Below are 55615 nucleotides of genomic sequence, written 5' to 3'. Positions count from 1 at the left end.
ATCCTCATCGCAAACCGGGGCGAGATTGCCTGCCGCGTGATCAAGACCGCGCGCCGCATGGGCATTCAGACGGTGGCCGTCTATTCGGACGCCGATGCCCGCGCGCCTTTCGTGCAGATGGCCGATGAGGCCGTCCACATCGGCCCCGCGCCCGCCGCGCAGTCGTACCTGATTGCCGACAAGATCATCCAGGCCTGCAAGCAGACCGGCGCCGAAGCCGTCCATCCGGGCTATGGCTTCCTGTCCGAGCGTACCTCCTTCGCAGAGGCACTGGCCGCAGAAGGCATCGAGTTCATCGGCCCTCCCGTCGGCGCCATCGCCGCGATGGGTGACAAGATCGAATCCAAGAAGCTTGCCAAGCAGGCCGGCGTCAACGTCGTGCCCGGCTTCGTCGGTGAGATCGAGGATACCGAGCACGCCGTGCGCATCTCGAACGAGATCGGCTATCCGGTGATGATGAAGGCTTCGGCCGGCGGCGGCGGCAAGGGCATGCGCCTTGCCTACGACGAAAAGGACGTGCGCGAGGGCTTCGAGTCCGTGAAGCGCGAAGGCCTGAACTCCTTCGGCGACGACCGCGTCTTCATCGAAAAGTTCATCCTCAACCCGCGCCACATCGAGATCCAGATCCTCGGCGATAAGCACGGCAACATTCTCTACCTGAACGAGCGCGAATGCTCGATCCAGCGTCGCCACCAGAAGGTGGTGGAGGAAGCGCCGTCGCCCTTCGTCACCGAGAAGATGCGCAAGGCCATGGGCGAGCAGTGCGTCGCCCTGTCGCGTGCAGTGGGCTACTATTCGGCCGGTACGGTGGAACTGATCGTGTCGGGCGCCGACCCGACGGGCGAGAGCTTCTACTTCCTGGAAATGAACACCCGCCTTCAGGTCGAACACCCGGTCACCGAAGCGATCACCGGCGTCGATCTGGTCGAGCAGATGATCCGCGTCGCCGCCGGCGAAAAGCTGGAGATGACGCAGGCCGACGTCAAGATCGACGGCTGGGCCATCGAAAACCGCGTCTATGCCGAAGACCCCTATCGCGGCTTCCTGCCCTCGACCGGCCGCCTCGTGCGCTATCAGCCGCCGGTTGACGGCTGGGACGACGACGGCTCCGCAAACGGCCGCCGCGGGATCGACGGCGTGCGTGTCGATGACGGCGTCTATGAAGGCGGCGAAGTCTCTATGTTCTACGACCCGATGATCGCCAAATTGATCACCTGGGGCGAGACTCGCGACGAGGCTGCCGACAAGCAGGTTGCCGCGCTCGACCTGTTCGAGATCGAGGGCCTTGGCCACAACATCGATTTCGTCTCGGCCATCATGCAGCACCCGCGCTTCCGCTCGGGCGAGCTGACCACGGGCTTCATTGCCGAGGAATATCCCGAAGGCTTCACCGGCGCGCCTGCGTCGGAAGAACTGAAGGGCAAGCTGGCCGCCGTTGCGGCTTTCGTCGCCACCGCGCGGGCCGACCGTGCGCGCCGGGTCGACGGGCAGCTCGCCTCGCGCCGTCTGGCGCCGCCGTCGGAATGGACCGTCATCATCGACAAGGCGCCTTTCGAAGTCGTCATCGACGATGAGGACGTGACCGTGAACGGCATCTCCGTCGACCTTGCGATGGAATATACGCCGGGCGACCGCCTGATCGACGCCGAGATCGACGGCGAGGCTATCGGCATCCGTGTCGCGCCTACGCGCACGGGTCTGAAGATGACCACGCGCGGGGCGATCCACGACGTGCAGATCCTGCCCAGCCGCGTGGCTTCGCTGACCAAGCACATGATCGAAAAGATCCCGCCGGATCTTTCGAAGTTCCTGATCTGCCCGATGCCGGGTCTGCTCGTCGCGCTCCATGTGGGCGAGGGTGACAAGGTCGAAGCCGGACAGCCGCTTGCCGTCGTCGAGGCCATGAAGATGGAGAACATCCTGCGCGCCGAGAAGTCGGGCGTGGTGAAGGCGGTCAACGCCAAGGCGGGCGAAAGCCTTGCAGTGGACGCGATCATTCTGGAAATGGAGTGAGTTCGATGAAGATCCTCGTCCCCGTTAAGCGGGTGATCGATTACAACGTGAAGCCGCGCGTAAAGGCGGACGGCACGGGCGTTGACCTGGCCAACGTCAAGATGAGCATGAATCCGTTCGACGAGATCGCGGTCGAAGAAGCTATCCGCATCAAGGAAGCGGGCAAGGCTGAAGAGATCGTGGCCGTCTCGGTCGGCCCGGCCAAGGCGCAGGATACGCTGCGCACTGCACTCGCCATGGGTGCAGATCGTGCGATCCTCATCGAGACCGATGCAGAGGTTGAGCCGCTGGCCGTCGCCAAGATCCTCAAGGCGATCGTTGCCGAAGAGAATCCGGGCCTCGTGATCCTCGGCAAGCAGGCGATCGACGACGATTCGAACCAGACCGGCCAGATGCTCGCAGCCCTCACCGGCCGCCCGCAGGGCACGTTTGCCAGCAAGGTCGAGATCGACGGTGATCACGTTGCCGTGACCCGCGAAGTCGATGGCGGTCTGGAGACCGTGAAGCTTTCGCTGCCCGCGATCGTCACCACCGACCTGCGCCTCAACGAGCCGCGCTACGCTTCGCTGCCGAACATCATGAAGGCGAAGAAGAAGCAGCTCGATGTGAAGACCGCCGCCGATTACGGCGTCGACATCGCTCCGCGCCTCAAGACCCTCAAGGTCTCAGAGCCGCCCGTGCGTGTCGCAGGCGTCAAGGTTGCCGACGTCGATGCGCTGGTAGCCAAGCTCAAGGAACTGGGAGTCGCCTAATGAAGACGCTCGTTTGGGTCGAACACGACAACGCGTCGGTCAAGGACGCAACGCTCCACACCGTCACTGCTGCCGCCAAGCTGGGTGAAGTTCACCTGCTGGTCGCAGGCGCTGGCTGCCGTGCCGCTGCCGAGGCTGCCGCGAAGATCGCCGGCGTCGCCAAGGTCCACGTGGCCGACAACGCCGCCTACGAACATGCGCTGGCCGAAAACGTCGCGCCGCTGATCGTGGAACTGATGGGCCACCATGACGCGTTCCTGGCGCCCGCCACCACTACCGGCAAGAACGTCGCCCCGCGCGTTGCCGCTCTGCTCGACGTGATGCAGCTGTCGGACATCCTCTCGGTCGAGGGCGAGAAGACCTTCACCCGTCCGATCTACGCCGGCAACGCCATCGCCACCGTCGAATCGAGTGATGCCAAGCTGGTGATCACCGTACGCGGCACCGCCTTTGAAAAGGCTGCTGCCGAGGGCGGTTCGGCCGTGATCGAAGACGTCGCAGGTGCCGGTGACGCGGGCCTTTCGAGCTTCGTTGGTGCCGAACTCGCGAAGTCGGAACGTCCGGAACTGACCAGCGCCAAGGTGATCGTCTCGGGCGGCCGCGCGCTGAAGGATTCGGAGACCTTCGAACAGTACATCATGCCGCTCGCCGACAAGCTCGGCGCTGCCGTCGGCGCCTCGCGCGCTGCGGTGGACGCGGGCTATGTGCCGAACGACTATCAGGTCGGCCAGACCGGCAAGATCGTGGCTCCCGAAGTCTACATCGCCGTCGGCATCTCGGGCGCGATCCAACACCTTGCGGGTATGAAGGACTCCAAGACCATCATCGCCATCAACAAGGACGAGGACGCCCCGATCTTCCAGGTCGCCGACGTCGGTCTGGTGGCGGATCTGTTCAGCGCCGTGCCGGAACTGACCAAGTCCGTTTGAAATGTTCGCCTCCGCTGTCAGGGCGCTCAGGCGCCCTATCCGAAGGAAGGTTGCGGTATATGGAGGTTCGCCGCAAGGTGACCAGGAATAGAGTTACAGCGTTTCAAGGCCCCTTGCTTTGAAACGCGGGCGCCGGGCGGGTCGGAGGAGGGCCTGCTCGGCGCATGACATCGAAGACCGGATTGGTTCCATCGACGAGCCGAACAATTCGGCTGACGAGGAGGCCTAACATGGGCATTGCGGATCGAGGCGATTTGCCGATGTGCGCACCTCACACGGCGTCTCATTTCCGCATTGAACGCGAAATCGAAATCAATGGCATTTTTGCGGACATCCGCCATTTCGGTTGGAATGAGGGCAGTCGCGCTCTGTACGAGCCGAATTCATACTACCTTGATTTTTCGCTCGGCCCGCGTTGCCCAAACTCGCGATTTTTCAGGACCGCCAACGAATTAGCCGATCCTCCGGGAGACGTCGTGTTTCTCCCAAAGGGCGGCGAATTTGCGACGTGGAGTGAGCCTGGCGAACATAGCCTTCTTTGCCTGACGTTCGCTAACGAGCGCGCCGAGGAACTGTTCGAAGATGAACAGCTTGCTGATCTGGCTCCTTGTCTCGATGTTCAGAGCGTGTCGATAAGGCAGGGCCTAGCCCGGTTGGCGAATGAATTGCGGCATCCGGGATTCGGTCAGGCTATTCTGCTAGAGAGCATGGCGCTCCTCCTTGTGGTCGAGCTGTGCCGCCATTTCCAGAAATCGGGATCTCCACGGGATGCCGGATCCGGACAAATGCCGGTTTGGCGATTGCAGCGAGTGAGAGACAGGATCGAAGCGGACTTGGGCACCGACCTCTCGGTATCCTGCCTCGCCGCCGAAATTCGCACCAGTCCGAGACATCTCATCCGTAGCTTTCGCGCGACCACGGGAGAGACGTTAACCGGCTACATCGCCAAGCGCCGTATCGCTCGGGCTCAGGAGCAACTTCGCGACGATGCGATGATGATCAAGGTTATCGCCGGTAATTGCGGTTTTCAGAGCCCGGCCGCTTTTTCGGCGGCTTTCCGGCGGGCTACCGGCCTGACGCCACGCGAATATCGCGAGCGCTCAATCAGTTGCACACCGTCATTCGACATGACCTCCTGACAATAGTTTGGCGCGAACGCGGCACCGTTCTTCGTTGTCGTGAGCCCCCATGGAGAGCCAGAATTCGTCATCGAAACAGGACGGATTCGCATCATGACTACGTACCTCGACCGCCTCATCGAAGACCCGACAAGCTTTCATGATGCGCCCTATGATCTGGCATTTACGCTTGAGCAGGAGGAAATTGACAGGCTCCATCTTGCGGGCGCGCGCAAGCGCTTCGCACAGCTCCGGCCGGGTCTTTCCGTTCTCGACCGGTTGGCCCGAGAACAGGGGATCGAGACGATCGAAACGATCGATGACCTGGCGCCGCTGTTATTCCCACACACCGTCTATAAGTCCTACCCGATAAGCTATCTTGAGCGAGGCCGCTTCGACAAGCTGACCAAGTGGCTTTCGGGCCTTACGACGAGCGATATCTCTCATGTCGATGCGTCGGGAATAGAGACGATCGATGACTGGATCGATCTGCTGGATGCCGCGACCGACCTGACCGTGCAGCATACTTCGGGCACCACCGGCAAGCTAAGCTTCGTACCGCGCAGCAAGGCGCAGTGGCGAGAGACCATTATCCACTCCGCGATAATCATCCGCGATTGGTGGCCGGAGCGCGGCCCGGACATCCTGAAGGACGGAATGCCGATTATCATCCCGGGCTATCGCTGCGGGGCGGCTGCGACGCAGCGAGGGAATGGCATCCAAATCGAGCTCTATGCCAAGGGTGAGGAAAATGCCCTTTTTCTCTATCCAGAATCCCGCTTCAGCGCGGATATTGCTTCGCTCGGTGGGCGGCTGAGGGCCGCTGAGGCGAGGGGCGAGGCTGGTGCCCTCGCTATTTCTCCTGCGCTGGCGGAACGCCGGGAGGCTCTGCTCGAGCTCGAACGCCGAAGACCGGAAGACCTCAAACATTTCTTTGCCGAGGCGCAGCGTCGTTTCGGCGGCAAGGATGTCTATGCCACGGCTATGTGGGCAATCCTTTACGATTGGGCGGAAGAGGGGCTGAAACGTGGTCTCACGAACGTTTTCGGTAAAGGCAGCGTGTTGCTGACCGGAGGGGGAAACAAGGGCAAGGAGCTTCCGGACAATTGGCGCGAGCGCGTGCTCGAATTCCTTGGATTCGACACGATCTACGAAATGTATGCCACCTCGGAATTGATGGGGCTGTGCATGATGTGCGAGCAGGGCCACTATCACATCCCACCGATCCAAATCCCGTTTCTGCTCGATCCGGCCACGGGTAAGCCCCTGCCGCGCAAGGATGGCCAGACCGGACGATACGCTTCGTTTGACCTGATGCCCAATACCTATTGGGCGGGGCTTGTCACGGGCGACGAAATCACGCTCTCAGGCTGGCAGACGCCCTGTTCCTGCGGCCGTACTGGGGTGCACATCATCCCGCCGGTTCGCCGTTACAGCGAGAAGGAGGGCGGTGATGACCGCGTAGTCTGCGCCGGCGCTCCCGAAGCTCATGACAGGGCGCTGGAATTCCTTGCCGAACTATCGATGTGAGAAAGCTGATGAACGATGACTTCCGCGTTCCTCTCATTATCCGAGGGCAAATCATCGATGATGGTGATGTCCTCTACGGTGGACGCCGGGGAGGCGTATCATTTCGTGCCCCGGATTTGGCAAAATACGTAGCGGATTTGCCGCTACGCACGCCGTCGTCGATGGCTGATCTCTATTCGCTGCGGTTCGAAGAAATCCTCGATTTCCTGGTCGCGCTGGGTGAACGATTGGACATCGGACGGAACCGCCATCTTCAGCATGCATTTCGTCTGTCCTGCCTGACGTCTGGACTGTCCGAAAGCATCCTGCGCCGCCACTTCCAGCATATGGGCGCGACGTTTGATCGCGGGGAGATGCGACGAATGATGGAGCGTTCGTGCGGCGTCGATTATCTGGAGGGCTGGGTTGACCAAGGACCGAGCATTTTCCCGGGCCTTTCCGCGCGCACGCGCGCTTTCGGGGCACGAGCTGTCCATGTCATAGCCGGCAATGCACCTATCGTGTCGATATTGACAGTAATCCGCAACGCGTTGACGCGATCTGATGCGATTATAAAGTTGCCGTCGAACGATCCGCTGACGGCAGCGGCGATCGTCCGGACCATGGCGGAGATGGCGCCGGAGCATCCATTGTCCAGACACATATCCGTCGCCTATTGGAAAGGCGGTGATGAGCAGGTTGAACCGGTGATCTATGATCCGCGGGGCATCGAGAAAATCGTTGCCTGGGGCGGTTTCGATTCCGTGAAGCACATCACGCGCTACCTCCAGCCAGGCATCGATCTCATAACGCAGGACCCCAAGCTCTCCGGAACGATCATCGGAAGGGAAGCCTTTGCCGACGACGCAACCATGAAACAGGTGGCGCGTCGCCTCGCTCTGGATATTGGCGCACAGAACCAGGAGGGCTGCGTTTCGGCGCGCGTCATCTACGTCGAAAGCGGGACAGATGATGTCGGACTGCGCAACGCGAACCGTCTGGGCGAACTCACCTTCGAGGCTCTCCAGCGATTGCCCGATCATCTCAGTACGCCTCACAAGGCATTCGACACAGCACTCAAGTCGGAAATTGATGGCGTTCGCCTTAACGATAAAGATTACCGGGTTTTCGGCGGGCGATCTAATGAAGGCGCGGTGATCGTCAGCCAGGATGACTACCCAGTTGATTTCTCTCGGACATTAGCATGCCGCGTGGGCAATATCGTCCCGGTCGATACCACGGATACTGCGATCAATTCCGTGAACGCCTACACTCAGACGATTGGGATTTTCCCAGAAAGTCTCAAAGAGGCATTGCGCGATCGCTTGGCTTATCAGGGAGTGCAACGGATCGTGTCGTTGGGGGGCGCTGCGACCATGCAGCATAACATGGAGCGGCAGGATGCGATCGAGCCGGTTCGCCGGATGGTGAAGTGGGTGACCGAGGAACATGCACCGGGTGAACTTTTGGCCTCGCTGGCGGATTGAAGGATTGAGCCATGCCCGATGCAGATTTGATCATCCGAGGCGGCACGATCGTGGACGGAAGCGGCGGGAATCCATTCGTGGCAGATATTGCCGTCCTCAACGGCCGCATATCTGCCATCGGCGCGAACCTGGAGCGAGCCCGAGAAGAGATCGATGCCAATGGTCTCCTCGTGACGCCGGGCTTCATCGACATCCATACGCATTACGATGGGCAAGTGACTTGGTCGGACAGTTTGGTGCCGTCCGCCGAACACGGCGTCACAAGTGTAGTCATAGGCAATTGCGGGGTTGGCTTTGCGCCATGCCGCGCGGGCGACCGAGAAGCACTAGTCAATGTCATGGAGGGGGTTGAGGATATCCCCGAGGCTGTCATGGCCACGGGTTTGCCGTGGAACTGGGAGACTTTTCCGGAGTATCTTGAAGCGCTAGGCAACTGTGGGTGGGACGTAGACGTCGGCGCATACATTCCCCACTCTCCCTTGCGCGTCTATGCGATGGGCCAGCGCGGCCTGGACCGAAAAGCGGCGACGCCTGCGGATATCGTCCGTCTCTCCGAGCTTGTCAGCGAGGCCATGGATGCCGGCGCACTGGGGTTTGCAACCTCGCGCTCGCTCGTCCATCGTCGCGGGGACGGAGCCTTCATTCCCTCCTTCCAGGCCGCGTGCGAAGAGTTGGAAGCACTCGCCCGGGCTGTGGGAGAGAGTGGACGAGGGGTCATTCAAATGATCCCTAACCTCGACACTGCAGACTGGTCGGGCGACATCGATCTGATGAAGCGAATGGCTTGCGCTTCCGGCAGGCCAGTGACGTATTCGCTGGCCCAGTGGGCCGGAAATCCCGATGGCTGGCGGCAGACGATGGACGCGCTGCTGGAACATAACCGTAGCGGAGCGGCACCGATCCTGGCTCAGGTCTTTCCCCGGCCCATGGGAGCATTGTGCGGCCTTTCCACTTCGGCAAACGCCTTCAGTTATTGCCGGACCTATCGGGCGCTCGAGGATCTGCCATTACCTGAAAAAGTAAGGCTCATGCGCGATTGACGCTTTCGCGAACGACTTGTGGCGGAAGAGCCCGATGAAACGCCTACGCCGCTCCACGCACTGCTGCGAGCATGGGATAATCTCTTTCCGCTCGGTGATGAACCGGACTACGAGCCGTCGCCCGATTCCAGCATTGCATCTCTTGCAAAACGACGTGGAATCGAACCGGCCGAACTCGCCTACGAACTGATGCTGGAACAGGAAGGGAAATCCTTAATCCTGATGCCTTTCTCAAACTATGCGCAGTGCTCTCTCGATCCGGTGCTCGCCATGATGAAGGATCCTTGCAGCATAATCGGCCTGGGAGATGGAGGAGCGCACTACGGTATTATTTGCGATGCCAGTTATCCAACGACAATGCTCACCTACTGGGCACGCGACCGCGCCGGTGAGCGACTTTCCGTCGCGGCTGCTGTCAAGGCGCTTAGCGCTGATAATGCCGCCTTTCTCGGTCTGCACGACAGGGGGCGGCTGGCACAAGGGCTGAAGGCCGACATCAACCTGATCGACCATGCAGCCCTCAGGCTTCACGCCCCGTACGTCGTTCATGATTTGCCGGGAGGCGGTCGCCGCTTGGCGCAACATGCGTCCGGATATCGTGCGACGATGGTTAGCGGCGTCATCACTCGTCGGGGTGGCGTCGATACCGGCGCACGCCCCGGACGGCTAATCCGGGCAACCTGAGCCAGCACTCCATCAGCTTGCTCGGGGTCGCACTTTGGTGCCGGCGGTCAATCCGTGGCGAATGAAGTCCGTTGCCAGGAATTCGTGCGGGAAGCCTTTCGGAGTGAAACTGGCCGCTTCCAATCGATCGAGATGGTGCAGATCCAGCGAAACGCCGAGAGCGGCTACATTGTCCTCATATTGCCGCATCGTTCGTGCACCCAGCAACGGCGAGACTACGGCCGGGTTCGCCAAAGTCCAAGCGATGGCCGCTTGTGCCGAAGTAGCGCCGACGTCGTCGGCGACTGCCTGAACGGCGTCAGCAATGGCCAACGTACGAGCGTCCAGCTTGCCCGCAGCGGCCAACATGGCGCCGCGTCCTCCGGTGTCCTGACCCTCTCCGTTGCTCCGGGCCGCGTATTTGCCGGACAGCAAGCCGCTGGCAAGAGGAGACCACGGCATCACGCCAATGCCGAGTGCTTTTGCAGCAGGAATGAGATCCCGCTCGGCGGTACGCTCCACAAGATTGTATTCGGCTTGCAACGCGGCGAACTGGGTCCAGCCGCGCAGGTCGGCCATCGTCTGCAATCGCGCCATCTGCCAGGCGGGCGTATCGGACAGACCCAGATAAAGAACCTTGCCCTGGGTCACCAAGTCATCAAAGGCGCGCATGATTTCGTCTGCGGGGGTGCTATCGTCCCAGACATGGAGAAATAGCAGATCGATGCGATCGGTGCGAAGCCGGCGCAGGCTCGTCTCAACGGTCTGCATCATGTTGCGCCGGCTGTTTCCGGCACCATTGGGATCTCCAACCGATCGCGTCAGAGAGTATTTGGTGGAGAGAACCAGTCTGTCGCGCTTTGCCTCGGCGAATTTGCCCGTCAAATCTTCCGAAACGCCGCCTGCGTAATATCCTGCAGTGTCGATGAAATTGCCGCCCTGATCGACGTAGGCATCGAAAATGCGTCGGGATTCCTCTTCGCCAGCGCCCCATTCCTCGCCGAATGTCATTGTACCCAGAGCCAAAGGTGAAACTCGTAAGCCCGAACGGCCAAGCAGCCGGTAGGTATCGAGCGAAAGCGGTCCTGTATGCGTGCGGTTCATGGCTGTGTTGGCTCTCTCTCTGCTTCGGTCACGACCCAATGCATCATGCGATGGACGGGCCATCCCCCGTCGTGCGGCAGGCCGCCGAACTTTCCGCTATTGATGTTGCCAAGGCCGACGATGCGTTGCGCGCCGGCCGACGACAGCCCGTCGCGCAACTGCGTGATGCGGCCGGGCGGATAGACGCCGACCGACTGGGTGGCCACGGAGACATGGGCAATCGCCTCCGCCAGGCTGGAGACGGCGACCACGTTGACAAGCTTGCCACCGGGATTGAATGCGACGGGATCGCTTGATCGAACAACCATTCCGGTGCCGTCGGGTTGTCCGAACACACGGTAAATCGGCTCGAGATTGCCGAGCATATCGAGTTCGTCCAACAATGCCTCGGGAGGACGTGGTCCGCCTTGTCCATTCCCATACCGAACATCCTTGCCCATCTCGGCTACGAGAGCCTCACAATAGGCATCGACTTGCGGTAAGGATCCCTCGACGAACTGGAAGCGAGCGCAGCTACATGCGTCCTGATTGAAAGCGATGATATCGGCCGCGCTGCGCCGGGCGATCTCGGCTATAGGCAATCCTGCGAAAGCCTCCTTGCCGATCAGCGAAATCGAGATCTTGGGGTCGAAGGATACGATCTCGAAACCGGGAGCTGCATATTTCATTGCATGGCGAACGGCCGCTTCGCCTCCCCACACTGCCAGCTTGTCGAAATACTGGGATCTGAAGATGTGTTCCTCGATCGCGGTATCGCCGCCGCGCCAATAGGCCGCCGAGAACGAGCGTGTCACCGGGTGATTGGGCCCGACATCAGCCATCGTGCGCAGAAGTGCCGTGGCAGTGAACATGTCGTTCGAGGGCATCTTCAGCAAATGAACGCCCTTGCTGATAGCCCCGCGCACGATCGTCACTGGCGGCACGATGGGAGCATTTCCGGCAAGAATATGGACCATGCGCGGCGGAAACGCCCGGATGTCGAAGGCTTGGCCCTGGATATCACGTCTAATCCAGCCGTCATTCGCGCCGAGCCAACCGAGAGATTGCTCCGCCTCGGCTTCGACGGCCTCGCGCGTGAAGAACCCACCGATGTCCCTGTAGCAGTTTTCCAGAATCCGCGCGCCAAGACTATTGCAGTGAAGATTGAGGGCTGCCGCTTCCTGTAGATGGGCATTTTTATCAAAATCGAGTGCCTTGCCGACCTCGACGAGGAAATCGACGATTTCCGCCAGAGGCGTTTCGAACGCAGGTCCGGGGTCGCGTCTGGGCCAAATCAGCGCGTCGAGATCCAGTGCAGGGGTCATCACCGGGCTCGCGCTCGCTCGGGAGCGATGCTCGACTGCAGCGTCGAGCTGTACTTCTCCCTTTATGACGTGCGCTATCAGCAGCCTCGGCTCGTTGGACATGCTTTCCGGTCGCATGACTGTTTCCTCGTTCAAGCCGCGAAAGTCGGGGGAGACGAGATCGACCCGCGGACGTAGGAGTCGATGGATCCCGCGCAGCTGAGTTTGTCCTCGCCCTCTTCGAGATCGGCATAACGAGCTACCGCGTGGATGACCGGTGTCTTAACCCCTTCAAGGCCTGATCCGAACTCCACCTGCACCTTGTCGCCGGAAATCACGCCGCCCCAACGCGCATCGGCGAGGATGTCGAAAAATGCCATACGCCCCTCGACGAGGCCCATGTCACCGGTCGTGCCGAGCAGATGTTCGCCGGACTTGTCGAGAACCAAGGGGACGATCCACGGGGGTACCGCATAAGACTCGGTAGGCTGGATCTTGGCGCAGAAGCCGCTCATCTCCACCATTGCATAAGAACTGGTAATCCGGTCGGGCGTGATGCCGAAGAATTGCTGGATTTGTTCCCGGTAGTCTGCTGGGACCGCAGCGCCCTTCGTGCCTCCCCCGAAGCTCATCAGAGTGTCGGGGTGGAAATCTCCGTTCTTTATCCCGCGCTTCCGCAGCGTTTCTACGATCTGCCAGGCAACGCCGTACATTACGCCGATGTAAAGGGGACTGTGCCGGCGGTCTTCCAACAAGTCGATCCAGGTCTCGAACTCGGCTGCACGCTTGATGCGGCGGACCTCAAGTTCGGCTTCGTAGGCTGCGATCTCGCCTGGGCCGATCTTGCCTGCTGCCAACAAACGCCTCAATTGCGCAGGCCTCATAGCATCGAACGCACGGATCGGATCCTCGCTCAATCGGTGCAGTTCGCCGGGCGCTGCCCAGCGAGGAAAGTGGCGGTTGCAGAAATCGATCATCTTATGGGTGCCGCGCTCCGGCATCATCGTGAAGACCGAGCGCGAGTGATCGGCGACGTAGCTGGGCGTGGACAGGTCAGCGGCATGCAGACAGGCCGTGACGCTGACGTCCCGGTCCTGGTCCGACTGATCCAGAAATGAGGATTTTCCAGACGTTCCGCTCGAGGCAAATACGTGGTGGCCGGCCAAACGTGCGCGGTCCAACCACTCATCGATGTCGCGCACGTCCGACACGTCGATGTTGTCTGTGGGATAGGTTGCGAGCGTGCCAAGCCATAGGTTCATGTGAGCCCATTGCCCGTTGTCAACAAAGGCTTCCGGATAGCTTTTGTAGTTTGTGTGAGCGAAGAGAAGGGGCACAAGATCGGACAGCCCGTCTATGCTGTCGATCCCTGCCTCTCTGGCGCGCTTGTTCAGCACACCAATCTGTCCGCGCCGCTCGGAAAAACGTTCTCGTGCGGCTTCTAGCTGCAGTTCGGCCAACTGTTCCGGGGCGTTGCGGAATGGGTCTGCTGATCGTGCAAGTGCGATCAGTTCGTCGACGGCGCTCATGGTTGCGGCACTCCCGTTCGCTTGTGCCGCAGCACTATAGGAAGAGCTGTGCAGCATGCTGCAACTATGACTTTCAACACGAGGACATAGTGTCGCCGAAGCGACGTCACGTTGCGGCAAATGATTGGGGGGCAACGCAAGGCCAATGCCAGGCACGACGGATTCCGATCTTCCCAAGGCGATGAGGCCAGGGCGCCGGCCCTAACTCGGGCTGGCTATCTTTCGGCAGGGGCATTGCCTGCCGTCAGTCCCCATGGTGCCCCGATTGCAGATCGGGGAGGCGAATATGGCGGGGCCGTTGCAGGAAGTGCTGGCATTTTTCGATGAAAGCGGCGGCACCGCGCAAGACATGATCTCGGCAATGAGGAAGCGATTCACGTCCGTCACGCGCTGGGAAAATGTTGGCGTGGCGACGACAGTCGGAATCGAAGAAGCGATGGCCTTCGTTGAGGGTTTCCTGGCCCGCATTCCCTTCGAGCGCTGCGAAGTCGTTGTTCACCACGCCGCAGCGCATGGCAACGTCGTCCTCACGGAGCGCAGCGATATTTTTTACGGAGCAGACGGCGCGGAACTCGTTTCGCTGCGGCTGATGGGCGCACTGGAGATGGACGGGCCGTACATTACGGCGTGGCGCGACTATTTCGACACCAAGGGCTTCTGAAAGGCGATAGCATGGCAAAAGGAAAAGCTGTTTGGGCACAAATCGCGCCAATGCCCGGTGAGGAGCTGGTAGCGGCGGTGCGGAGCTACGAAGCCGCCGGAGTAGAGGGAGTTTGGGCACCCCAAATGTTTGGGGCGCCGTTTTCGACCCTTGCGGCCGCCGCGCCTGCCACGCAGAAAATCAAACTCGGGACGGGCATCGCCTTGGCATTCGTGCGCAGCCCGCTTGAGACCGCTTGCAGCGCGGTTGATCTCGATCTGATCAGTGGCGGCCGTGTCGTGCTGGGACTTGGCTCCAGCGCGCAAAGCCAGACGGAAGGATCGTTCGGGTCGACCTATGGAAAGCCGCTTGCACACATGCGCGAAGTTGTGGGCATGATCCGCAAGATCGTGGCGCTGGGTCACACCTGCGAACTGTCGCAGCTTAAAGGCGATTACCACAGTCTCGACCTTTCGCACTTTCGCCTGCTGCAGCCGCCGGTGCGAAGTGAGATTCCGATCTATCTTCCTGCAGTATTTCAGAAGGCTTGCCTTCAGGCTGCCGAGATTGCCGATGGACTGCTGGGCCACCCTTTGTGGAACGAGGCCTGGATCGAACGCGAGGTCATTCCGAATATCCGGGCAGGGCTAGACAAATCTGGACGAGAGCGCGGAGATTTTTCGCTCAACCTTTCGATCTTCACAGCGATTGATCCGGATCGCAAAGAGGCCATCGAGGATTGTCGGGCGACCGTGGCCTATTACAGCCAGTCCCCGCAATATCTGCGCTATTTCGAGGAGATCGGCTTCGGCAAGGAAGCCTCCGCTATCCAGGCGGCATTTGCTCGAGGCGATCTAGCGGCAATGACTGCCGCATGCCCGGACGAGATGGTGGAGAGCATCGCGGTCGTAGGCGATGTAGACGAGGTGCGCGCCGGCGTGGCCAGGCGGGCAGCGGCGGCAGACGCGATTACGCCCGTAATTCCGCACTATGGCCTCTCGCCCGAAAAGAGCAGGACATACAGCGCGCGGCTGGCGGAGGCTTTCTATGGCTGATCCCGTGCGCCAACCGATCGCCTCGATGGCAGGAGCAGGTGCTTACAACCGGCATTCCGGTTTGCAGCATGCCAATCTTCATTCGGCGCTTCCTCTCTGGGAGGAGGCAGTGGGAACTATCGCTGCGAATTCCCAAGGCTTGGTTCGGATTGTGGACTACGGCGCCTCGCAAGGGCGCAATTCGCTGCTTCCTATGGGCACAGCCATCGACCTTGTGAGGGATCACAACGGCCAACGAGCACTGGAGATCATTCATACCGATCTCCCAGCCAACGATTACACGTCATTGTTTGGGCTCCTTGCGACCGAATCGGACAGCTACCTTGCGGGCCGGCGCGATGTATTCCCGATGGCGGTGGGCCGGTCCTATTTCGAACAGATTCTACCCTCCGACAGCGTGGACTTGGGGTGGTCGTCCAACGCCTTGCATTGGCTCAGTCACAACCCCGTCAATGTCGCCGATCACGGCTGGGCCGTATACAGCAACAGCGTGCTCGCGCGCGAAGCGGTCGATGATGTGCTTGCCCAGGATTTGCTCAATTTCCTGCGGGCCCGGTCGCGGGAATTGAGGGTCGGAGGGCGTCTAGTGTGCCAATTCATGGGGCGTGGCGGCGACCGACATGGCTTCGAATGGATGGCTGGTCACTTCTGGGCAACGCTCCTCGACTTGAGGCGCGAGGGCCTGCTCGATGACGACGATACATTCATGGCGACCTCTCCATCGGCGGGACGTTCCCTGGAGCAATTGAAGGCGCCGTTCGAGCAGGGGCTCCTTCCTGACCTCTCGGTAGTTCACGTGTCTTGCGTCCGCTCTCCAGATCCATTCTGGGATGCCTACCGCGAAACCGGGGACGCGGAGGCATTCGGCTTTCAGTGGGCGTCGATGATGTGCGCGGCGAACGGCCCCAATTTCCTGGCCCAGATAGGCCGCAACAGAGATCCGGAACGCCTGATGAAAGAATTAAGAACAAGGCTTGCCACGCGTGTGGCCGATGATCCGCAGCAGAGTGTTTCCTATCTCGCGCTCCTGTCGATCCGAAAAGGGAGCTAGCCACGCGGAATGGACGATCAACGAAAGTCATATCGGAACGTGTAGATTTGCGAACGGCACCTTGGTGAAGGCAGCGGAGAAAAGCGGTGAGCGACATCGAGAAAAATAAGGCGATTGCACGGCGTTATATGCGGGCTGTGGAGGAAGGGGATCTCGAGACAATCGAGGCTTTACAGCACCCCGATTGCCAATGGTGGATATTGGGCCATGGCGACATGACACGGGCGGATTTCATCGCCAGCGTGAAGGGCGGATTGCTGTCGGCTGAGCGGCGCACGGCGAACGTTGTTGGAATCACCGCTGAAGGTGAGCGAGTTGCCGTGGAAGTGAGCGGCGAGATGGTTTTTCCCGACCGGGTCTATCGCAACGAGTACCATAACCTTCTGATCATCCGAGATGGTCAGATCGTTTCGGGCAAGGAGTACATGGATACGCGCGCGGTGGCTGAGGCTTTTTCGCCCGGCGCTTGAGCGCGTCAATATTTCGCTGCTCAAGTTAGAGTGTATTTGGGATGGCCTGATGCCCCCAAGCGGCCTCGCCAACTGCATCGGACGGTAATTCGAGAGCGCCTGCTTGAGGTGCTCTTTGGGAAAGAAAATGGGCATTTTTACCCACGCGTGCCTCGGCACCAATGACTTGGGGCGGGCAGCTTGCTTCTATGATGCTGCGCTGCTGCCGCTCGGTATTGCCAATTTGGGGCCGTTTCAGGAACAAGGTCTCTGCTATGGGCGCACTGTTCCGGAATTGCTCATTCTGCATCCCCTGGAAGGCCGCGCGACTTCGTCAAATGGTGCGACCTTGGGATTCAAGGCGCCCAGCAGGCTTGCGGTCGACCAGTTTCATGCGGCCGGGTTGGCGGCGGGCGGAACCGATGCAGGGGGGCCGGGACAGCGGCATGCGGTCCCCCACGCCTATGGCGCCTATTTGCTCGATCCCGACGGTAACAAGATCTGCGCCTATTGCTTCGATCCGTGCTGATCGGATTTCCGCCACTGAACCCTATCGGATTGCAGGTTCGCTTTCGCACCTCCCCCGCCATCCTGCCGACATCGGGAGACGAGAATACCAAGGAGGACAGCCCATGCATGAAGCTGCATTGCAATTGCTCAAGCGGACGATGGACGATCAGTTGGCCCGGACCGAACACCCGAGCGACTTTCCTGCCTTGCCGCCCATTCCGGCTGGACGCTACACCGATCCCCGGTTTGCGGCCCTCGAGAAAGAAGGGCTGTGGGATCGTGCGTGGTTGCTCGCCGGTATAGCTTCGGAGCTGCCAGAGCCCGGTTCTTACCGACTCTTTCGGCACCTCGATCGATCCGTGATCCTTTCCCGCGGAAAGGACGATCGGATTCGCGCATTCCACAACACCTGCCGGCATCGAGGTTCGCCCCTCCTGCTTGAGGAGGAAGGACGGGCCTCGCGGTTCGTCTGTCCGTACCACTCCTGGAGTTACGCGTTGGACGGTGCCTTGAAAGCGGTGCCCAGCCAACACGATTTTGCCTGTTTCGAAAAGTCGGACCACGGCTTGGCAGAAGTGCGCTGCGAAACCTATCGCGGCTTCATCTTTATCAATTTTGATGACGCGGCGGGTCCTCTGCGCGAATTTCTTGGCGAATTTGTTGCCTTGACCGAAGGATATCCCCTCGAACGCATGGTTGTGAAGGATCGGTTCACGGTCGAAATGGATTGCAACTGGAAAATCGCCTATCACAATTTCCTCGAAATTTATCACGTCAATACTGTTCATCCAAAGACGCTTGCGCCGCACCTCGACTCCCGCAGTTTCGTGATAGCGCTTTACGATGGTGGCCATATGCGTTTTGGCACGCGCAAGAAAGGCGGCGTTTCGCTCTTCGAAAAGCCGCCTGTGCAGCCTGACGATATTGCCGACGTCTTTCTCGAGAACACGGTCGCATTGCCCACTTTTCCGAACACGTTTTTCTCGCTCGATCCCGTAGGCTTCAATCTGCAATGCTTCTGGCCGGCCGGGCCGAACAAGTCGATCATGGAAGTGCGCCAGATGGGTTGGGCGACGGATGACGATGCCGACCGGGAATATTGGGGCGAAATGCGAAAAGCCGCCGAACACATCCTGTCGGAGGACTTGTGCCTATTCTCCAGCATCCAGCAATCGCTGCGTAACGGAGCGTTGACGTCGATCGTCACCGGTTATCAGGAGCGCGCGCTCTATTGGTTCGAAGAGGAAATCGACCGCCGGATAGGTCCGGAGCGTGTACCCCAGGACCTTGAGGTGAAGCCGCGGTTGGCCTCCTTCGCCACGCCCCATAGCGAATGAACTCGGGTCCGTTGAGATTTGGGATTCACGATCCGGGCTTGATGTGATTCAAGTTTCGGATGGAACGCCTAGTTTTGACCGACGCCCAGTGGGCAAAGATGGAGCCGCATTGCCTGGGAAAGGTCACTGACCGTGGACGGAGCGGGCACGACAATCGCCTATTCATTGAAGCGGTGCTGTGGATCGCGCGGACCGGCAGCCCTTGGCGAAACTTGCCCGCTTCATTCGGCAAATGGGACTCGGTCTATGTCCGGTTCCGCGATTGGCGCGACGCCGATATTTTCCATAGGCTTTTCGATGCTTGTTCGGAGGAAGCTGACATGGAGTACGTAATGGTCGACGCCGCCATCGTTAAGATCCACCGCTACGGGCAGGGCGCAAAAGGGGGGCTTCGGGCGAGGCCATTGAGCGCTCCAAAGGCGGTATGACAAACAGAATACTGACCTTGACCGACGTCCTGGGAAACCTGATCCGCTTGGTTCTGCTGCCCTGGCACCGGTTCGACACCGTGGGTGTCGCACCACTGATCCACGAAGTCGAGTTCGGCGGCACGAATGCCCTCCGACTGGTAAATCAGTCCAACACATCCCGCGCGGATAACCGCGCTTGCTCCGTTGGCGAAGTCCGGAACATCTCCTCGGCGAAAGACCTCCGCTGCATCTGCGCAACCACCGTCGCCAACTCAATTGGATCACGAGGCAATGGGAAAGATCTCCGGCGGAGGGTCGATCAAGTGTCGATGTGCTAGGTGCCGACAAGCGTGTCGATCATGGTTTGCCATGCATCATGCATGTCTCCGTGGTCGATCGCATGGCCGCGACCCTGGCCAATCAGTTTCTCGGCGGCGGCGGTCATGGCGGGTGAAGGCACACGGATGGCGTGGATGACCGCCAGCGCGTTTCTCCGCAAAATTTCCTGGTGTTCGTATTCGAGGCTGTCCCAGTAGTCGGAACCACGTTCAGCCTTCCCCAGCGCACGTGCGGCTCTGTCGATTAGCGGCATTATGGTCTCCTCTTCGCAGGTCCGCGAAGGCTACCACGTTGCAGCAGTCGGTGCACGGGGCTGAATTTGGACATTTGAAATGGAACGTACAGTTTTAATTTGGCCGGCCATTCGGGGGGCGCGAGAACCGCAGCGGTATTTTAAATGACACCGACGCAGGCGGTGCATACCCTCTCCAAGAATGGGCGCCAATATGCGTTGACCGAGCTTGCAGCACCGGTAGCTGCACCCGGTAGCCCCCATGCGACTCCCGTGAGCTCCGGTTTCAGAATGCCGTATCGCTACTTCGGTGCTTTCTTATCGGGCCTGGTGGCAAGCGTCGTGTGATGGCCGCCAATTTTTGGCGGCCATCCGTCACAGAACGACGCGCAAGGGCGCTGCGGGCTGGACCTGGGTCAGGCTAGTGGCGTGATGGACTGCTTGAAGCTCATCGAGATACCCGGTCAAACGTGCCTCGCCGAGTTCGACGCTATGCTTGCGTCCGATGCATTGCAACTCCCGCAAGCATTCTTCCGCCTCATGTCCGTCGAGCCTGGAAAGAAGCATTGCCAGAAGGTGGCGCGTCGCAAATTGTGCCCCCTCGAACTCGAGAGCCACGCGTTCCAAATTGTCTACTCGCTCTTCAAATTTTCTGTGCATGCTAATCACCGCATCATGCGTCTAATCAACGAACGATATTGGCGGCCCACATCCATTTTTATGAGCCCCGCCTGCGAGGCAACGCCTTAATCATTATTGTAGAACAATCGCGTGGGTTCCGATCAGGTTTCGCCCCAAATCCCGGGTTTCCGTTAACACGTTTGCGTTGGCCGGATTTCAGGCCGCAGCCGACCGCGCGCCGATAGGACTTTCGCCAAACGGATGGAGTGGGAGCAAGGGGAGTTCGCGTGCTTTCTTCGGCGATGAAGCGGGACCAACGAGAACGCTTAGCTGCCGTCCCTGGGAGGGCGCTCCTAGGAGCGAGGGCGACCGTGGCACTCATTGGCCGCCCTCTGGTCGATCCTACATAGACGGGCCGATTGGGCGAGCGTTTAGGCAAATTGCATCTGCTAAACAAGACTGGAAAGTCGGTGCTTTTGATTGGCAGTCTTTATGGGCGAAGGACATAAATTAGTTACCACCAGTGTGCTCATTGCGCGCGACAATAACGTGGGCCGCGATTATGAGAATCAGCTACCTTGTTTTCTTCAGCGCTCGTAGCGCGCGGTTAGCGGCGATACGTCCGGCAATACCGGACACACCGCCGCCGGGATGAGCGCCCGCACCGCCGATAAGAAAACCGGGAAATGGCGGCCGGGGGCCGCCGAAACCGGAAGCCGGACGGTGCACCCCCGATCGCAGGGCACCGAAATCAATATGAGTGACGCACCCATTGCTGACGTTGAGCCGCTGTTCCCGTTCGCGTGCGGTTTCCACGAAGCGCCCGACCTCTGTGTCGAGCCCGTCGTAGAACTCGCCAAGATGGCTTATGATGGAGGCCATCGTTCGGTCCTTCAACTCCGGGCTCCAGCCCTCGCGCGCATCCACAGCAACACCGGGCAAGTAGATGTAGGCCAGCGAACCGCCCGCCGGAGCCTGCGAAGGATCGGTATTGGACAGCGGGCTGAGGGACATCGCGTGACGTTCGGGAATGTCGCCGCGTCGCGCCATGGCAAATGACTGCCGCACTTCGACGGGCGTTCCGATGAGCCCCACGGCCTTGTCGAGATCGGCATCGTCATGGCGCATGTCCTGATGTCGCTTGAGCCGCAGCGGCCCGGACATCGCGACATTGGCGAGAAACGGCGCGGCGTTGGATCGGTTCGACGGGGCGTGCTCGATACGTTGCAACAATGTGCGTGAAACGCCGCCCGGCGTCGTCAGGCGCATCGCCGTTCTGGGATCGCACGTCGCGATCACCATCTTGGCGCGTATGATCCGGCCATTTTCCAGCCGCACGCCTTTGGCCGCGCCGTCATCGACGATGATTTCCGCGACCGGCGCATTGAGCTCGATCGAGGCGCCAGATGCTTCGATACTGCGAGCAAGCGCGTCCGAAAACGACTGGAGGCTGCCGATGGGTTTACCGGTGCCGTATTTATGCGTGACGGCGAAGATCATGTACGCGGCAGCATTTCCGTCGTCATCGATGGGACCGGCGCCTGCGGCGATTCCCAGCAACAGCGCGATTGTTGCGGGGTCTTCAAACCTTTCGCAGGCGATCTGGTCGGCGGTCGCCTTGGACATCGCCACTAGTTCGTCTTTCAGCCGGACGTTGCGGACCGCGCTTTTGATCACCTTCGACATATTCCGCACGTCGGGGCGTCCGGGCTCGGCCATCATCATGGGAAATCCGATATCCATCATGACGTTCAACGTTTTCATGAAATCCAGATAGGCCTTGCCGTCGTTGCGGTTGATGCGGGCGATGTCTTCCGCCGTGCGGCGATAGTCATAGAAGAGGGCGATAGAGCTGCCATCGGGATGGAGGTAGGCGTAAGTGGGATCAGGATCGACAGTCCGCAGGCCGTATTTATGGAGATCGAAGTCCTCGATGATGCCAGATTTGCGCGCAAACAGCAGTTCCACGGCGCAGGGCGTTACCAAGTGCTCAGGCGCTTCCGGAATCATGTAGCCCGAGCTCGTCATCCCGCCCACTTTCGCAAGGCGCTCGACGACGACGACTTTCTTGCCCGCACGCGCCAGATAGCCTGCGGCCGCCATGCCGTTGTGGCCGGCTCCGATAACGACGACGTCGACCTCGTCCATCATTTCCCGCTATCCCTTAGCAAATCAGCCGTTCGCCGCAGCCGTGTACGCCTTGCCCCATTCGGCGAGGGCAAGAAGGCGCGTCTTTCGGTCTGCCTGGATGCGCGGGATCTGCGCTTCATCCGGACCGTCGGGCACGATCACAAGGGGTTCCTTGCCCAAGCTTGCAAGGGCCAGTGCACAGACGTTTGCGGGATCGTAGGCGGTCGAATAGTCCATCCCAAGCCCTTCGGTCGCCCGGCGCAGGGTCGGAGTGTCCATAATCGGGGCGGCAATTCCGAGGATATCTACGCCTTGCCCGTCGAGTTCTGCCCAAAGCGATTCCACGAAATTCAACTCGAAAGCCTTCGTCGCTGAGTACATGGTCAGCCAGGGCTGGCCGCCAAGACCGGCTCCCGAAGACATGACTATGATCCCCCCGCTGCGCCGCTTGACGAGTCTGTTGCCGAAGCCATGGACGGCCTCGACGACATTGGCTGCATTCATGGTCAGAAGGCTGAGCGCTCGATCAACCGGCTCTCCAAGGAAACTGTTGCCGGCCCCGTCGGCCCCGGCGTTCGAAACGAAGAGTCCGACATCGAGATCACGTGTCTCTTCGACGAGCCGGGAGCCCGTTCCCGATTGCGTGAGATCGGCAACCACCGAGCGAAACGCAATCCCGTACAAACCGGCGAGCCGTTCGCCCAGTTGATCCAGGGCCTCCTTGCGGCGGGAAACGAGGACCACGTTGATGCCCATCGCCGCAAGTTGTTCTGCATAGCTTGCACCGGTTCCTTCCGAGGCTCCGGCGATCACCGCCCAAGGGCCGTAACGGCGTGCAAATTCGGCGTCATCAAGCGAGGGAAGCTCTACTGTTCGCATGCTGGAATGATCCTTGCCCGGGTAACCCGCGTCAGTTTGTTTCATTGCGCGGATGGCGCTTGTTACAAGCTGACGGGGAAGCTCCGTCCTATCGGGAGGCAGGGAGCATCCTTGTTGATTGAAAGGACTGGGACATTGCAAGGTCGTTAATGTTCCAAAACATCGCAAAACTACCATTCCGCCCCACGTTGATATGGATTCTTGCGGCAAAGGTGTTAATCCTTGCCCGGTGGAAACGGCCTCGCCTCAACGACGTATACGGATACTCCGGCGAGCAACCGAAATTTTCCTCGATCGCGGTTATGCCGGTGCGACGATCGACGACATCGCGCAGGCTGCCGGTGTGGGGAAAGTTGCGATCTATCAGCTCTTTGGTGACAAGGTGGAATTGTTCGCCGAGTGCATGATCGACGCTGCGAAAACCGCTTCGGAAGGTACCCGGTCTGTGCTGCGCTGTGATGAACCGGTTCGTGACGTACTTGTCGCGTTTGCCGAGCAGCACATTCGCCAGATGCTCCGGCCGGTCTTCGGCGCCAGGCCGTTCTACGAATTTATTCGGGTGCTCCTGAGCGCTTCGATCACACATCCAGATATCAGTGGACGCTGCCTCGATATCCTTCGGACCGAGGAAGCCGCCCGGCTGAACGACTACTTCCAAGCGATGATTGATCGGCGGACGCTGGCGGGGGGCGATGCAGATTTTCTCGCGCGCCAATTCATGCAAGCGATCTTCTTTACCAATGTGGTCATTCTGGAGCCGGCAAGCGCAGAGTGCTACAGCAATCCGCGCGTTTCCGCGGAAAATGCGGTTGACCTGTTCTTGAATGGATGTGCGCGAGGCGCTCTGCGAAGTCTGGCGGTTGCTTCAGATTGACGTGATCGATTCTGAATTCTCGTCGTGCCATCATCTCCCGCCAGGCCCTGATCTGCTTGCATCATGACGATGCCACGCTGGCCGCTTTACACTAATCCATGAGAAGCACCCTATCCTTGGAAAGGCGCGAAGATGCAGGGGCTCCGCAATTCTATAGAATATGGAATTGCATCGCCGCCTCCCTTCGCCAGACGTGCCTTCCGGCCCGAGCCTGTACGGCACGGAGCCGGTCAGTACGCCGCCGACCCGCCGCCAGGCCGTTCTTGAGCGCCTTCGCAGCAACATCGTGTCAGGAGCCTTGCCCCCCGGTACGCTGCTGCGCGAAACGAGTTTGGCGGCGCATCTGGACGTCAGCGCGACGCCGGTTCGCGAGGCACTTGGCACGCTAGAGGCCGAAGGGCTGGTCGAGATTGAAGTGCACCGCCTGAAACGGGTTGCGCGCATTGACTTTCGCGGCATGCGGGACCTGCTTCGCGTTCAGTCCGAGCTGTGGCGGCTTGGATACATATGGGGCATGCCACATGTTGGGGCAGGGCAGGTAGCTCAACTCGAACACGCACTGGCGCGCTACCGAGCGTGTTTGGCGAGCGATGATTCCGCAGGCGCCCTCACTGCTGGGCTGGATTTCCATACGATCTTCATCGCGGCGTCAAGCAACCGGGAGCTGCTGCGCTCAACGCTCGACCGCAGAGCCCTGATTGCAAGGTTTGTCCTGTTGCACGGTCTTCAAACGATTTGCCCTCTCGGGCTTTCCCAGCATGAAGCGATCCTTGCCGCCTTCCTGGCGAACGACCGCTCCGCAGTGCTCGCCGGAGTCGACCGCATCGCCACTCGCTTGATCGCGCTGGCCGAACAGGGGTGCGAGCCGTCAGACGATGTTGCTGAAAATCAGAAAATATAACTATACGAAAGAGATACCTGAGATGGATTTCGAACTCGAGGACGAATACCGTTCCTTTCGCGACACCGTGCATCGCTGGGTCGATAACGAGGTGCCCAAGGAGTGGGCGCGAGCGCTCGAGAAGGACGAGCATGCCTACCCCTATGCCCTTTGGGACAAGCTGACTGAGGCGGGCTTTCACGGCGTCGGCATTCCCGAGGAATACGGCGGGCAGGGCGGCGACGTGGTGATGCAGATGCTGCTGGCCCGCGAACTGGCGCGTTCCCTGGGTGGACTGGCATGGATCTGGGGGATCACCAGTTTTGCTGGGGGGAAGTCGATCGGTCTCTACGGATCTGCCGAGCAGAAGGAGAAGTATCTGCCGTTGATCGCTTCCGGTCAGCTCAAGGCCGCCATCGCATTCACGGAACCGGGAGGCGGTACCGACCTGCTTGGCGCGATGACGACAACGGCGGAACGCGTCGATGGCGGCTGGAAGCTCAACGGCGAGAAAACTTGGTCCTCATCTGCGCATGTTGCCGACTATCTTCTGGTGATTGCCCGAAGTGACAGGAATCCGGAGAAAAAGCATCAGGGACTGACTCTTTTCTGGGTTCCCGCCAAGACTGCCGGAGTGACGATAACCCCGCTCGCCAAGCTCGGCATGCGATCGATGGGGAGCTGCTCGATCCATTTCGAGGATGCTTTCGTCGCAGACGAACAAGTGCTCGGCGAGCCGGACAAGGCCTGGTACATGTTGCTGCCCACGCTCAACAACGAGCGGATCATGGTCGGCGCGTTCTGCCTGGGCGTCATCGACGGCGTACTGGAAGACGCTGTCGCCTACATGCAGCAGCGCAAGGCATTCGGCGGGATCATCGGCCGTTTTCAGAGCCTGCAGCACTATGTGGCGGATATCGCCACGATGCAGAAGACCACCGAACTCATGCTGCATTTCTGCGCCGACAAGCAGAGCCGAGGCGAAGACGTTGGCGTTGAGGCGAACATGCTGAAACTCATCGCGTCAGAGAATGCCAACGCGGCCGCAGATCTCGGCATCCAGATCCTGGGCGGCATGGGCTACTCCGCAGAGACCGACATGCAGCGATACTGGCGGGACAGCCGGCTCTGGCGGATCGGCCCGATCACCAACGAGATGGTGCGAAACGGTATCGCCGAGAGCCTCGGGTTGCCCCGATCCTTCTAAGCGACAGGTGCAGGAATGACCGGCCCCGGAAATGGGGCGGGACAAACGACAGGGAGTGTGGGAGTGATGATGTTTCCGGAGCAGGCGATCCCCGATCACGTGCCGCCAGCCTTGGTGAGCCGGGACTTTCCGTTCATTTTCGGAACGACGACGGACAAAGATCCGTTCGACGATCTGGCCATGCGGATCCATGACGGACCCGATATCATTTACGCGGCCCATGCCTATCCCGGAGGAACGGGAGCATGGGTGCCACGCCGCATGGCGCATCTTCGCGAAATCTATCTCGATACAGAGCACTTTTCTTCCACCGACTTTTCGCCTTTCTCGAAGCTGGTCGGTGGAGCGTGGATCAATTCGCCGGCGGAACTCGACCCTCCGGCGCATGGGCCATTCCGTCAGATGGTGAACCCGGCCTTCACGCCCAAGGCCATGGCGGCGCTGGAAGACAGGATTCGGCACTATGCGGTGGAGTACATCGAGACCTTCGCCAAGCGCGGGCAGTGTGAATTCATGGGCGAGTTCGCATTCGAATTCCCGATCAAGGTCTTCATGGAACTGATGGGTTTGCCGCTCGACCGGGTCAGCGAATTCATGGAATGGGAAATGAACCTATTGCATAACCACGATTTGTCCAAGATCGCGGATGCCACGCGCAGTGTGCTTGACTATCTGGCCGGCGAGATTGCCGGCAGGCGCGCAAATCCGCGCGACGATCTCATTTCATTCGGCGTGCGGGGCGAGATAGAGGGACGTCCTCTGACGCAGGACGAACTGCTCGGCTTCATGTTCAACCTATTTATCGGCGGGCTCGACACCGTCTCCACGAACATGGGCCTACAATTTCGCCACCTCGGCACACACGTTGAAGACCAGGCAATTTTGAGAGCCGACCCTTCACAGATCCCGCATGCCATCGACGAATTGATGCGGGCATACGGGGCGGTCACCACGTTTCGTACCTGCAAGAAGGAAGCGGTGATAGGCGGTGTGCAGTTCAGGCCGGGAGATAAGGTCGCCATGTCGACAACGCTCGCCGGGCGCGACCCCGACGAATTCGAAAATCCCTGCGAGGTCAAGCTGGACCGGCGGCCGAGGCACGTGGGCTTCGGCTTCGGCATACATACCTGCGTCGGCATGCACCTGGCTCGCCGCGAATTGCGGATCGCGATGGAAGAGTTCCTGGCGCGAATTCCGGAATTCCGCCTTGCGCCCGGTCATCGGGTGCGTTGTCATCTGGGCATGATCCAGCCAGTGGAATTGCCGCTGGTCTGGTGAGGGTGCGACGGAGCCGTTTCCAGGACAGTCGCTGCTTTCTGACAGGAGAGCGCCTTGGAAACGGCTTTCGAGCCTAAACGTCGACGCAGGCTTCGTCGAAGTCCAGCCGGGGATTGCGGGGATGGAGTCCTGCCGGATCGCCGTGACCGATGTTGCACAGGAAATTGCTTTTCCAGCGGCCATCGGGGAAGAATTCGGAATCGAGGCTGGCCGCATCGAAGCCCGACATAGGACCGCAGTCGAGACCCAGGGCGCGGGCGGCCATGATGAGATAGGCGCCTTGCAATGTCGAGGAACGGGCGACAGTCTGCGCGACGAGTGCGTCATTGCCTTCAAACGTCGCCCGCATGTCCCTTGCGGGAAACAGTTTGCCGTAGAATTCATAGAACCGTGTGTCACCCGCTACGATCACAGTGCAGGGAGCCTGCATGACCTTGTCTCGGTTGCCGGCATTGACGTGAGGCAAGAGCCGGACCTTGGCATCGGCCGAGCGGATGAAGACGAATCGGGCCGGATTGCTGTTCGCGGTCGTCGGCCCCCACTTCGCGAGTTCGTAGAGGTTCCGAATGGTCTCCGTGCTGAGCGGACGATCTTGCCAGGTGTTATGCGTGCGGGCTTCCCGAAACAGGAGGTTCAGCATCGTGTTGTGTTCGAGCGTGGTTGTGCCAGTCATCCTCATTCCTCGTCAGTGGAGTAGAAACCGGGAATTCCACGCTCGATCCATTGGCGATGTTCGCGTGCGAGGATAGCTTCGGCCTCTTCGGCCAGACGCGCCATCTGCGCGATCTCCCAGACGCGGTGGTTTCCGGTCGCATAGGCGCGGGCGTTCTCGCGATAGAGGAGCGCATCGATGATGTTGCCGTGCAGCTTGTCAAGAACGCGCGTCACTCGGCCGGGCGTGCCCATTACCAGGGAATTTGGCGGAATAATGGTGCCGGCGGGCAAGAAGCTGTGAGCAGCAACAATCGAGCCGTGGCCTATGACGCAGCGCTCCATGATCGTGGCACCGATGCCGATGAGGCAGCCGGGCTCCAACGTGCATCCGTGCAGGACTGCACGGTGTCCAACTGTACAGTAGTCGCCGATGATGGTCGGGTCATTCCAGCCGATGTGGATCATGGCGTGATCTTGCACACTTGCGCATTTTCCGATGCGCACATGACCTCTCTCGCTCCGAACGACCGCGTAAGGCCACAGACTGCAATCCTGTTCCAGCATGACGTCGCCGAAGATCCGGGCTGTGGGATCGACGTAAGCTGGTAGACACCCGATGCTCGCCTCGGTCACGATATCGCCGTTTGTTGTCTCTGTTGCTACCCCTGCGCAGCATCCATAGGCCGTCCCTCTCTAAATGGGCCGTGGAAGCTGCCTCTGGGGCGATCGCCTGCCTAACACGCGATCACCCCGGCATTTTGGATCAATAGGCACCCGGCGGAGAGATCGGATCGGCTCCGGCAAGGTTCCGGCCATAGATTTCGTAGCCGATGGTCGGGATATTCTGGATGTGGCGGAGAGCCATCGAAATATCGCGCCAGTAGCGGTTGATCGGCTTGTCCAGCGCAAAACCGGAAGAACCCGCCTGGAACATCAGCGATTCACTCGCACTGTGAACGAGTTCGACCATCTGGGCACCGCCGGAGCGCTGCTTTGCCTTCTCGGCGAGGGTGAACTCCTCACCCTGCGCAACTCGGTCGAGCTTGGCTGTGAGGTTGAACAGGATCAACTTGGCCGTGTCGATCATGGCGGCCGCTTCACCAAGGTCGCGCATGTAGGCACCGGAATTGGTGCGCGGCGAAATCGTCGTCGTCAGTACGGGCTTCTTCGGCGATTCCGCCGTAACGATCTCCAGCATGCCCTCGACTGCGCCAATGAGCTGGGCAATGCCGGTCGTGCGAACCACCGGAACGGCAGGAAGGAGGTCTGAAGGCGCGCCGAAATGACGCTTGGTCCGATCGATCTGGCCCGCGCGTTCGTCCATCAATACCATCTGGTCATCGGGAATGAACACGTCCTTTGCTATCGCCGTGTCCGACCCGGTTCCCTGCATGCCCGAAACGAACCAGGTGTCCTCAATAGTCATGCTGTCCATCGGCAGATAACACATGCTGATGCCCGGAACGACCGGCCCGTCGTAGCCTTCAAGCACCACGCCCTGTTGCGCCCACTTCGACTGGCGGGAGCCGGACATGTAGGGCCATTTACCGTTGATGATCCAGCCGCCGTCCACCTTGCGCGCCTTGCCGGGCGGGTTGTAGGCGCCGCACACGGTCTGCGGGCCCTCGCCAAAAATCGTGTCCTGGACACCGTCGGGCGCGAGACTGGTGATCCAGCTGGTGCCGTTGATGATCTGCATCACCCAGCTGACCGCGGGGTCGCCCTTGGCGATTTCCATCTGGACGCGGCAAAAGTCGGTGGTCGAGAGTCCGAAGCCGCCCAGGCGTTGAGGCAGCAGAAGCCGCAGGAAACCTTCCGTCTTGAGCATTTGATCGACGGCCGGGGTTGGGCTGCGCCGCTTTTCCGCTTCAGGCGCTTCCTTTTGCAGGAATTCGCGCAGGCTGCGCGCCTTTTCCACCAGGCCGTCGGCCACCGCCTTGTCGGCGAAACCGGATTGCGTGTCTGATTCGAGCTTTGCTACTGTTGCCATGAAATCATCCTCTCGTATTTTCGGCTTGGTGGCCGGCGATTTGCATTGCGATTTCGTGCAGCCGATCGGGAGAACCGTTCCAGAGTTCCAGCCATTCACCAGTGGCCGGAATGATCAGCGTGCTAAGCTGCAGGCGAACGAGCGTGTCGCAGAATGTGTCCCGGTCTATGGTATTTCCGGTCAGTCCTTCGAAATAGTCGAGCACGGGTTCGAGAGCGCGTTGCACGGCGGCCTTGTGACGGCCGAAATGGCTGCGCAGGAAACTCAGGTGAAAGGCAGGTTCGACTTCGAAGATCCGTTCCGGCGACCGCTCGATCGTAAAACGGCCGAAGAATTTCATGACGGCACGGAACCGCTCGATCGGATCGGGAATGCCTTCGCCAGCCTCGACAATGCCCTTTTCGAAACTGCTGCAGATGTATTCGCTGACTGCCGCGAGCACTTCTTCCTTGGACGCGAAATGACGATAGAGGGTCCCGCGCGACACCCCGCTGCTTTCGCTGATGTCACTCATCGACAGTCGCCGCGTGCCAATTGTTGCGATCGCGCGCAGTGTACCGTCCATGATCTTCTGGACGCTGCCCGTGCTGTCGGTGGCGACGACTTCGCTCCAGTCGGTGTGCGGCGTCAGTTTCATGTTTGAGCTTCCATTTCGGCAAGGTTGTGCGGAACGCTTACATAGCCGGGCAGATGCTGACCGCCATCGACATTGATCAGCTCGCCATTGACGAAACGCGACATTTCCGAAGCGAGGAAGAGCACGACCGGTCCGATGTCCTTCTCGGGATCGCCCGCGCGCTTGAGCGGATTACTTGCTGTTGCCATTTCAAGGAAGCCGGGCACGTCCTCTGCCAGCTGCGCGAACACCTGGCCCATCCCTGTCGGTGCGATCGCATTGGTCCTGATGTTGAACCGGCCCCATTCAACCGCAGCGGTGCGGGTCAGGCCCAGGATCGCCCCCTTGTTCATGTTGTAGTCGGCATGAAGCCATGCACCCGTCTGGGCGTCGATCGAGTAGAAATTGACGATCGAGCCGCCGCCGCGTGCCTTCATGTGCGGGAAGGCGGCTCGCATGGCCCACCAGGTTCCCCAAGTACCGATCTCGAGAGTGCGCTGGAGCATCTCATCGGTCTTCTGTTCCAGCAACACGTTGGCAGACAGCTGCGAGGCATTGTTGATCAGGATGTCGAGGCCTCCGAACTCGGAGACGACCCGCTCGATCATGCCTTCGACGTCGTCCTTGATTCCCATGTCCGCCGAAAGGCCCATGGCGCGGGTTCCGAACTCCTGGCTTATCTCGGCCGCAACCGCTTCCGCCGCCGCGCCGTCGCGCCCGGTAATGAGGATATCGGCGCCCTCACGCGCCAGACAGCGGCTGATGCCGTAGCCCAGCCCTTTTGCCCCGCCCGTGACGATCGCGATCTTGCCCTGAACCAACCCAGTCAAGCAGCTTCTCCTGCAAATTGTTCGCCCAGCGCGCGGTCCATTTCCATGCGTTCCTGGCAATAGTCCTGCGTAAAAACGTAGCCCCGCACGTTCTTGTCGTTGTCGCGGAACAGATACTTGAGCCCCCGCTCGTCGTTGGCCGCTTCCTCCCACCGCCCGGCAACGCCGATCGGAGCCGGAAGCAGCACCACCGGGTAGGCTGTGGTCTTGACCTGCACCGAGAGCGGCGGAAAGTGGATATTCGTAGGTGTTCCGAGCGCACTGGGAGCGATGGCGCGCGCTGCCGACATGATCGGTGTTACATAGGCTGCGAGGCCTTGCGGATATTCCGCGCAGTCGCCGATAGCGTAGATGTCGGGATCGGAGGTCCGCCCGGTCTGGTCGACAGTAATGCCCCGGCCGGTCTCCAGCCCCGCCTCACATGCCAGCGCGACATGAGGGCGAAGACCCACCGCTGAAAGCACCGCAACGGCTTCAATGACCATGCCGCTGTCGAGCTGCGCGCGAACCCCGCTTGGAGACTTGTGGATGGCCGTGATCTTGCTGCCTAGGTGCCATTCGACGCCCTTGGTAGCCAGCGCATCACGGATTCGATCACCGACCCCGCTGGGTACCAGCTGAGCCAAAGGATGGAGCAGCATGTCCACGACTACCGGAAAATAGCCTGCGGCAGAAAGATCGTTCGCAAACTCAGTTCCGACAAGTCCGCCGCCCATGACCAGCACTCGCCCGCCAGCGGGCAGCCGCTCGCGAAACTCGCGGTAATTGTCGAGATTGTTGACCGCAAGAGCCCGGTGGGCCGCGTCGCCATCGATCGGCGGCCGCACAGGATCTGCTCCAAGCGCGAGGATCAGTTTGTCGTAGAAGATCGGCCCGCCAGTTGTCAGTACGGCCTTGTCCTGCCGATCTATGGCCTCGACGAGGCGTCCCGCGCGCAGATCAATTCGGAGCTGAGCCGCCATTTTCTCACCCGGCGTGGTAATCAGGGCGTCGGGCATTTTGCCCTTGGCCAGTGCGGTGGACAGCGCCGGTTTGGAATAGAAGTGGCCATCGTCCTGCGTCACCAGGGTCAACCGGGAGTGCGGCGCGAGCTTGCGTAGCTCCCGCAGGACGCCGTAGCCGGCGAGGCCGCTCCCGATGACGACGATGTGCGGGGATGACGTCACCGTGCCCGTCCGATCAGAGGAAGATCGCAAGATTGGACATTCCCAGCGTGGACTGGTCGACAATGATCTCCCTTACGGACAGCTTGTAGTTGCCATCCACAAGATGCCAGACGTCCCGGCGCTCCGCGGTAAGCGTCTCGTTCTCCGGATTGTCGAAGCGGCTGCGCTCGACGAAGAGGTAGCTGACCACTTCATATTCGCCGCTCTTCTCGCTCTCGGCGATCCGCACATTAGTGACGAACCGTCGCGTGCGCGAGGGCGGGTCTTCTGCCCAGGCGCTCTTCGAGAGACGACCGGTGCGCATGAGGATCGACCCGTAATTCTCGTCGAAATGCTTCATCGTCCGTACGACGTCACGGTCCTTGTTGGGGCCATTTCGCGTGAGACGCAGCGGTGCCGTATAGATCAAATCCTCCGCAAGGAAGGCGACCCAGTCGTCGAAGCGCCGCTCGTCGAGCGCAGCCGCTTCGTCATAGAGCGTTTCCAGAATGCGGTTGTAGACCTCCGAACCGAGCGGTACCCGCTTGGTGGAAACAAGACCGCGCATCACTCCAGTCTTGTCGATTGCGGCCGTGGCGTAGTTCACCATGTCGTGATCCTCCCAGTCTCAGGCTTCGGCCATCAGATTGTAGTAAGCCATCCACCAGGCCCACTGCGTGTCGTCCTTGGTGAAGCCGGGATAGAGATCGCCGCCTCCCACCCAGCCTTCCGGCCGCTCGTGGCCGTGAAGCGCCTGGTACTTGAGCGTGATGGTCTTGCTCATGTGGCCGCGTGCATTGCGCATGATCTGCGGCCAGGTATCGGCGTCGTCCTGCTCGATCGTTCCGGAAGTACCGGTCGACCAGATGGCGTTCTGCAGCATATCGCGCTTCACGTCCTCAGGTGCGTCCTTCTCCGCGAAAATGAAGTTCACGAATTCGACCCTGTCCGGCCCCTTGGGAACATAGGTGTGCAGCGACAGCGCGCCTGACGCGCCGCCATCGGTGCGAGGCGCAAAGATGAATGCGATCAGCACGTTGGGGAACATGCCGCCGACTTGCGGGGGGATCGTCGCTAACTGGTTGACCTGATCCTCCGTCAGATTCTTGAAGAGCTGAGGGATCAGGTCCTTGGTGATGCCGGGCGGCGAAAGTAGATGAAGGCGCTCTTCGGTCGACTTCCCTTCAAAACTGACATCCGCAAACATCTTGAAGGTTTGGGCCGCTTCCAGACAGCGCAGGGTATGGCCTTGCGGAACAGAGATATCGACACCGTACATGCCGGGCGCCGTATCGTAGATCGATTCGGCAGTACCGCCCATGATCCCGCCTTCCATAAGCGAGCGGTGCAGCGTCAGAGTATGGAAGCCGTCGGATCCCGACTGTTCGCCAGGGATCTTCCAATTGCAGGGCAGCACGAAGCGCTGCGGCGGGCCGAGCATTTCAAGCCCGTTATCGGTACGGCAGAACAGCTGATCGAGATAGAACTTCGCGTCGCCGAGGTAATCGTCGAACGAAAGATCCTCGTTCCACGTTGCGAAGATGAGGCCGCCGTACAGATGGACGCGGGCCTTCTTGAGCCCGAGTTCTTCCTTCTGGCGCTTGTTGCCGTGCATCTGTTCCTTTTCGATCGGGGCGCCGATAAAGCTGCCATCGGGTCGGAAGGCCCAGCCATGGTAGATGCAGCGGTGGGCATGGGCATTGCCCGCCTCGGCTGTGCAGACCTTCATGCCGCGATGCGGACACACGTTGAGCATGACGTGAATTTCGCCGCTACGGTCGCGCGAGACGATGACATTGTCCTCGGCCATATCGCGCATGACGTAATCGCCGGCCTTGGGAATCTCGGACTCATGGCCCAGCAGGAGCCAGGTTCGCGCGAAGATGCGCTCCATTTCCAGCTCGTACAATTCCTTGTCGTTCATCACACGCAGCGACACTTCGTTCATCTCGCGGTCGATGAGATTGTCGAGCGTCGTCCCGTCGCTGAGTGTCAACCCAGGGTGGTGCAGCATCTTCCTCTCCTTGGAAAATCCGTGTTTGATCGCGTTATACATATTGAACGAAATCTGTTCAAGCTGTAATAATCCGAAAAAAGGAGAGGACTATGAGTCAGAAGCTGAAAGTGGTGATCGATAAGGCCGCATGCTGCGGATACGGCGTCTGCGCCGAAATCTGCCCCGCGGTGTACAAACTCGACGCCAACGGCATCGTATACGTGGACGACGAGATCGTGCCGGACGGCCTGGAAGAGCTGGCACGCGAAGGCGCCGAAGCATGTCCGCAGGCCGCGCTCGCAGTGGTCGACGCCTGATAAGGGCTCGGTCGGTGGTACAAGAATCCTGATTCGCCCTCGGAGCGAACCTGTCGCCGGGAAGGTCTCAGGACGGACCGACTTGAGGCAGCAGTGTTTGAAATCAGGCAGGGCGGGAATCCACGGCACTATGGCAAGCGGCACCGAAATTCTTTTCAGGCCATGTGAAGTCGGGGCGCTAGCGCTGCCCAACCGCTTCGTAATGGCGCCGATGACGCGAAATTTCTCGCCTGATGGGATTCCGTCAGCGGGTGTGGCGGACTACTACCGCCGCCGTGCCGAAGCGGAAGTAGGTCTTATCGTCACGGAAGGCATCGGGGTGGATCATCCTGCTGCCGTCGGCAGGGAGACAATGGGGGGCGGAGCCTCGCCGATCATGCATGGCGAGGCCGCGCTTGCGCGGTGGCGCGCGGTCGTGGACGGGGTCCATGAGGCCGGGGGAAAGATCATTCCCCAGCTATGGCACCAAGGCGTCATCCGAGTCCCGGGAACCGGCTATCATCCCGACGCGCCGTCTGCGCGCCCCTCAGGCATCTGGGGCCCACTCGACAAGGCGATGGTGCCCCCGGAATATCTCGAACAGGTTCGCGAGCCTACCGCGCCGCTGACAGAGAACGAAATCGCCGACATCATCGCCGGGTTCGCACGCAGTGCGGCAAATGCGAAAGCCGCAGGCTTCGATGGCATCGCGCTGCACGGCGCACACGGCTACCTGATCGACAGCTTTCTCTGGGGCGAGACAAACCTGCGAACGGACCGTTGGGGAGGCGCACTCCCAGACCGCGCCAGGCTTGCGGCAGAGTTGGTCCGGGCGGTGAGGGCCGCGACGGCGCCAGATTTTCCGATCATGTTCCGGTACTCGCAGTGGAAATTGCAGGATTACGATGCGCGAAACGCGCAAACCCCGGATGAGCTCGAATCCTTGCTGGCACCGATTGCCGAGGCAGGCGTGGACCTGTTTGACGTCAGCACCCGGGTGTTCTCGGCGCCCGCATTCGACGGCTCCGATCTCAGCTTGGCGGGATGGGTAAAACGGCTGACGGGCCGGCCGACAATAGCGGTGGGCGGCGTCGGCCTCTCGCGCGATCTGCAATCGTCGTTCGCCCAGCCGACCGTGATGACCAACAATCTACTTCTTGTGGCGGAGCGCTTGGCGAGGGGTGAGTTTGACCTGGTGGGGGTGGGAAGGGCGCTACTGATGGACCCGCAGTGGGTTTGCAAGATGCGGAAGGGAGGGAGCGTCAATCCCTTCCGGCTGGAAGCTTACGGGTCGTTGGATTAACGCCTAATGCGTGTCACAGGCGGCAAACACCTGGATCCGGGCGAGGTTGGTGCGCTCGGGCTGAGCCGCCATATATCGCACGGCATCTGCTACATCTTCAGGTTGCATCGGCGGTATGAAACTGTCCCAGGCCGGCTGTCCGCGTGACTTCATGTCCTCGAATATTTCCGTGCTGGTCGTGCCGGGCGAAACGATACCGACTTTCACTCCAGTGCCGGCCAATTCGACCCGCAAACAATCGGTGAACCCCTCCAGTGCTCGCTTCAGGCCGCCGTAGACACCGACACCAGGTGCAACGATGTTGGCGCCGATGCTCGAAATATTGATGATCTGCCCTCTGGCTGCCGATTTCATTGTCCGTGCAAACAGAGTACTGGTGCGAACGACTGCTTCGTAATTGAGCGCCATCATCGGTCGCAACTGGTCGAGATCGAAATCGTCGATCGGTGCCGCATGAAGAATGCCCGCATTATTGACCAGAATGTCGGGTCGCCCGAACTTAGCCAGAACGAAGTCGTGCAAAGCCCGAGCGGCGTCAGGATCCGCCATGTCGGCTGAATGGACACAGGCATGCTCGCCGAGTTCGCCCGCCAGTGAGGCAAGGCGTTCGGCGCGGCGGGCGACCAGCACTGTCCTCGCGCCCGCCTCGGCTAGCGCTCGCGCAGTGGCCGCGCCTATCCCCGACGATGCCCCAGTTATAATGGCGACCTTACCTTCAAGGGCGTTCATTACTGTCACTCGTGCGCTCCTGTCTCTTTCAGCCGGATCAACCGCTTGCCGTGGTTTTCCCCACGGTAAAGGCCCGCAAGGGCATCCGGACAGCTCTCAATCCCGTCGAGTATTTCCTCGCGCCACCTCAGGAGGCCCTGCTCGGTCCACTCGCGCAGCTGCGCAACAGCGGCGGCGTAACGGGCCATGTGATCGAAGACGACGAAGCCTTCCATTCGTGCCCGCTTGACCAGAAGGTGGCGTTCCACTCGCGGACCATCGGGCCACGGAGCCCAGCGGTCCTGCGACGCTGTTCCGCAGACGATGACACGGCCGCCGAGCGCGAGGTGAGGCATTACCGCGTCGCTGATCGGGCCGGCGACGTTGTCGAAATAGACGTGGATCCCCTGGGGCGCGACGCGGCTCAAAGTGGCGGCCACGTCCTGGCCGCGGTAGTCGATCGCAGCCTCGAATCCAAACTCCTCGACACAGCGCCGCACTTTGTCTGCTCCCCCGGCAATACCCACCGTGCGGCATCCAAGGATATTGGCAATCTGGCCCGCGGCGGACCCAACCGCGCCTGCGGCAGTGGATACCAACACGGTTTCACCGGCGCGCGGCTGCCCGACAAGCGTGAGGGCCAGATAGGCCGTGACGCCGTTTATTCCCAAAATGCCGAGCGATGCGCGCAGCTCTTTTTCGCTGGTCTTCTGAAGGATTTGATCGGCCGCTACGCAAGCGAAATCCTGCCACCCGAACCATCCTGCGACGTATTCGCCAACTTGGAAATGTTCGTGGTTCGATTCGATGATACGGCCTGAGGCGAGGCTGCGCATGACCGAGCCCAGGGCCACCTGGTCTCCGTAGTTACCGACGTCGGCGATCCAGCCGCGCATGGCGGGCTCGACCGAGAGATAGTGATTTTGTACAAGTATCTGGCCCGGACCGGGACGGTCCACCGGAGCGCTGCGGATTTCGAAATGCTCGGCTTGGGCAATGCCTGCCGGACGAGAGCGCAACCTGACCTGCCGGTTCGTCGCCATCAAAAACCCGCTCTGACCATCGTGAATTTCCGGCGGGATATCCGCCAGCCTTCTGCCGTGCGGATCAGGCAGTCGTCATAGAATCCGGCCGCTCGGGTCGCGCTGCCGCCCGGTGCCGGGTCGGTCAGCACAGCGTCCACATAACTGCGGGCCAGAATCTCGCTATTGCGGCTCTCGACCACGATATTGGTTATGCGGTGAAGCGTCGCGCCCAGATTGCGATGCGCGGATTCCATGTACTCGGTTATCTCGCGCGGTCCGCGCCATTGACCGAAGCTGCCGTAATCCACTTCGCAGTCATTCGCGAAGCAGGAGCGAAACAAGGGCCAGTCCCGGGTATCGATGCCGGTCGCGTAGCGCAGCAGCAGATTGCGGATTGCGCGCTCGTCATCGGCCGCGACAGGCGATGTTCTCGTCAGGCTGCCTGATGTCGGCATGCTCCATCCTCCCGTTTTTGTTACTTGCGACGATAGTGCGTAATCGGGGCGACTTGCCCGTCCAAGGATAGGAGCTTGCGGGGACACGCCCCTATTTTTTACGATTTATCTGGCCCATCATTTCGTCGGCAGAGCATAGGCGATCAATTCGTCACTCGTTCCAGACAGCATGGCTGCATGGCCGCCGGCCGCGATGGCGACAAATTGGCGTCCGCTGGGCCGGGACCAATACGTGGTCGGCGATGCATTGCCGCCGGCTGGCAACCGTGCTTTCCACAACACCTGCCCACTTTCCGTCGCAAGGGCGCGAAATACGTGCTCCTGAGTCGCGCCGATGAAGGTGAGGCCGCTCGAAGTCGTTAGAGACCCGCCAATGTTCGGCACCCCCATAGGTATCGGTACGAGCGAAGGCAGAGCCAGCGGCCCGCTGTCGCGCGATGAGCCCAAGGTACGGGACCATACCAGCTTGCCGGTTCTGAGATCGACGGCGTTGATCCTGCCATAGGGCGGCTGCTGACACGGGATCGCGAGCGGCGAAAGAAAGGGTGCGATTTGCGCGGCGTAAGGCACGCCCTGTTGAGCCGCTGGACCTCCCACATTGCTCATGTGCGCTGCATTCATCGGCTTGATGCCGCGCCGATCCGCCTCCGCTCGGGAAATGAGGCGGTTGTAGTTGGCGACCTGGTTGTTGTTGACGATCATCAGGCCGCGTCTCACATCGACGGAGACACCGCCCCAGTCGATCCCCCCAAGGTAGCCAGGCCACGTAATCGTGAAGTGGTCTGTCGAGAGGGGCGTCATTTCGCCTTCGAAACGGGCTTGCCGAAAGCGGATGCGGCACAATGCCTGATCGATCGGCGTGAGCCCCCACATGCTCTTTTCCGTGGGAGCCGGGCCGCCGAAACTTGGCATCGCGGCGGAAAAGGGCTGGGTGGGAGATAGTCGCTCACCGGCGACCGCTCCGCGGGGAACAGCGCGTTCCATTACCGGCAGTAGGGGTTTACCCGTCATGCGGTCCAGGACGAAGATCTGCCCCCGCTTTGTGGGTTGTACAAGTCCATGGATGCCGCCGGGCAGGTCGAAGAGAGTAGGCTGCGCCGCAACATCGTAATCCCAAAGATCGTGATGTGTCGTCTGGAACGACCAGCGGACTGCTCCTGTCTGGGCGTCAAGTGCGACAACAGCGCTGGAGTAGCGATCGTCCAGCGCCGTGCGGTGGCCGCCGAAGTAGTCAGGCGTTGCGTTTCCGGTTGGCACATAGACGAGCCCCAGAGCTTCATCGGAGCTCATCGGAGCCCAGCTATTCGGCGTGCCTCTTGTGAATGTCGCGCCTGGTTCCGGTGAACCGTGATCGTCCGGGCGGCCAATATCGAATGCCCACGAAAACTCGCCCGAAACAGCATCGAACGCGCGGATGACGCCCGAAGGCTCCTGCGTTCGCTGACCGTCGATGATCCAGCCGCCGACGACCAGCCGTCCGCGAACCAGCGCCGGGGGCGAAGTGACGAAGTAATAGCCCTTTTCGACGGACCCAAGGCCCTTGGTGAGATCCACCTGGCCGTTCTGTCCGAAGGCGCCGCAGGACTGTCCCGTGGCAGCATCGAGCGCCAAAAGCCGAGCATCCAGCGTAGCGGTATAGATACGTTCTGAGCAGGTGCCCGTCGCGCCGGGCACGCGGTAATATGTCACGCCGCGGCATACAAGGCCGTAAACGCCTTCGAGGTTTGTCCTTGGCGAGTGACGCCAGAGCTGGCGGCCGGTTTCAGGGTCGAGTGCGATTACATCATTGTTGCCCGCGCAAATGAACAAGCGATCGCCGATCTTGAGGGGATTGGTTTGAAAGGCCGTGCCCTGCTTGCCGCTTGTCAGTTTGCCCGTATGGTAACTCCAGACGGGTTTCAGATTGCCGACGTTTGCTGGTGTGATCTGACCAAGCGGTGAATAGCGCGAGCCTCCGCGGTCGTTGCCGTAGGCAATCCAGTCACCTTCTTCCGAAGCTGCTGGTGCCGGTCCCCAAGCTGTGCTTGTGGCAGCAGGTGTGCGGTCAGCCCAGAACGCCGCCCCGATCCCGACTATCCCGATTACCGCGAGGCCAGGCCAAAGTAGGCGGCCGCCGGGCAGGGCTGCCTGCTGGCCTACATGCCGGCGGTACCAACCTGTCAGCATGTAGAGACCCATGACAGTCGGCATTGCGATCCGCGGCGCCAGTGCCCAGCCATCGAGGCCGCACTCCCACAGCGCCCAGCATAAGTTCACACCGAGAAATACCCAATAGAGCAGCGCAGACTTTGCTTCCCTCCGCCATCCCAGAACTGCGCAGACAAGCATGACAAGGCCGCTCAGCACATACCAGGGCGATCCACCCAGCAAGGCGAGCTGGGCGCCAAGGACTGTCAGGGTACCGCCTGTTGCGCCCAGCAGCACCAGGAAAGCATGATTGAATAGGCGTCGCATGTCACCGCCTTGGGTCTCAGGATGGAAAGTGAGCGCGAACTCAGGACGGAAGTTGTTCAGCCAGCCAGTCCGGGACATTGATCCGGTAGCATTTCTGTTCGTAAAGGCGGCTGATCTTCCAGCCCTGCTCGGTCCGGATAAAATCGTGAATATACCAGAGGCCAAATACGAGCGTGTCGCTCGATTGCCCCTGCGAGACGGTCATCGGATTGTAGCATACCGTCTTGGTCTGGGCCGTATCGCCATCGATAGCGTATTTTGTGGTCGACACTGCATGCTGGTAGGCGAGAATGGGAGATAGCCCCTCCACGAGGAATTGCTTGATCTCGGTCAGTCCGCCGCGCACGCCCACCATTTCTGAATAGTCTATCAGCGCGTCTTGCGTGAAGAACTCGTCAAGCGCGTCCCAATCGCGATTGTCCACGGCATAACAATATCCCACGATCAGGTCCTGCAGCTCAAACCTGTCGGACATTTCCTGCATGCTCAGGGTCATGGCCTCTCCTCCGTTCGATATGGTGCGATCGCACGGGCGTTCGTCTTGGCCGCCTTTCGTTGGGTAGGTGGCAGCAGGTGCGGGGATCGGGATGACGGGTTACGGCCTGCGCGTTGGGCGGGCCAGATATCAAGCAAGGAGACTACTGATGGGCCTGGCCCCGTTCACTGAAGCCGATTTCGTCCTGTCCAAGGAGAAGCGGGCCGAAATCACAGCCGGACTGACTGAGCGGCAGGCTTTCATGGTCACGCAATGGATGGACCTGCACGAAGTCATCAATCGGGGCGATTGGGACGGCATGGATGCCTTCTTCAACACCGACACCATGACGTATGACAATCCGAACCGGCCGGATCTTGGCACCTACCACATCTGGAAGACCTCGCCGCAGGGCCTCTACAAGACGTTCCCGCCCAGCACTTACCGGACTTTGAAGGCATGGGGTCGCGGCGACGATGAGGTCTGCGTGCTCTGCCATCACTACGGCAAGCACACCGGCGGTCCCTACATGGGTGTTCAGCCGACCGGAAACGAACTCAACGTCCTGTGGTTCTCCTGGCTGCGTTTCCGCGGCGACAAGATCGACCACATCTATTCGATCTCCGACGTGCTCTCGATGCTGAAGGACCTCGAAGTGATCGATGTGCCTCAGCCGGTCGATCCTTACAAGTGATCGAGCATGCCCCGGCCGCCTGCGTTGTCGGGCGGTCGGGGTGTGAAAAGGCCCAATCTTAGAGCGGGACTTGCGGCATAACTCGCCAAGGGTTTAACGAGAGTCTCTCGGGTGCCTCGGGGTATCGGCGTCCTTAACGCTGAGAGTTTCGCAGTAGCAGCTGGCGTCTCATTCGCCCGGCTTGGCCATCTCATCGATCCAGCTGTTGAGTTTCGCCCAGCTGTCGCTGCGCGTCGAGGCGAAGTTATGGCAATGCGCAGAACCAGCGAGCGGCATCAGACTGATACGGCGCGACTTGCCGTAGAACGACGGCTCAAGAAGCGGATCCGGACTGACGTCAATGTCCCCGAAATGCAGATAGACGGGAACATCGATCGCTGCTGCCTCATCCGCCACGCCGCCGGGCACGATCGCCAGGCGGCCGTAGCTGTTGGGCGTGACCGAGGCGCGGGAATCGTCGGCGGCAATGACGGCTTTAGGCACGTCAGGGGCGTGGAAACTCGCGCGCATCGAACCCCGATCCGCTTGACTGTAGCCACTGCCTTCGACCCGCTTTTCGAGATCTGCACGCACTTCGTCCGGCAGATCGAGGCTGATATTGGTGAACCCAAGGATCGCAACCTGATCGAAGCTGCGAAACGAGGCCTGCTGAATGATCGTGAGCATTCCGCCCATGGAGTGACCGATGCCGCTGATCCGTTTGCGCTTCGCTGCAAGTTCGGCGCCGAAATCTCCAGCGTCGATCCGGCACAGGATGTTTGCAAGCGCCTGATGGTGCGCCTGCGCGCCGAGCAGGGGATTTAGCAGTCCTTCATCGAGTGGCTTGGAACTATCCCCCATGCCCAGCGCGTCGAGGGTGAGGACGGCCTTTCCCTGGGAGAGGAAGTAATCGATGAAGCTGTAGCCGGGGTGACCGTCAATCCGTGCATCCCAGTACCAGCGACTGTACGATGCGCCATGAAGGCAGACGAGCAGGTCGAGAGCATCTGAAGGCACGGTTTCGGGCAGGGCCAGCGTAGCGGCAACCGTGAGTGGCTGCGCGAATTCGATCGCGGGTGCAACGGGTATCGACAGCGTTAATTTGGACACGGTTGCTATCCTGTTTCAGAGGCTGAAGCCGCCGTCGACGATGAGGGTCTGACCCGTCACGTAACCTGCACGCGCCGACGCGAGGAAGGCCACGGCGTTGGCGATATCGCCTGCGCTGCCAAAGCTCTGGAGCGCGATCCGCTTGCGCTGGGATTCCCAGATGTCCGGTGTGTAGAGAGTTGAAAGAAATTCGGCGCCAAGCCCTGCATCGATGATGCCTGGTGCGACCATGTTCGCCCTGATGCCGTATCGCCCTTCTTCTTTCGCAACAGCCCGGCAAAGAGCCTCGATACCGGCTTTGGGAACCGATGAAAGCGCATCGCCAGGGGGGAAGCAGTAATTGGCAACCGATACGACCGCGACGAAATTGCCGAAGCCCTGCGTCCGGAAGTGCGGCAGGGCATGGGCAACCACGCGGGTGAAACCCATCAGTTCGATCTCGATGACTTCGCGCCATTGCTGTTCGACGATCTGACTGACGAATGGCTGCGGAATTTCGACGCCGCTGGCGTAAACGACGGTCCCGATTGCTCCGAACCGCTCTACGGTGCGGCGCATGGCCTCCTGGATCGAAGCATTGTCAGAAAGGTCGCAGCGCACCGCGAGGGTGCCGCCGTTTCCGCCCATTGTTTCGGCGACTGCGAGGGCTCGCTCCTGGCTGGAACGATATCCAATGGCGACGCCGTTCCAGTCAGACGCAAGCTGCCTGCATATCTCGCTTCCGAGGCCGCCGGTTCCGCCAATGACTATTGCGGCTCCCCGGTTCATAAGGGCAGATACTCGGCCAGATGGCGCAGCAGTCGAGCTGCGAAGGCATCGTTCTGGTCGCCTGTGAACATGTGACCGACACCCTCGGCGATTTCGACCTCCAATTGCGGTGTGAGGCTTTTGAAATGGCGAACGCTCTCGTCCGAGACAAGTTCGCTGAGCTGCGCCTTCACCAGCACGACCGGTGATTTCACCCTGCCGGCCGCTGCGAACAGGGCTGCGCGTTCAGAAGGCGGATGCAGGAATTCGGGTGCGGTTGTGCGCGGATCCCAATGCCAGAACAGCCGGCCGTCTTGCTTCCGCATCGACTTGGCCAGCCCGGATACATTGGCAACGCGCGGTTGGCCCAAATGGCGATGCAGAGCATCGGCTGCGTCATCCAGCGTCGCAAAGCCGGCGTCGCTGCTGCGAAAGAAATCGCGAATGCCATCCACGCCGTCATCGACGATCAGCGGCGCCACGTCCGCCAGCATGATGAGCCTGACGAGATCGGGATGACGCGAACCGCCGACCAGTGCCGATTGCCCGCCTCGCGATGCGCCGACCAGCGCAACGGGCCTGGAGAGGCGGGTGACGATGGCTTCCACATCGCGCCCGTAGGCTTCCAGCTCATAGTCGCCATCGGCCGCCCAGCCGCTCTCGCCATGCCCGCGCAAATCGAACGTAAGTGCATAGTAGCCGGCCTCCGCCGTCCGCCGTGCCGAACGCGTCCATGAGCGGCGGCTTTGGCCGCCGCCATGGAAGAAGCACACCGCAGGAGCAGCAGGGTCGCCGAAGGCATCGGCTACCATGTCGAGATGGTCACCGGGCCACGTGGTTCGGGAAGCGGTGATCATGCGCAAGTCTGCCGGTCAGGCTGCCGCGACCGGGGGTACCAGTTCTGCAAAGGAAGGATGCTCACCGGGTCCGCTGTACGCGAACTTGCCCGGCGCATGGTGCCACTTGCCGTCGTTCCTGCTCTCATAGGGCGAGGCGACCTCGATAAGGCAGCCATGCGTGCTCTTCGGGCCCACCCAGCTCCATTTCTGCCAGGTCATGTCCGGGTCGTTGTAGGTCTTGCCGCCGCCAAGCACCTGAATGCCTTCTGCGGCCAACTTCTCCATCGCGCCCGGTACGTCGTCCGTAGCAAAGCAGAAGTGATGCACGTGCTCGCCGACCTTTTCGAGGCGGTCGCCCATTGGCGTTCCCGGAGAGGGCTGGATGAACTGGATTTCGGTTCCGCCATTGTTGACGAAAGTGGCCCACCGCATGCCTGCATCCGCACCGCTCGAGAATTCGTCGTACTTGACGATACGCTCTTCCAGCGATGCAGGGTCGAGAACGCGCAGGATCTTGGTCCAGTTCTCGATGGCGGTGTCGAGGTCGCGTACGACCATGCAAACGTGGGCAAAAGGTCCGCTAGGCATAATCTCTCTCCTGGAGAATCTTCAGATTTCTATTGTTGCTGTGCCGGAATTGACGGTACCGCGCCCGTCCACGTCGAGCTTGAATTCGCAAGTGACCGTGCTTCCATCGATCGCCGTGACCTTGCCGGTGACGACAGCGCGATCCTCGCCATAGACATTGTCCAGAAAGCGCGAATCCATCTTCGAAATCCGGCCGTTGGGGAAGGCACGCATGAGCATGTTCATCATGTAGGCCACGTTGATTGGCCCCTGGTTGATGACGCGGTTGCCTAGGCCCTTCGCCTTTACGACTTCGACGTCGAGATGGATCGGATTGGGATCCGCGAGAAAGACCGCCCACTGCTTCATTGCATCGGAGCTGACGCGTTCGATGGTGAAGGAAGGCAGTTCGTCTCCAACGTCGTATGTCATGCCGCAAACTCCTTGCGGGGCAGTACCCACACGTTGTCGGTTTCAAGCACTTTGTTGCCGTCCAGCAGGTGCAAACGGAGCCGGTAGGTCAGTACGTCCATGACGCCGAGCTTGCGGCTGCGCTTGCGGACAAGATCGAGGATTTCGCCGGTGACCCTGTAGCTTTCGCCCACCTTCAGAGGGGCGTCGAACGTTACGCCGCTCGAGCCCATCATCGGACCGTCCTCGACGTCGAATTCGCAGGCCTCGCATACGCCGGCCACCGTCTTGCCCATCGCGACCTGGGTCGCGATGTAGTAGTAGATCGGATGCGCAGTGCCGTCAGGCGCCGGCTCGATGCCGGTCGAACGGCACAGCGCAGCGTTTTCCTCGGCACTGATCGTGAAGATCGCGCTGCCGTCAAGAGAGGTGCCGGCAGCGTCCGGGGCAGGGGGCAGATCGTCGAGATCGCTCATGGCCATTTCCTTCAGAAAGAGCGGGGCAGCCCGAGGCTTTCGGCAATCGTGTTGCGAACCATCTCGTTGCTGATTGGCGTCATTCTCAGGATCCGATGATCCCGCCAGTAGCGTTGCATGTCCGTCTCTGCGGAATAGCCCATGCCGCCCAGGATCTGGATGCCTAGATCGGCCGCTTTTACTGCATTTTCAGTGGCGACCATCTTGAGCATGTTCGCCTCGACACCGCAGGGCATGCCGTTGGCTTGCATCCATGCGACGTTGTTGAGTAGCAATTCGGTCGTTTTTTGCCAGGTGGCGATATCCGCGACGTAGTGTTGAAGGATCTGAAAGCGGCCGATGATGCCCCCGAACGCCTTGCGCTGCTTCATGTAGTCGAGCGCGTCTTCAAGTACGCCGTCTATCGCACCGAGGCACTGCGCGCCGACCATGATACGCTCGTTGTTGAGCGTCGGCAGCATTGCGTACCACGCCTGCCCCGGTTCCCCGAGCACGTCCTCATCCGGGACGAAGACATCGTCGTAATGGACTTCGCACGAACCCATCGCCCGCATGCCAAGCTTGGGCAGTAGCGAGCAGGTGATGCCGGGAGATTTGGCATCGACGAAGAACATCGTAAGGCCGTGATGCTTCTTTTCGACATTGCGATCCGTCCGAGCGAGGACAAGAAGCCGGTCAGCCGCCTTGGCGGCCGTCGTCCACATCTTGGCCCCCTTCAACCTCCAGCCGCCCTCGACCTTGTCCGCGTAAGTCTTCATCGCGCCCAGAACATCGGTCCCGCCATCGGGTTCGGTCATCGACAGCGAGACGCGAAGCTTGCCCTGCGCCATCGGCCTCAGCCAGCGGTTCTTCTGCTCTTCGGTTCCCACCGCGCCGATCGTCTTGGCGCCTCCGAACGAGGTAAGGCCCCACACCCAGAGCAGCCCCCCCGCGGTGCGGGCAAACTCGCGGGCGAAGATCATCTGCATCATGACGTCGCCGCCAAGCCCGTCATATTCTTCCGGGATGCCGATGCCGAAAAAGCCTTGCTCTGCCAGCTTGTCCCAAAGCGCGTAAGGGTAGTTTTCCTCGTCGGCTTCGAGCGTACGCATCCAGTCCTTCGGGGCTTCTGCATCGACCCATCGGCGCACCACGTCACGGAAGGCCTGCTGCTCGTCGGTGAGCGAAAAATCCATTGTTCTTCCTGTTCTCTTGCGCTCCCAATTGGCACCCATCCGGTGCGCTCAGAACCTATCGTCCTATAGGGTCGGCCCTGCGTGGAAGCGAAACATCTGGTCCATCATCATGGTAAGCTGGCTGGTGACGCCCGCCTGTTCGATGGGATCTCCCTCGGTTCCGACCGTGTTGATCGCAACCCCGAGAGGTGTGGGCCAACCGCGCAGGGCATGGGTTATGCTGCGAAGCTGCTGGAGCGTTCCAACCGCAGCCTGCCAGCCAGCAGCCGTGGCGATTGCGCCGACCGGCAGGCCGTCGAAATAGCAGCGACTGTCCCGGTTCGTATCCTCGACGTAGTCGAGCGCGTTCTTGACGAAGCCCGATATCGCACCGTGATAGCCCGGCGAACCGATGATGATGCCATCGGCGGTCCGAAGCAGTTCGACGTAACGCCGTGCTGCGTCGGAGCGCTCCTGGTTTTCCGGTGCATACGGGGGGAAATTGATGTCCTCGCCCGAAAGGATGGTAGTGCGCGCGCCGCGCTCCTGCGCGATTGCTAGCGCCTTGCGCAAGGCGCGTTCGGTCGATGACATGGCGCGCATGGTGCCGCCGATGGCGATGAAATGGGGCTGGGTCATATCAGATCGACAATCCACCTTCGACCGGAATGACCGATCCTGTCACGTATGCTCCGGCGCGTGAGGCCAGGTAGATAGCGGCGCCCGCGAGGTCTTCCGCAGTACCCGTGCGCCCGCGCGGCACCATGCCTTCGACCATTTTTCTCATCTCGTCGGACGTGATGACGGTCATCTCCGTCTCGAAGAAGCCGGGTGCGATCACATTGGCCGTGATGTTATCGCGGCCCAGTCGTTTCGCGAGACCCTTTGCCAGCCAGTGGATCGCGCCTTTGGATGCCTGGTAGGCGTAGTTCTCCTTCGGACCGACCTTGAGAGCGCCTACCGAGCCGATGTTGATGAGGGATGCCGGCCGTTCCTTTGTCCCGCCGGCGCGCAGTAGAGGGAGAAATTTCTGAAGCAGGAAGAACGGTGCCTTCAGGTTGAGATCCATGACCAGGTCCCAATCCTGCTCGCTGTAATCGTCGATAGGCGCCTCGGCCATCGCACCGGCATTGTTGACCAGGATATGAAGCGCATTCTCGGCTTCACTCACGCGGGCGACGAGAGCGTCCACTCCCTCCAGGGATGAGACATCAGCGGTTAGCCCGATGCACTGACCCCCGGTCGAGGTGCTGATTTCCCTGGCCGCATCGAGCACTTTGGCTTCGGTCCGCGCGCAGATATAAACCTTGGCGCCGGCGGCCGCGAAGCCGGTCGCTATATGGCGCCCGATGCCGCCGGAGCCACCCGTCACGACGGCGATGCGGTCCTTCACCGAGAACAGTTCTGCGGGGTTCATGCGTCTACCTTCAATCCGGCGATTTTGAGGATCAGGCCGGTGGTACCTTCGGGATCGCCCACCAGCAGAGCATGGTCGCCGGGATGTTCGTGAATGTTCCAGCCGAGCGCGCGCGCGCGCTCGTGCATCGCCGTCATCACGGTGACGGCGGCAGCGATATAGTCCACCGGTCTTGCGATGGTTTCGCTGCCCTTGGCGATGGCGCCCGCTGTCGCCTTCATCGGCTGGTCAGAAAGGTTGTCGAGCAGCCACTTTTCCCGTGCGGGATCCATGAGGTGCGGATGCTCCTTGGCAGCCGCACGCTGCATCTCGTCGACGCCTGAACCGATCGGTCCCTCGCCGGCTTCAAGCAATGCATCGAGCTGTGCGACTTGTTCCTCGGGTACATAACCCATCAGCGAGGCGATGCGCTCGCCCGAATGGGCGATAATGGCGTCGAGGTAGATGATGCTGGCGATGCGGTCGCCCACCTCTGCTATGATACCCGGCGCCACGGTGCCTGCATAGCTGTGCGCTACCAGCACGACGTCATGCAGATCTTCGAATTTGAAGACGTTGACGATGTCGCGCACGTGGGTCTCGTTGCCCACATCGCGGCCGATGAGATGGCTGCGCTCGCCAAAGCCGGTAAAGGTCGGTGTGTAGACCTTGTGCCCTTGCGCTTCGAGAATCTCCCGGACGTATTTCCAGGTCCAGCCGCCCATGCCGCCGCCGTGAAGAAGAACGAATGTGGTCATGGCAATCAGGCCTCCGCTGGTTCGGTGTTCTGGATAAATTCGGGGAAGGGGTCCGGCCCCCAAAGGAACATGCTGTCGTCAGGGGCGTGGTTGGCCGAGGGCCAGTCCACATCCGCAGGAATGAAATCGATGTCGGCGGAATACTCGCTGAAGCTGCCCCAAGGATCGCGCACGTAGTAGAAGTAGTTCGCACCCAGCACGTGCTGGCCGAGGCCCCAGTTGGGTCCGTAGCCGGCGCGCGCCATGCTTGCGCCGCCGAGACCCACTTCCATGACGGAACCCACGTCCCAGCTGTTGTGATGCATACCGCGGCGGTCGGAAAGCACGAGTGCGAGCAAGTGGTGATCGCTCCCATGGACACCATGGAGAAAGGCAACAGCGGGCTCGCTCTTGTCGGACAGCCGCAGGCCAAGCGTCCGCTCATAAAAGTCGATCGCGGCGTTCACGTCGGTGGTGAAGATCGCAAAGTGCGAAAGACGGCGGGGGTGGACCTTGGGTGCCTTGCTGTTGGGAATTGCGCCGGACTTGCCGGGTTCTGAACTCGTGAAGCTGAAGCGGCTTTTTTCGGCAGGCGTCGCCTTTTCCGCAACGCGCACGTTGATGGGAAGGCCGTCGAAACCTCTGAACCAGATACCCTTGGCTTCTGCGTTGTCAGGTGCCGGGATGAATTCCACACCGGCGCGCTCGAGGTGGCCGCGAAACGTCTCCTCCTCATCCGCGAATATCCCGAAGCTGAGATAACGCAGCCGCTTGGCATCGCCTGCCTGGCTGAGGACTGCCCACCTGTGCGGATGACCCTGCGCATAGAGTTCGAGCCGGCCATCCGCCTCGCGCACGTCCAGACCGAAGAGCGTGTAGAAGCGTCGTGCCTCGTCGAGGTCGGGCACTTCCACCGCAAAGTGATCGATGGAATGGACACCAAGTACATTGGCGCGGCGACTGGCGATGCTTTTCTCGTTCATCCTGTCCTCCATGGCGGCCGAGCGATGTTCTGGCGCATCGCTCGGCCCGAAATCACGCTGCCTTGATGGGATTGACCAGCAAGCCGATTTTTTCGATCTCCACTTCGCACACATCCCCGTCCTTCATGAAGAGCGGAGGATTGCGGGCAAGTCCGATGCCCGACGGCGTGCCCATGACCAGCACGTCGCCTGCTTCCAGCGTGAAGCATGTGGAAAGCAAGGACACCGTATCGACAACGTCGAAGACCATGTCAGAGGTATTGGCGCTCTGAACGACCTGCCCGTTCAGCCTGGTCTCGATCTTGAGCCCAGCGCCGCCCGCGGGCAGTTCATCGGCCGTGACCAGCCATGGGCCGAAGGCACCGGTATCGTCGAAATTCTTGCCCACGGTCCATTGCGGCGTCTTGAGCTGATAGTCGCGCACGGAGCCGTCATTGAACACCGAGTAAGCGACGATGTGGGACAGCGCGTCTTCCTTTCCGATGTTCTTTCCGCCCTTGCCGACGATTGCGACCATTTCAGCCTCGTAATCGAGCTGGTCCGATGTGGCCGGCTTGATGATCGGCGCGCCGTGGCCGATCAGGCTCGAATTGAACCGTCCGAAAACTGTCGGGAATTCGGGAACCTGGAAGCCGCCTTCGGCAGCGTGATCCTTGTAGTTGAGACCAAGGCACAGGATTTTCGGCGCCTTGATAAGCGGCGGCAGAAATTCAAGGTCGTCTTGCGCGACGCTCTCTCCCTGGGCCAGGACTTTGCCGCCCGCCTTTGCGAGCGCTTCGCCGCCCTGAGCGACAAGGTCGTCCAGATCGTAGAGTGCCGCGTCGCCGAAAATCGCCTTGATGCCGGAGCCAGTGTCCACCGCAACGCCGATGCGACCGTCCTTCGAAACTTTTGCCAAGCGCATGATTCGATCCTTTTCCAAACTCAGGCACCGTGGGGTGGCTCGGTCGGCTCGTCAATCTGAAATATATTCTAAGTACTCAAATATACCTCTAGCGTTTACCTTGGATTTCGTTGCTGCTATGGAGACTGGGATGACAAAAAAGCTCAGCCTCACCGAGCAGGCCTATCGCCGGCTGCGGGACAATCTCCTGACCTGCCGCCTTGTGCCGGGGGAGCGGATCAACATCAAAGACGTGTCGGACAACCTGGGGTTCAGTCTCGGTGCAGTCCGAGAGGCCTTGTCGCGCCTGACGTCTGAAGGGTTCGTCGTCCTTGACGATGCGCGAGGCTTTCGGGCAGCGCCGATTTCCATCGCCGATCTGACAGACCTCGTCATGGTGAGGAGTGACATTGAGGGACAGTGTCTTCGCCGCGCCATCGAACGCGGCGGCCTCGATTGGGAATCGACGATCGTGAGTGCTGCCCACCGTCTCAGCAAGACGCCGACACGCGATCCCGCCATGCCGGAGCGGCTCAATGAGGACTACGCCGAGGCCCATGGCGACTTCCATCATGCCCTCGTCGATGCTTGCGACAGCCCATGGTTGCTGCGCATGCGCGAATGGCTCTACGCTCAATCCGAACGATATCGCTACCTCACGGTTCCGCTCGCAACCGGCGAGCGGGATCTGGTGCATGAGCATGCCGAAATTGTCGAAGCCACGCTTGCCAGGGATGCGGATCGGGCCGTCGCTCTCCTCAGGAGCCATCTCGAGGCAACAGCCAGGCTTCTGATCGATGGACAGACCGACCCGGCGGGTGAGGCGAACCTGCGTTTCCTGGATGACAAGGCCGCCTGACACCATTTCAGCGTTGCCTTTGCTGGCCCGTGCCGCCCCCGCTGGCCGGCATCAGCATGTTGCTCATGCCGCCGTCGACAAGCACATCGATACCGCTGATGTGGCTGGCCTGCGGACTGGCGAGGAACAGGATGGCGTTGGCGACATCCTCGGCCAGACCGAGTTTACGCAAAGGTATACTGGCTTCCCGCTCTTCCCGGCGCGTCTTGTCACCGTAGCCGGCGGCCGTCATCGGCGTGTAGGTAGGACCGGGAGAGACGGTATTGCAGCGGATGCCATCGGGACCCCACTCAATGCAGAGTTGCCGGATCAGCATCAAAAGCGCCGCCTTGCTGCACGAATAAAATCCGAGCCCCGGCGTGGGCTGGGTGCCCGACATCGAGCCTGTTGCAATGAAGGCACCCTTGCTGGCTCGCAGGTGTGGATGCGCGGCCTTTGCTAGCAGCCAGGTGGAGCGAGTGTTTATCGCGAAGATCCGGTCGAAGTCGGCAAGCGGCTGGTCGACAAGAGCGCCGCCCATGATGATGCCCGCATTGCTGATGACTGCATCGATACCGCCCATGTGGGCGAGTGCAGCCTCGACGATGCGATCGCCGCTGTCGGGCTCGGCAAGGTCAACGACGCAGCCCCCTGTCGCCCCCCCAATTTGGCCCGTCACTGCTCCAAGATTGGCCTCGTCCCTGTCGGCCAGGAGCATTGAGTGCACGCCGGGCAACACTTGTCCCGCCGCCAGCAGTTCAGCACAGGCCCGGCCGATGCCGCTGGCTGCACCAGTAATGACCACACGCATTCCATTCTCCCTTTGCGCGCAGCGCCTAATCAGTCCTTGAGACCAAGCTCGTCCATCAACGCGCTGCGCAGCTTGAACTTCTGTATCTTCGATGCCGACATCGGCCATTCGTCGATGAACCGGATGTGCCGGGGCACCTTGAACGAGGCAAGGCGCGCCTTGGTAAAGGCGATCAATTCCTCCGGCTCGACAATCACGTCGCCGTCCCGCTCGATGTAGGCTGCCGGGATTTCGGCCAGCCGCTCGTCCGGCAGGCCAACGACCTGGGCAAGACGAACAGCCGGATGCGCGGCCAGGACCGCTTCGACTTCTGCCGCCGCGACGTTCTCGCCGCCCACCTTGAGCATGTCCTTGAACCTGCCGTGAAACATCACATGGCCGTGCGCATCGATCGAGCCGATGTCGGCGCTGTGATACCAGCCCTCGCTGTCGAGCGTTTGGGCCGTCTTCTCAGGATCTTTGTAGTATCCGTCGAACAGATTGTAACCGCGGATCAATATCTCGCCCCGTTCGTCGACGGCTTTCTCCAAGCCTGTTTCAGGGTCGATGATTTTCATTTCGATGCCGGCGAGCGGATAACCGAGCTTTCTGAAGCCCATTTCCGGCTCCATCCCGTAGCCGCCGGTGGTCACGATTCCTGTAGCCTCCGTCATGCCCATGGTCCCCACCTGCAACATGCCGGGAGCCTTCTCCCGGTACGCCTGACCGACCCGGTCGGGCATGAAGGCAAAGCAGCTGTTCTGGAGCCTGACCGAGGAAAGATCTGACGTTTCCCAATCGGGATGCGCGATCATTGCCTGATGAAATGTGACGAAGGGCAGGAACATCATCGTCACGCGCTCCTGCTCGATCTGGCGCAGGCTTTCTCCGGCGTCGAAATGCGGCTGTCCGATGAAGGTACCACCTACCTCCATCGCGCCCAGCATGCAGAGCATTGCGGCGATATGGAAAAGCGGCAGCGGCGACCATGCTCGCTCGCCGGGCTGGAAGGCCCAGCGATAGTGCGCCAGGTTGTTCGCCTCGCGCGTCACGGCTTCATGGCTTAGCAGACAGCCCTTGGGATTGGCCGAAGTGCCGGAGGTGTACAGAATCATCGCGGTATCACGCACGCGAACAGTGAGGCGCGCCGCATGGATCTCGTCTTCGCTGACCTGTTCGGCGGCTTCATCGAACATCGCCTGGTCGATGAAGCCGGGAACCGAACGACCGCCAAGCATGATGATGCGGGAAAGCTTCGGTGCCGCGGCAAGTGACAGGCGAGCTGGATTGTCGGCACTCGCCAGGTCTGCAAACGCCTCGTAAAGCCGCGCACCGAAGTCGACGTGTTCAGAGACAAGATCGTTTGTGACGATGGCTGCAAGGTCGGCGTTCTCCGACACGTACGCCATCTCTGGTGCCTTGTAGCGGGCATTCATGAGAACCGAGACGGCACCGCACATCGCATTTGCGAAAAGCGTTTCGACGAATTCGATGCTGGACGGCAGCAAGATGCCGACATGGTCGCCCCGCCGAATCCCGAGCGCCCTTAGCCCCCTCGCGCGGCGCAGAACACTGGCCACGACTTCGTCATAACTCTTGCGTTCGCCCGGAAAAACCAGGGCCTCCCTGTTCTTGCCCTTGTCCCACCCCGCCAAGAGGTGATCACCCAACGTCGTCGCGGTGATGCGAATTGCGGCGTCGTCTTCACCCGTCATGCTCACAAAAGCTCGTCCTCAAAGTTCGTCCCTGCTCGATGAGTGCGAGATTGCAGCGAACCCGCGATCCTGCGCCTTTCGTTGGATAGGTGCGGACAGGCTGGCCAGACCCAAGAGCAGGATCACGAAAACACCGATCACTGGCCGGGAAATGACGATGGAAGCCTATATCTACGATCATGTTCGCACGCCGCGCGGCAAGGGCCGGCCCGATGGCGCGCTGCATGAGATCACTTCGGTCGAAATGGCGACACAGCTGCTCAAGGCCTTGCAGGAGCGCAACGCACTCGACACCGCCTTGCTCGATGACGTTATCATTGGCATGGCGCAGCCGGTCGGCGAGCAGGGCGGGGTCCTGGCGCGCGCGGCAGTTCTTCAAGCCGGCTATGCGCAATCGGTGGCTGGCCAGCAGATTCACCGATTTTGCGCGACTGGCCTCGATGCTGTCAGTCTCATCGCGGCCCAGGTCCATTCCGGCATGGTCCAGGCCGGCATCGGGGGCGGCGTTGAATCCATGAGCCGAACGGTCATGGGCTATGATTCCGGTGCCTGGACGTCGGACCCGGCAGTTGCATTCGGCAACTATTATGCGCCGCAGGGCATCGGCGCGGACATCATCGCGACGCTGGACGGCTACACCCGCGAGGATGTCGACCGTTTCGCGGTCGAGAGCCAGCGCAAGGCGGCCCGTGCCTGGGAAAACGGCTATTTTCGAAATTCCATCGTGCCAGTGAAGGACGTGCTGGGCGAGGTCGTGCTCGATCATGATGAGCACATGCGTCCGGGCACCACGCTGGAGAGCCTGGCAAAGCTCAAGCCCGCATTCGAAGGCTTCGGGAAAGCCGGCTTCGAAGCTGTCGCGAAAGCGCGGTACCCCGAGATCGAGGACCTCGACTACGTCCATCACGGCGGCAACAGCTCCGGTATTGTCGACGGTTCCGGGCTCGTCCTGGTCGGCTCACGGGCGTTCGGCGAGAAAGCGGGCCTCAAGCCCCGCGGGCGCGTTCGTTCCTATGCCAATATCGGTTCT

Annotated in this window: 58 protein-coding genes (2 of these 58 running past the window's edge); 24 read left to right on the top strand and 34 right to left on the bottom strand. The window is 60.6% G+C overall.

Annotation, left to right across the window (positions count from 1 at the left end):
• The 8 genes from AC1VVK_RS17950 to AC1VVK_RS17915 all read left to right on the top strand — a co-directional run.
• Positions 1-2013: the 3' portion of an ATP-binding protein gene (locus tag AC1VVK_RS17950; RefSeq protein WP_482906162.1), read on the top strand. Its footprint begins 12 nt before the window's first position; 2013 of the gene's 2025 nt are visible here — the last part of the coding sequence; the start codon falls outside the window, past its left edge; it ends in the stop codon at positions 2011-2013.
• Between the two features lie 5 nt (positions 2014-2018).
• A complete protein-coding gene (locus AC1VVK_RS17945) occupies positions 2019-2765 on the top strand; it encodes an electron transfer flavoprotein subunit beta/FixA family protein (protein ID WP_395392597.1) in 747 nt (248 codons plus the stop codon).
• Entirely contained in the window at positions 2765-3694 is a 930-nt protein-coding gene (locus tag AC1VVK_RS17940) for an electron transfer flavoprotein subunit alpha/FixB family protein (RefSeq protein WP_482906161.1), read from the top strand. Before AC1VVK_RS17945 ends, AC1VVK_RS17940 begins: the two co-directional genes overlap by 1 nt.
• Before the next feature lie 230 nt (positions 3695-3924).
• Positions 3925-4833, top strand: a complete 909-nt coding sequence (locus AC1VVK_RS17935) for a helix-turn-helix domain-containing protein (protein WP_482906160.1) — start codon at positions 3925-3927, stop codon at positions 4831-4833.
• 93 nt (positions 4834-4926) lie between these two features.
• The gene (locus AC1VVK_RS17930) at positions 4927-6342 is read left to right on the top strand and encodes a hypothetical protein (RefSeq protein ID WP_482906159.1); all 1416 of its coding nucleotides are present in this window, start codon (positions 4927-4929) and stop codon (positions 6340-6342) included.
• 8 nt (positions 6343-6350) lie between these two features.
• Positions 6351-7808 carry an acyl-CoA reductase gene (locus AC1VVK_RS17925; protein ID WP_482906158.1) on the top strand — a complete coding sequence of 486 codons (1458 nt, stop codon included), beginning with the start codon at positions 6351-6353 and terminating at the stop codon, positions 7806-7808.
• Between the two features lie 11 nt (positions 7809-7819).
• A complete protein-coding gene (locus tag AC1VVK_RS17920) occupies positions 7820-8848 on the top strand; it encodes an N-acyl-D-amino-acid deacylase family protein (protein WP_482906157.1) in 1029 nt (342 codons plus the stop codon).
• A gap of 18 nt (positions 8849-8866) precedes the next feature.
• Positions 8867-9532: an amidohydrolase family protein gene (locus tag AC1VVK_RS17915; RefSeq protein WP_482906156.1), complete on the top strand. Its 666-nt coding sequence runs from the start codon at positions 8867-8869 to the stop codon at positions 9530-9532.
• 12 nt (positions 9533-9544) lie between these two features.
• Here the strand turns inward: AC1VVK_RS17915 and AC1VVK_RS17910 are convergent, their stop codons facing one another.
• From AC1VVK_RS17910 to AC1VVK_RS17900, 3 genes are read right to left on the bottom strand one after another with little or no spacing between them, the layout of a single operon-like run.
• On the bottom strand, positions 9545-10615 hold the full coding sequence (locus AC1VVK_RS17910; RefSeq protein ID WP_482906155.1) for an aldo/keto reductase: 1071 nt from the start codon (positions 10613-10615) through the stop codon (positions 9545-9547).
• Positions 10612-12036: an acyl-CoA reductase gene (locus tag AC1VVK_RS17905; RefSeq protein WP_482906154.1), complete on the bottom strand. Its 1425-nt coding sequence runs from the start codon at positions 12034-12036 to the stop codon at positions 10612-10614. The genes AC1VVK_RS17910 and AC1VVK_RS17905 overlap by 4 nt, the downstream gene beginning before the upstream one ends.
• Before the next feature lie 14 nt (positions 12037-12050).
• Positions 12051-13427, bottom strand: coding sequence for a hypothetical protein (locus AC1VVK_RS17900; RefSeq protein ID WP_482906153.1), 1377 nt, complete (start codon positions 13425-13427; stop codon positions 12051-12053).
• A 286-nt stretch (positions 13428-13713) separates the two neighbouring features.
• On the opposite strand from AC1VVK_RS17900, the gene AC1VVK_RS17895 reads away from it, so the two are divergent.
• From AC1VVK_RS17895 to AC1VVK_RS17865, 7 genes are all read left to right on the top strand, one after another.
• Positions 13714-14088 (top strand): limonene-1,2-epoxide hydrolase family protein, encoded by a 375-nt coding sequence (locus AC1VVK_RS17895; protein ID WP_395335304.1) that lies wholly within the window; start codon positions 13714-13716, stop codon positions 14086-14088.
• An 11-nt stretch (positions 14089-14099) separates the two neighbouring features.
• Complete coding sequence (locus AC1VVK_RS17890) at positions 14100-15122, top strand: LLM class flavin-dependent oxidoreductase (RefSeq protein WP_482906152.1); 1023 nt, start codon at positions 14100-14102, stop codon at positions 15120-15122.
• On the top strand, positions 15115-16173 hold the full coding sequence (locus AC1VVK_RS17885) for a class I SAM-dependent methyltransferase (protein WP_482906151.1): 1059 nt from the start codon (positions 15115-15117) through the stop codon (positions 16171-16173). The genes AC1VVK_RS17890 and AC1VVK_RS17885 overlap by 8 nt, the downstream gene beginning before the upstream one ends.
• Positions 16174-16259: 86 nt before the next feature.
• A complete protein-coding gene (locus tag AC1VVK_RS17880) occupies positions 16260-16643 on the top strand; it encodes a nuclear transport factor 2 family protein (RefSeq protein ID WP_482906150.1) in 384 nt (127 codons plus the stop codon).
• A 127-nt stretch (positions 16644-16770) separates the two neighbouring features.
• Positions 16771-17151 (top strand): VOC family protein, encoded by a 381-nt coding sequence (locus tag AC1VVK_RS17875; protein ID WP_482906149.1) that lies wholly within the window; start codon positions 16771-16773, stop codon positions 17149-17151.
• A gap of 103 nt (positions 17152-17254) precedes the next feature.
• Positions 17255-18469 (top strand): aromatic ring-hydroxylating oxygenase subunit alpha, encoded by a 1215-nt coding sequence (locus AC1VVK_RS17870; protein WP_482906148.1) that lies wholly within the window; start codon positions 17255-17257, stop codon positions 18467-18469.
• Positions 18470-18543: 74 nt separating this feature from the next.
• Positions 18544-18897, top strand: a complete 354-nt coding sequence (locus tag AC1VVK_RS17865) for a transposase (protein WP_482906147.1) — start codon at positions 18544-18546, stop codon at positions 18895-18897.
• A gap of 316 nt (positions 18898-19213) precedes the next feature.
• Here the strand turns inward: AC1VVK_RS17865 and AC1VVK_RS17860 are convergent, their stop codons facing one another.
• From AC1VVK_RS17860 to AC1VVK_RS17845, 4 genes are all read right to left on the bottom strand, one after another.
• A complete protein-coding gene (locus tag AC1VVK_RS17860; protein WP_482906146.1) occupies positions 19214-19471 on the bottom strand; it encodes a hypothetical protein in 258 nt (85 codons plus the stop codon).
• 354 nt (positions 19472-19825) lie between these two features.
• Positions 19826-20110 (bottom strand): hypothetical protein, encoded by a 285-nt coding sequence (locus AC1VVK_RS17855; RefSeq protein WP_482906145.1) that lies wholly within the window; start codon positions 20108-20110, stop codon positions 19826-19828.
• A 534-nt stretch (positions 20111-20644) separates the two neighbouring features.
• Positions 20645-22222: a phytoene desaturase family protein gene (locus AC1VVK_RS17850; RefSeq protein ID WP_482906144.1), complete on the bottom strand. Its 1578-nt coding sequence runs from the start codon at positions 22220-22222 to the stop codon at positions 20645-20647.
• A gap of 21 nt (positions 22223-22243) precedes the next feature.
• Positions 22244-23125, bottom strand: coding sequence for an SDR family NAD(P)-dependent oxidoreductase (locus AC1VVK_RS17845; protein WP_482906143.1), 882 nt, complete (start codon positions 23123-23125; stop codon positions 22244-22246).
• Positions 23126-23198: 73 nt separating this feature from the next.
• On the opposite strand from AC1VVK_RS17845, the gene AC1VVK_RS17840 reads away from it, so the two are divergent.
• The 4 genes from AC1VVK_RS17840 to AC1VVK_RS17825 all read left to right on the top strand — a co-directional run bounded on the left by AC1VVK_RS17840 (position 23199) and on the right by AC1VVK_RS17825 (position 27319).
• Complete coding sequence (locus tag AC1VVK_RS17840; protein ID WP_482906142.1) at positions 23199-23954, top strand: TetR/AcrR family transcriptional regulator; 756 nt, start codon at positions 23199-23201, stop codon at positions 23952-23954.
• 166 nt (positions 23955-24120) lie between these two features.
• A complete protein-coding gene (locus tag AC1VVK_RS17835; RefSeq protein ID WP_482906141.1) occupies positions 24121-24855 on the top strand; it encodes a GntR family transcriptional regulator in 735 nt (244 codons plus the stop codon).
• Positions 24830-26041 (top strand): acyl-CoA dehydrogenase family protein, encoded by a 1212-nt coding sequence (locus tag AC1VVK_RS17830; protein ID WP_482906140.1) that lies wholly within the window; start codon positions 24830-24832, stop codon positions 26039-26041. The genes AC1VVK_RS17835 and AC1VVK_RS17830 overlap by 26 nt, the downstream gene beginning before the upstream one ends.
• A gap of 66 nt (positions 26042-26107) precedes the next feature.
• Positions 26108-27319, top strand: a complete 1212-nt coding sequence (locus AC1VVK_RS17825; RefSeq protein WP_482906780.1) for a cytochrome P450 — start codon at positions 26108-26110, stop codon at positions 27317-27319.
• A 73-nt stretch (positions 27320-27392) separates the two neighbouring features.
• On the opposite strand, the gene AC1VVK_RS17820 is transcribed toward AC1VVK_RS17825, so the two are convergent.
• The 8 genes from AC1VVK_RS17820 to AC1VVK_RS17785 form a co-directional block, all read right to left on the bottom strand.
• Positions 27393-27992: a malonic semialdehyde reductase gene (locus tag AC1VVK_RS17820; RefSeq protein ID WP_482906139.1), complete on the bottom strand. Its 600-nt coding sequence runs from the start codon at positions 27990-27992 to the stop codon at positions 27393-27395.
• A gap of 2 nt (positions 27993-27994) precedes the next feature.
• Positions 27995-28438: a gamma carbonic anhydrase family protein gene (locus AC1VVK_RS17815; RefSeq protein WP_482906138.1), complete on the bottom strand. Its 444-nt coding sequence runs from the start codon at positions 28436-28438 to the stop codon at positions 27995-27997.
• 298 nt (positions 28439-28736) lie between these two features.
• Positions 28737-29963: an acyl-CoA dehydrogenase family protein gene (locus AC1VVK_RS17810; RefSeq protein ID WP_482906137.1), complete on the bottom strand. Its 1227-nt coding sequence runs from the start codon at positions 29961-29963 to the stop codon at positions 28737-28739.
• A gap of 4 nt (positions 29964-29967) precedes the next feature.
• On the bottom strand, positions 29968-30600 hold the full coding sequence (locus AC1VVK_RS17805) for a TetR/AcrR family transcriptional regulator (RefSeq protein ID WP_133085022.1): 633 nt from the start codon (positions 30598-30600) through the stop codon (positions 29968-29970).
• Positions 30597-31409 (bottom strand): SDR family NAD(P)-dependent oxidoreductase, encoded by an 813-nt coding sequence (locus AC1VVK_RS17800; RefSeq protein WP_133085023.1) that lies wholly within the window; start codon positions 31407-31409, stop codon positions 30597-30599. The genes AC1VVK_RS17805 and AC1VVK_RS17800 overlap by 4 nt, the downstream gene beginning before the upstream one ends.
• Positions 31406-32575 carry an NAD(P)/FAD-dependent oxidoreductase gene (locus AC1VVK_RS17795; RefSeq protein WP_482906136.1) on the bottom strand — a complete coding sequence of 390 codons (1170 nt, stop codon included), beginning with the start codon at positions 32573-32575 and terminating at the stop codon, positions 31406-31408. Before AC1VVK_RS17795 ends, AC1VVK_RS17800 begins: the two co-directional genes overlap by 4 nt.
• 13 nt (positions 32576-32588) lie before the next feature.
• Complete coding sequence (locus tag AC1VVK_RS17790; protein WP_482906135.1) at positions 32589-33164, bottom strand: aromatic-ring-hydroxylating dioxygenase subunit beta; 576 nt, start codon at positions 33162-33164, stop codon at positions 32589-32591.
• Between the two features lie 18 nt (positions 33165-33182).
• Positions 33183-34568, bottom strand: a complete 1386-nt coding sequence (locus AC1VVK_RS17785; RefSeq protein ID WP_133085026.1) for an aromatic ring-hydroxylating dioxygenase subunit alpha — start codon at positions 34566-34568, stop codon at positions 33183-33185.
• A 92-nt stretch (positions 34569-34660) separates the two neighbouring features.
• Here AC1VVK_RS17785 and AC1VVK_RS17780 point away from each other — a divergent pair, with 92 nt between their 5' ends.
• Together AC1VVK_RS17780 and AC1VVK_RS17775 are read left to right on the top strand one after the other, a co-directional pair.
• A complete protein-coding gene (locus AC1VVK_RS17780; protein WP_133085027.1) occupies positions 34661-34867 on the top strand; it encodes a ferredoxin in 207 nt (68 codons plus the stop codon).
• A 130-nt stretch (positions 34868-34997) separates the two neighbouring features.
• Positions 34998-36149 carry an NADH:flavin oxidoreductase gene (locus AC1VVK_RS17775; protein ID WP_482906134.1) on the top strand — a complete coding sequence of 384 codons (1152 nt, stop codon included), beginning with the start codon at positions 34998-35000 and terminating at the stop codon, positions 36147-36149.
• A 3-nt stretch (positions 36150-36152) separates the two neighbouring features.
• Here AC1VVK_RS17775 and AC1VVK_RS17770 read toward each other — a convergent pair whose 3' ends face one another.
• From AC1VVK_RS17770 to AC1VVK_RS17750, 5 genes are all read right to left on the bottom strand, one after another.
• The gene (locus AC1VVK_RS17770; protein WP_482906133.1) at positions 36153-36878 is read right to left on the bottom strand and encodes an SDR family oxidoreductase; all 726 of its coding nucleotides are present in this window, start codon (positions 36876-36878) and stop codon (positions 36153-36155) included.
• 5 nt (positions 36879-36883) lie between these two features.
• Complete coding sequence (locus AC1VVK_RS17765; protein WP_482906132.1) at positions 36884-37900, bottom strand: NADP-dependent oxidoreductase; 1017 nt, start codon at positions 37898-37900, stop codon at positions 36884-36886.
• Positions 37900-38337, bottom strand: coding sequence for a nuclear transport factor 2 family protein (locus AC1VVK_RS17760; RefSeq protein ID WP_133085031.1), 438 nt, complete (start codon positions 38335-38337; stop codon positions 37900-37902). Before AC1VVK_RS17760 ends, AC1VVK_RS17765 begins: the two co-directional genes overlap by 1 nt.
• A gap of 117 nt (positions 38338-38454) precedes the next feature.
• Positions 38455-40791 (bottom strand): membrane-bound PQQ-dependent dehydrogenase, glucose/quinate/shikimate family, encoded by a 2337-nt coding sequence (locus tag AC1VVK_RS17755; RefSeq protein WP_482906131.1) that lies wholly within the window; start codon positions 40789-40791, stop codon positions 38455-38457.
• A 40-nt stretch (positions 40792-40831) separates the two neighbouring features.
• Positions 40832-41287, bottom strand: a complete 456-nt coding sequence (locus tag AC1VVK_RS17750; RefSeq protein WP_482906130.1) for a nuclear transport factor 2 family protein — start codon at positions 41285-41287, stop codon at positions 40832-40834.
• Between the two features lie 148 nt (positions 41288-41435).
• Between AC1VVK_RS17750 and AC1VVK_RS17745 the strand changes: the two genes are divergently transcribed.
• Positions 41436-41960 carry an ester cyclase gene (locus tag AC1VVK_RS17745; RefSeq protein WP_133085034.1) on the top strand — a complete coding sequence of 175 codons (525 nt, stop codon included), beginning with the start codon at positions 41436-41438 and terminating at the stop codon, positions 41958-41960.
• A 168-nt stretch (positions 41961-42128) separates the two neighbouring features.
• On the opposite strand, the gene AC1VVK_RS17740 is transcribed toward AC1VVK_RS17745, so the two are convergent.
• From AC1VVK_RS17740 to AC1VVK_RS17685, 12 genes are all read right to left on the bottom strand, one after another.
• Complete coding sequence (locus AC1VVK_RS17740; RefSeq protein ID WP_482906129.1) at positions 42129-43049, bottom strand: alpha/beta fold hydrolase; 921 nt, start codon at positions 43047-43049, stop codon at positions 42129-42131.
• A gap of 15 nt (positions 43050-43064) precedes the next feature.
• Positions 43065-43817 (bottom strand): SDR family NAD(P)-dependent oxidoreductase, encoded by a 753-nt coding sequence (locus AC1VVK_RS17735; RefSeq protein WP_443478699.1) that lies wholly within the window; start codon positions 43815-43817, stop codon positions 43065-43067.
• Positions 43814-44653, bottom strand: coding sequence for an alpha/beta fold hydrolase (locus tag AC1VVK_RS17730; protein ID WP_482906128.1), 840 nt, complete (start codon positions 44651-44653; stop codon positions 43814-43816). The genes AC1VVK_RS17735 and AC1VVK_RS17730 overlap by 4 nt, the downstream gene beginning before the upstream one ends.
• A gap of 15 nt (positions 44654-44668) precedes the next feature.
• Complete coding sequence (locus tag AC1VVK_RS17725) at positions 44669-45223, bottom strand: VOC family protein (RefSeq protein ID WP_482906127.1); 555 nt, start codon at positions 45221-45223, stop codon at positions 44669-44671.
• 21 nt (positions 45224-45244) lie between these two features.
• Positions 45245-45634, bottom strand: coding sequence for a MaoC family dehydratase (locus tag AC1VVK_RS17720; RefSeq protein ID WP_133085038.1), 390 nt, complete (start codon positions 45632-45634; stop codon positions 45245-45247).
• Positions 45631-46089, bottom strand: coding sequence for a hypothetical protein (locus tag AC1VVK_RS17715; protein ID WP_482906126.1), 459 nt, complete (start codon positions 46087-46089; stop codon positions 45631-45633). The genes AC1VVK_RS17720 and AC1VVK_RS17715 overlap by 4 nt, the downstream gene beginning before the upstream one ends.
• Positions 46090-46100: 11 nt before the next feature.
• Positions 46101-47264, bottom strand: coding sequence for an acyl-CoA dehydrogenase family protein (locus tag AC1VVK_RS17710; protein WP_133085040.1), 1164 nt, complete (start codon positions 47262-47264; stop codon positions 46101-46103).
• 63 nt (positions 47265-47327) lie between these two features.
• Positions 47328-47882: an NADPH-dependent FMN reductase gene (locus AC1VVK_RS17705; RefSeq protein ID WP_482906125.1), complete on the bottom strand. Its 555-nt coding sequence runs from the start codon at positions 47880-47882 to the stop codon at positions 47328-47330.
• A gap of 1 nt (position 47883) precedes the next feature.
• Positions 47884-48660, bottom strand: coding sequence for an SDR family oxidoreductase (locus tag AC1VVK_RS17700; RefSeq protein ID WP_482906124.1), 777 nt, complete (start codon positions 48658-48660; stop codon positions 47884-47886).
• A complete protein-coding gene (locus tag AC1VVK_RS17695) occupies positions 48657-49397 on the bottom strand; it encodes an alpha/beta fold hydrolase (protein WP_395335249.1) in 741 nt (246 codons plus the stop codon). Before AC1VVK_RS17695 ends, AC1VVK_RS17700 begins: the two co-directional genes overlap by 4 nt.
• A 5-nt stretch (positions 49398-49402) precedes the next feature.
• Positions 49403-50359: a VOC family protein gene (locus AC1VVK_RS17690; RefSeq protein ID WP_443478705.1), complete on the bottom strand. Its 957-nt coding sequence runs from the start codon at positions 50357-50359 to the stop codon at positions 49403-49405.
• 52 nt (positions 50360-50411) lie between these two features.
• A complete protein-coding gene (locus AC1VVK_RS17685) occupies positions 50412-51263 on the bottom strand; it encodes a fumarylacetoacetate hydrolase family protein (protein WP_133085045.1) in 852 nt (283 codons plus the stop codon).
• 100 nt (positions 51264-51363) lie between these two features.
• Here AC1VVK_RS17685 and AC1VVK_RS17680 point away from each other — a divergent pair, with 100 nt between their 5' ends.
• Complete coding sequence (locus tag AC1VVK_RS17680; RefSeq protein ID WP_482906123.1) at positions 51364-52101, top strand: GntR family transcriptional regulator; 738 nt, start codon at positions 51364-51366, stop codon at positions 52099-52101.
• Positions 52102-52108: 7 nt separating this feature from the next.
• On the opposite strand, the gene AC1VVK_RS17675 is transcribed toward AC1VVK_RS17680, so the two are convergent.
• Together AC1VVK_RS17675 and AC1VVK_RS17670 are read right to left on the bottom strand one after the other, a co-directional pair.
• Positions 52109-52891: an SDR family NAD(P)-dependent oxidoreductase gene (locus AC1VVK_RS17675; protein ID WP_443478707.1), complete on the bottom strand. Its 783-nt coding sequence runs from the start codon at positions 52889-52891 to the stop codon at positions 52109-52111.
• A 29-nt stretch (positions 52892-52920) separates the two neighbouring features.
• On the bottom strand, positions 52921-54585 hold the full coding sequence (locus tag AC1VVK_RS17670; protein ID WP_482906122.1) for a class I adenylate-forming enzyme family protein: 1665 nt from the start codon (positions 54583-54585) through the stop codon (positions 52921-52923).
• Between the two features lie 157 nt (positions 54586-54742).
• Between AC1VVK_RS17670 and AC1VVK_RS17665 the strand changes: the two genes are divergently transcribed.
• Positions 54743-55615: the 5' portion of an acetyl-CoA C-acetyltransferase gene (locus tag AC1VVK_RS17665; protein WP_482906121.1), read on the top strand. 330 nt of this gene lie beyond the right edge of the window; the window shows 873 of its 1203 coding nt (coding positions 1-873); it begins with the start codon at positions 54743-54745; its stop codon lies beyond the right edge, outside the window.

This window comes from Novosphingobium sp. BL-S-32 (genome assembly GCF_056857055.1).
The sequence above is the reverse complement of the archived record's forward strand: the minus strand, read 5'-3'. Positions and strand labels throughout refer to the sequence as shown.

What these genes read in the sequence shown, in the direction of transcription:
- AC1VVK_RS17945 (WP_395392597.1), top strand. Translation starts at nt 2,019, where the DNA reads ATGAAGATCCTCGTCCCCGTTAAGCGGGTGATCGATTACAACGTGAAG.
- AC1VVK_RS17710 (WP_133085040.1), bottom strand. Translation starts at nt 47,264, where the DNA reads ATGGATTTTTCGCTCACCGACGAGCAGCAGGCCTTCCGTGACGTGGTG.
- AC1VVK_RS17770 (WP_482906133.1), bottom strand. Translation starts at nt 36,878, where the DNA reads ATGAACGCCCTTGAAGGTAAGGTCGCCATTATAACTGGGGCATCGTCG.
- AC1VVK_RS17855 (WP_482906145.1), bottom strand. Translation starts at nt 20,110, where the DNA reads ATGCACAGAAAATTTGAAGAGCGAGTAGACAATTTGGAACGCGTGGCT.
- AC1VVK_RS17785 (WP_133085026.1), bottom strand. Translation starts at nt 34,568, where the DNA reads ATGCTGCACCACCCTGGGTTGACACTCAGCGACGGGACGACGCTCGAC.
- AC1VVK_RS17830 (WP_482906140.1), top strand. Translation starts at nt 24,830, where the DNA reads ATGTTGCTGAAAATCAGAAAATATAACTATACGAAAGAGATACCTGAG.
- AC1VVK_RS17920 (WP_482906157.1), top strand. Translation starts at nt 7,820, where the DNA reads ATGCCCGATGCAGATTTGATCATCCGAGGCGGCACGATCGTGGACGGA.
- AC1VVK_RS17760 (WP_133085031.1), bottom strand. Translation starts at nt 38,337, where the DNA reads ATGCCGACATCAGGCAGCCTGACGAGAACATCGCCTGTCGCGGCCGAT.
- AC1VVK_RS17850 (WP_482906144.1), bottom strand. Translation starts at nt 22,222, where the DNA reads ATGATGGACGAGGTCGACGTCGTCGTTATCGGAGCCGGCCACAACGGC.
- AC1VVK_RS17925 (WP_482906158.1), top strand. Translation starts at nt 6,351, where the DNA reads ATGAACGATGACTTCCGCGTTCCTCTCATTATCCGAGGGCAAATCATC.
- AC1VVK_RS17860 (WP_482906146.1), bottom strand. Translation starts at nt 19,471, where the DNA reads ATGCCGCTAATCGACAGAGCCGCACGTGCGCTGGGGAAGGCTGAACGT.
- AC1VVK_RS17815 (WP_482906138.1), bottom strand. Translation starts at nt 28,438, where the DNA reads ATGATCCACATCGGCTGGAATGACCCGACCATCATCGGCGACTACTGT.
- AC1VVK_RS17870 (WP_482906148.1), top strand. Translation starts at nt 17,255, where the DNA reads ATGCATGAAGCTGCATTGCAATTGCTCAAGCGGACGATGGACGATCAG.
- AC1VVK_RS17715 (WP_482906126.1), bottom strand. Translation starts at nt 46,089, where the DNA reads ATGAGCGATCTCGACGATCTGCCCCCTGCCCCGGACGCTGCCGGCACC.
- AC1VVK_RS17820 (WP_482906139.1), bottom strand. Translation starts at nt 27,992, where the DNA reads ATGACTGGCACAACCACGCTCGAACACAACACGATGCTGAACCTCCTG.
- AC1VVK_RS17685 (WP_133085045.1), bottom strand. Translation starts at nt 51,263, where the DNA reads ATGCGCTTGGCAAAAGTTTCGAAGGACGGTCGCATCGGCGTTGCGGTG.
- AC1VVK_RS17890 (WP_482906152.1), top strand. Translation starts at nt 14,100, where the DNA reads ATGGCAAAAGGAAAAGCTGTTTGGGCACAAATCGCGCCAATGCCCGGT.
- AC1VVK_RS17690 (WP_443478705.1), bottom strand. Translation starts at nt 50,359, where the DNA reads ATGAACGAGAAAAGCATCGCCAGTCGCCGCGCCAATGTACTTGGTGTC.
- AC1VVK_RS17875 (WP_482906149.1), top strand. Translation starts at nt 16,771, where the DNA reads ATGGGCATTTTTACCCACGCGTGCCTCGGCACCAATGACTTGGGGCGG.
- AC1VVK_RS17695 (WP_395335249.1), bottom strand. Translation starts at nt 49,397, where the DNA reads ATGACCACATTCGTTCTTCTTCACGGCGGCGGCATGGGCGGCTGGACC.
- AC1VVK_RS17765 (WP_482906132.1), bottom strand. Translation starts at nt 37,900, where the DNA reads ATGGCGACGAACCGGCAGGTCAGGTTGCGCTCTCGTCCGGCAGGCATT.
- AC1VVK_RS17775 (WP_482906134.1), top strand. Translation starts at nt 34,998, where the DNA reads ATGGCAAGCGGCACCGAAATTCTTTTCAGGCCATGTGAAGTCGGGGCG.
- AC1VVK_RS17755 (WP_482906131.1), bottom strand. Translation starts at nt 40,791, where the DNA reads ATGCGACGCCTATTCAATCATGCTTTCCTGGTGCTGCTGGGCGCAACA.
- AC1VVK_RS17720 (WP_133085038.1), bottom strand. Translation starts at nt 45,634, where the DNA reads ATGACATACGACGTTGGAGACGAACTGCCTTCCTTCACCATCGAACGC.
- AC1VVK_RS17885 (WP_482906151.1), top strand. Translation starts at nt 15,115, where the DNA reads ATGGCTGATCCCGTGCGCCAACCGATCGCCTCGATGGCAGGAGCAGGT.
- AC1VVK_RS17705 (WP_482906125.1), bottom strand. Translation starts at nt 47,882, where the DNA reads ATGACCCAGCCCCATTTCATCGCCATCGGCGGCACCATGCGCGCCATG.
- AC1VVK_RS17735 (WP_443478699.1), bottom strand. Translation starts at nt 43,817, where the DNA reads ATGAACCGGGGAGCCGCAATAGTCATTGGCGGAACCGGCGGCCTCGGA.
- AC1VVK_RS17780 (WP_133085027.1), top strand. Translation starts at nt 34,661, where the DNA reads ATGAGTCAGAAGCTGAAAGTGGTGATCGATAAGGCCGCATGCTGCGGA.
- AC1VVK_RS17810 (WP_482906137.1), bottom strand. Translation starts at nt 29,963, where the DNA reads ATGGCAACAGTAGCAAAGCTCGAATCAGACACGCAATCCGGTTTCGCC.
- AC1VVK_RS17900 (WP_482906153.1), bottom strand. Translation starts at nt 13,427, where the DNA reads ATGAGCGCCGTCGACGAACTGATCGCACTTGCACGATCAGCAGACCCA.
- AC1VVK_RS17790 (WP_482906135.1), bottom strand. Translation starts at nt 33,164, where the DNA reads ATGGTGAACTACGCCACGGCCGCAATCGACAAGACTGGAGTGATGCGC.
- AC1VVK_RS17730 (WP_482906128.1), bottom strand. Translation starts at nt 44,653, where the DNA reads ATGATCACCGCTTCCCGAACCACGTGGCCCGGTGACCATCTCGACATG.
- AC1VVK_RS17825 (WP_482906780.1), top strand. Translation starts at nt 26,108, where the DNA reads ATGATGTTTCCGGAGCAGGCGATCCCCGATCACGTGCCGCCAGCCTTG.
- AC1VVK_RS17750 (WP_482906130.1), bottom strand. Translation starts at nt 41,287, where the DNA reads ATGACCCTGAGCATGCAGGAAATGTCCGACAGGTTTGAGCTGCAGGAC.
- AC1VVK_RS17905 (WP_482906154.1), bottom strand. Translation starts at nt 12,036, where the DNA reads ATGCGACCGGAAAGCATGTCCAACGAGCCGAGGCTGCTGATAGCGCAC.
- AC1VVK_RS17670 (WP_482906122.1), bottom strand. Translation starts at nt 54,585, where the DNA reads ATGACGGGTGAAGACGACGCCGCAATTCGCATCACCGCGACGACGTTG.
- AC1VVK_RS17910 (WP_482906155.1), bottom strand. Translation starts at nt 10,615, where the DNA reads ATGAACCGCACGCATACAGGACCGCTTTCGCTCGATACCTACCGGCTG.
- AC1VVK_RS17805 (WP_133085022.1), bottom strand. Translation starts at nt 30,600, where the DNA reads ATGAAACTGACGCCGCACACCGACTGGAGCGAAGTCGTCGCCACCGAC.
- AC1VVK_RS17725 (WP_482906127.1), bottom strand. Translation starts at nt 45,223, where the DNA reads ATGCCTAGCGGACCTTTTGCCCACGTTTGCATGGTCGTACGCGACCTC.
- AC1VVK_RS17895 (WP_395335304.1), top strand. Translation starts at nt 13,714, where the DNA reads ATGGCGGGGCCGTTGCAGGAAGTGCTGGCATTTTTCGATGAAAGCGGC.
- AC1VVK_RS17745 (WP_133085034.1), top strand. Translation starts at nt 41,436, where the DNA reads ATGGGCCTGGCCCCGTTCACTGAAGCCGATTTCGTCCTGTCCAAGGAG.
- AC1VVK_RS17675 (WP_443478707.1), bottom strand. Translation starts at nt 52,891, where the DNA reads ATGCGTGTGGTCATTACTGGTGCAGCCAGCGGCATCGGCCGGGCCTGT.
- AC1VVK_RS17845 (WP_482906143.1), bottom strand. Translation starts at nt 23,125, where the DNA reads ATGAAACAAACTGACGCGGGTTACCCGGGCAAGGATCATTCCAGCATG.
- AC1VVK_RS17940 (WP_482906161.1), top strand. Translation starts at nt 2,765, where the DNA reads ATGAAGACGCTCGTTTGGGTCGAACACGACAACGCGTCGGTCAAGGAC.
- AC1VVK_RS17935 (WP_482906160.1), top strand. Translation starts at nt 3,925, where the DNA reads ATGGGCATTGCGGATCGAGGCGATTTGCCGATGTGCGCACCTCACACG.
- AC1VVK_RS17930 (WP_482906159.1), top strand. Translation starts at nt 4,927, where the DNA reads ATGACTACGTACCTCGACCGCCTCATCGAAGACCCGACAAGCTTTCAT.
- AC1VVK_RS17700 (WP_482906124.1), bottom strand. Translation starts at nt 48,660, where the DNA reads ATGAACCCCGCAGAACTGTTCTCGGTGAAGGACCGCATCGCCGTCGTG.